Annotated in this window: 53 protein-coding genes, 7 pseudogenes and 1 other annotated feature (1 of these 61 only partly in view); of the genes and pseudogenes, 42 read left to right on the plus strand and 18 right to left on the minus strand. The window is 59.0% G+C overall.

The features are described from left to right. Positions 1–1,434 (plus strand): annotated as a pseudogene (putA, locus tag NLM33_RS40310) (trifunctional transcriptional regulator/proline dehydrogenase/L-glutamate gamma-semialdehyde dehydrogenase) (it extends 2,258 nt beyond the left edge of the window). A 198-nt stretch (positions 1,435–1,632) separates the two neighbouring features. Here putA and NLM33_RS40315 read toward each other — a convergent pair. After that, complete coding sequence (locus NLM33_RS40315; protein WP_254103978.1) at positions 1,633–2,475, minus strand: IclR family transcriptional regulator; 843 nt, start codon at positions 2,473–2,475, stop codon at positions 1,633–1,635. 596 nt (positions 2,476–3,071) lie between these two features. Between NLM33_RS40315 and NLM33_RS40320 the strand changes: the two genes are divergently transcribed. From NLM33_RS40320 to NLM33_RS40350, 7 genes are all read left to right on the plus strand, one after another. Then, on the plus strand, positions 3,072–3,896 hold the full coding sequence (locus NLM33_RS40320; protein WP_254103979.1) for an ABC transporter permease: 825 nt from the start codon (positions 3,072–3,074) through the stop codon (positions 3,894–3,896). Positions 3,897–3,905: 9 nt separating this feature from the next. After that, positions 3,906–4,721, plus strand: a complete 816-nt coding sequence (locus NLM33_RS40325) for an ABC transporter permease (RefSeq protein ID WP_254103980.1) — start codon at positions 3,906–3,908, stop codon at positions 4,719–4,721. An 86-nt stretch (positions 4,722–4,807) separates the two neighbouring features. Then, the gene (locus NLM33_RS40330) at positions 4,808–5,899 is read left to right on the plus strand and encodes an ABC transporter ATP-binding protein (RefSeq protein WP_254103981.1); all 1,092 of its coding nucleotides are present in this window, start codon (positions 4,808–4,810) and stop codon (positions 5,897–5,899) included. 80 nt (positions 5,900–5,979) lie between these two features. Next, the gene (locus tag NLM33_RS40335; RefSeq protein WP_254103982.1) at positions 5,980–7,032 is read left to right on the plus strand and encodes an ABC transporter substrate-binding protein; all 1,053 of its coding nucleotides are present in this window, start codon (positions 5,980–5,982) and stop codon (positions 7,030–7,032) included. Between the two features lie 105 nt (positions 7,033–7,137). Further along, positions 7,138–8,460 (plus strand): MmgE/PrpD family protein, encoded by a 1,323-nt coding sequence (locus NLM33_RS40340; RefSeq protein WP_254103983.1) that lies wholly within the window; start codon positions 7,138–7,140, stop codon positions 8,458–8,460. Between the two features lie 39 nt (positions 8,461–8,499). Continuing rightward, complete coding sequence (locus tag NLM33_RS40345) at positions 8,500–9,342, plus strand: SDR family NAD(P)-dependent oxidoreductase (RefSeq protein ID WP_254103984.1); 843 nt, start codon at positions 8,500–8,502, stop codon at positions 9,340–9,342. A gap of 27 nt (positions 9,343–9,369) precedes the next feature. Beyond that, positions 9,370–10,167 carry an SDR family NAD(P)-dependent oxidoreductase gene (locus tag NLM33_RS40350; protein ID WP_254103985.1) on the plus strand — a complete coding sequence of 266 codons (798 nt, stop codon included), beginning with the start codon at positions 9,370–9,372 and terminating at the stop codon, positions 10,165–10,167. 456 nt (positions 10,168–10,623) lie between these two features. On the opposite strand, the gene NLM33_RS40355 is transcribed toward NLM33_RS40350, so the two are convergent. Both NLM33_RS40355 and NLM33_RS49955 read right to left on the minus strand, forming a co-directional pair. Further along, positions 10,624–11,211, minus strand: coding sequence for a phosphoribosylglycinamide formyltransferase (locus NLM33_RS40355; protein ID WP_254103986.1), 588 nt, complete (start codon positions 11,209–11,211; stop codon positions 10,624–10,626). A 21-nt stretch (positions 11,212–11,232) separates the two neighbouring features. Next, complete coding sequence (locus tag NLM33_RS49955) at positions 11,233–11,658, minus strand: GNAT family N-acetyltransferase (protein WP_371930168.1); 426 nt, start codon at positions 11,656–11,658, stop codon at positions 11,233–11,235. A gap of 185 nt (positions 11,659–11,843) precedes the next feature. On the opposite strand from NLM33_RS49955, the gene NLM33_RS40360 reads away from it, so the two are divergent. Further along, on the plus strand, positions 11,844–12,542 hold the full coding sequence (locus NLM33_RS40360; protein WP_254103987.1) for a class I SAM-dependent methyltransferase: 699 nt from the start codon (positions 11,844–11,846) through the stop codon (positions 12,540–12,542). 247 nt (positions 12,543–12,789) lie between these two features. On the opposite strand, the gene NLM33_RS40365 is transcribed toward NLM33_RS40360, so the two are convergent. Then, the gene (locus NLM33_RS40365) at positions 12,790–13,440 is read right to left on the minus strand and encodes a chloramphenicol phosphotransferase CPT family protein (protein ID WP_254103988.1); all 651 of its coding nucleotides are present in this window, start codon (positions 13,438–13,440) and stop codon (positions 12,790–12,792) included. 1,085 nt (positions 13,441–14,525) lie between these two features. On the opposite strand from NLM33_RS40365, the gene NLM33_RS40370 reads away from it, so the two are divergent. From NLM33_RS40370 to NLM33_RS40445, 16 genes and pseudogenes are all read left to right on the plus strand, one after another. Further along, positions 14,526–15,757 (plus strand): IS3 family transposase gene (locus NLM33_RS40370; protein ID WP_254094988.1). Its coding sequence is split into 2 segments (ribosomal slippage): positions 14,526–14,817 and positions 14,817–15,757, totalling 1,233 coding nucleotides; the frame shifts between segments, so codons are not numbered across the junction. Beyond that, positions 14,810–14,926: a sequence feature (AL1L pseudoknot), on the plus strand. It overlaps the preceding gene by 117 nt. Positions 15,758–15,830: 73 nt before the next feature. Next, a complete protein-coding gene (locus NLM33_RS40375) occupies positions 15,831–16,016 on the plus strand; it encodes a hypothetical protein (protein ID WP_254103989.1) in 186 nt (61 codons plus the stop codon). Positions 16,017–16,348: 332 nt separating this feature from the next. Beyond that, positions 16,349–17,347, plus strand: coding sequence for a P-type conjugative transfer ATPase TrbB (gene trbB / locus NLM33_RS40380; protein WP_254103990.1), 999 nt, complete (start codon positions 16,349–16,351; stop codon positions 17,345–17,347). Next, complete coding sequence (locus NLM33_RS40385) at positions 17,344–17,685, plus strand: TrbC/VirB2 family protein (protein WP_254103991.1); 342 nt, start codon at positions 17,344–17,346, stop codon at positions 17,683–17,685. The genes trbB and NLM33_RS40385 overlap by 4 nt, the downstream gene beginning before the upstream one ends. After that, a complete protein-coding gene (locus tag NLM33_RS40390) occupies positions 17,685–17,960 on the plus strand; it encodes a VirB3 family type IV secretion system protein (RefSeq protein ID WP_254103992.1) in 276 nt (91 codons plus the stop codon). Before NLM33_RS40385 ends, NLM33_RS40390 begins: the two co-directional genes overlap by 1 nt. Positions 17,961–17,967: 7 nt before the next feature. Continuing rightward, positions 17,968–20,401: pseudogene (trbE, locus tag NLM33_RS40395) on the plus strand (conjugal transfer protein TrbE). Between the two features lie 2 nt (positions 20,402–20,403). Beyond that, the gene (trbJ, locus tag NLM33_RS40400) at positions 20,404–21,162 is read left to right on the plus strand and encodes a P-type conjugative transfer protein TrbJ (RefSeq protein ID WP_254103993.1); all 759 of its coding nucleotides are present in this window, start codon (positions 20,404–20,406) and stop codon (positions 21,160–21,162) included. A 13-nt stretch (positions 21,163–21,175) separates the two neighbouring features. Next, positions 21,176–21,496, plus strand: a complete 321-nt coding sequence (gene trbK-alt / locus NLM33_RS40405) for a putative entry exclusion protein TrbK-alt (RefSeq protein WP_254103994.1) — start codon at positions 21,176–21,178, stop codon at positions 21,494–21,496. After that, positions 21,493–22,854: a P-type conjugative transfer protein TrbL gene (gene trbL, locus NLM33_RS40410; RefSeq protein ID WP_254103995.1), complete on the plus strand. Its 1,362-nt coding sequence runs from the start codon at positions 21,493–21,495 to the stop codon at positions 22,852–22,854. The genes trbK-alt and trbL overlap by 4 nt, the downstream gene beginning before the upstream one ends. Before the next feature lie 2 nt (positions 22,855–22,856). Beyond that, positions 22,857–23,546 carry a conjugal transfer protein TrbF gene (gene trbF / locus NLM33_RS40415; protein ID WP_254103996.1) on the plus strand — a complete coding sequence of 230 codons (690 nt, stop codon included), beginning with the start codon at positions 22,857–22,859 and terminating at the stop codon, positions 23,544–23,546. After that, positions 23,543–24,622, plus strand: coding sequence for a P-type conjugative transfer protein TrbG (gene trbG / locus NLM33_RS40420; protein ID WP_254103997.1), 1,080 nt, complete (start codon positions 23,543–23,545; stop codon positions 24,620–24,622). The genes trbF and trbG overlap by 4 nt, the downstream gene beginning before the upstream one ends. Beyond that, positions 24,613–25,821 carry a TrbI/VirB10 family protein gene (locus NLM33_RS40425; RefSeq protein WP_254103998.1) on the plus strand — a complete coding sequence of 403 codons (1,209 nt, stop codon included), beginning with the start codon at positions 24,613–24,615 and terminating at the stop codon, positions 25,819–25,821. The genes trbG and NLM33_RS40425 overlap by 10 nt, the downstream gene beginning before the upstream one ends. Continuing rightward, positions 25,818–26,045: a DUF2274 domain-containing protein gene (locus NLM33_RS40430; protein WP_254103999.1), complete on the plus strand. Its 228-nt coding sequence runs from the start codon at positions 25,818–25,820 to the stop codon at positions 26,043–26,045. The genes NLM33_RS40425 and NLM33_RS40430 overlap by 4 nt, the downstream gene beginning before the upstream one ends. 118 nt (positions 26,046–26,163) lie before the next feature. Next, positions 26,164–27,078 (plus strand): alpha/beta fold hydrolase, encoded by a 915-nt coding sequence (locus NLM33_RS40435; protein ID WP_254104000.1) that lies wholly within the window; start codon positions 26,164–26,166, stop codon positions 27,076–27,078. A 33-nt stretch (positions 27,079–27,111) separates the two neighbouring features. Beyond that, positions 27,112–27,717 carry a ribbon-helix-helix protein, CopG family gene (locus tag NLM33_RS40440; RefSeq protein WP_254104001.1) on the plus strand — a complete coding sequence of 202 codons (606 nt, stop codon included), beginning with the start codon at positions 27,112–27,114 and terminating at the stop codon, positions 27,715–27,717. A gap of 25 nt (positions 27,718–27,742) precedes the next feature. Beyond that, a complete protein-coding gene (locus NLM33_RS40445; RefSeq protein ID WP_256570587.1) occupies positions 27,743–29,020 on the plus strand; it encodes a nitrate/nitrite transporter in 1,278 nt (425 codons plus the stop codon). 92 nt (positions 29,021–29,112) lie between these two features. Here the strand turns inward: NLM33_RS40445 and NLM33_RS40450 are convergent, their stop codons facing one another. Continuing rightward, positions 29,113–29,412 carry a hypothetical protein gene (locus NLM33_RS40450; protein ID WP_254104003.1) on the minus strand — a complete coding sequence of 100 codons (300 nt, stop codon included), beginning with the start codon at positions 29,410–29,412 and terminating at the stop codon, positions 29,113–29,115. Between the two features lie 43 nt (positions 29,413–29,455). Continuing rightward, positions 29,456–30,373, minus strand: a complete 918-nt coding sequence (locus tag NLM33_RS40455; protein ID WP_254104004.1) for a LysR family transcriptional regulator — start codon at positions 30,371–30,373, stop codon at positions 29,456–29,458. A gap of 711 nt (positions 30,374–31,084) precedes the next feature. On the opposite strand from NLM33_RS40455, the pseudogene NLM33_RS49960 reads away from it, so the two are divergent. The 3 genes and pseudogenes from NLM33_RS49960 to NLM33_RS40465 all read left to right on the plus strand — a co-directional run. After that, positions 31,085–31,339: pseudogene (locus NLM33_RS49960) on the plus strand (MOSC domain-containing protein); the annotation flags it as partial. Between the two features lie 62 nt (positions 31,340–31,401). Continuing rightward, entirely contained in the window at positions 31,402–31,830 is a 429-nt protein-coding gene (locus NLM33_RS40460) for a DUF3102 domain-containing protein (protein WP_254104005.1), read from the plus strand. Positions 31,831–31,916: 86 nt separating this feature from the next. Then, a pseudogene (locus NLM33_RS40465) lies at positions 31,917–32,334 on the plus strand (DUF1419 domain-containing protein); the annotation flags it as partial. A gap of 212 nt (positions 32,335–32,546) precedes the next feature. On the opposite strand, the pseudogene NLM33_RS40470 reads toward NLM33_RS40465, so the two are convergent. After that, positions 32,547–32,827 (minus strand): annotated as a pseudogene (locus NLM33_RS40470) (chorismate mutase). Positions 32,828–32,902: 75 nt separating this feature from the next. On the opposite strand from NLM33_RS40470, the gene NLM33_RS40475 reads away from it, so the two are divergent. Continuing rightward, positions 32,903–33,412, plus strand: a complete 510-nt coding sequence (locus tag NLM33_RS40475) for a hypothetical protein (RefSeq protein ID WP_254104006.1) — start codon at positions 32,903–32,905, stop codon at positions 33,410–33,412. A 135-nt stretch (positions 33,413–33,547) separates the two neighbouring features. On the opposite strand, the gene ftrA is transcribed toward NLM33_RS40475, so the two are convergent. Next, positions 33,548–34,576 (minus strand): transcriptional regulator FtrA, encoded by a 1,029-nt coding sequence (ftrA, locus tag NLM33_RS40480; protein WP_371930051.1) that lies wholly within the window; start codon positions 34,574–34,576, stop codon positions 33,548–33,550. A gap of 115 nt (positions 34,577–34,691) precedes the next feature. Between ftrA and NLM33_RS40485 the strand changes: the two genes are divergently transcribed. From NLM33_RS40485 to NLM33_RS40495, 3 genes and pseudogenes are all read left to right on the plus strand, one after another. Then, complete coding sequence (locus NLM33_RS40485) at positions 34,692–35,390, plus strand: carbon-nitrogen hydrolase family protein (protein ID WP_254104007.1); 699 nt, start codon at positions 34,692–34,694, stop codon at positions 35,388–35,390. Positions 35,391–35,398: 8 nt separating this feature from the next. Beyond that, positions 35,399–36,028: an MSMEG_1061 family FMN-dependent PPOX-type flavoprotein gene (locus NLM33_RS40490; RefSeq protein WP_254104008.1), complete on the plus strand. Its 630-nt coding sequence runs from the start codon at positions 35,399–35,401 to the stop codon at positions 36,026–36,028. 16 nt (positions 36,029–36,044) lie between these two features. Then, positions 36,045–36,599: pseudogene (locus NLM33_RS40495) on the plus strand (MBL fold metallo-hydrolase); the annotation flags it as partial. Between the two features lie 122 nt (positions 36,600–36,721). Here NLM33_RS40495 and ihfB read toward each other — a convergent pair. Next, positions 36,722–37,075, minus strand: a complete 354-nt coding sequence (gene ihfB / locus NLM33_RS40500; protein WP_254106122.1) for an integration host factor subunit beta — start codon at positions 37,073–37,075, stop codon at positions 36,722–36,724. A gap of 539 nt (positions 37,076–37,614) precedes the next feature. Between ihfB and NLM33_RS40505 the strand changes: the two genes are divergently transcribed. From NLM33_RS40505 to NLM33_RS40530, 6 genes and pseudogenes are all read left to right on the plus strand, one after another. Beyond that, the gene (locus NLM33_RS40505; protein WP_371930169.1) at positions 37,615–38,547 is read left to right on the plus strand and encodes an ABC transporter permease subunit; all 933 of its coding nucleotides are present in this window, start codon (positions 37,615–37,617) and stop codon (positions 38,545–38,547) included. Further along, positions 38,544–39,272 (plus strand): ABC transporter ATP-binding protein, encoded by a 729-nt coding sequence (locus NLM33_RS40510; RefSeq protein ID WP_254104010.1) that lies wholly within the window; start codon positions 38,544–38,546, stop codon positions 39,270–39,272. The genes NLM33_RS40505 and NLM33_RS40510 overlap by 4 nt, the downstream gene beginning before the upstream one ends. Positions 39,273–39,292: 20 nt before the next feature. Next, on the plus strand, positions 39,293–39,970 hold the full coding sequence (locus NLM33_RS40515) for a PhnD/SsuA/transferrin family substrate-binding protein (RefSeq protein WP_254104011.1): 678 nt from the start codon (positions 39,293–39,295) through the stop codon (positions 39,968–39,970). A gap of 929 nt (positions 39,971–40,899) precedes the next feature. Continuing rightward, entirely contained in the window at positions 40,900–41,304 is a 405-nt protein-coding gene (locus NLM33_RS40520; RefSeq protein WP_254104012.1) for a hypothetical protein, read from the plus strand. A 558-nt stretch (positions 41,305–41,862) separates the two neighbouring features. After that, complete coding sequence (locus tag NLM33_RS40525) at positions 41,863–42,222, plus strand: DUF1521 domain-containing protein (RefSeq protein WP_254104013.1); 360 nt, start codon at positions 41,863–41,865, stop codon at positions 42,220–42,222. Between the two features lie 1,370 nt (positions 42,223–43,592). Beyond that, positions 43,593–43,708: pseudogene (locus tag NLM33_RS40530) on the plus strand (transposase); the annotation flags it as partial. Positions 43,709–44,279: 571 nt separating this feature from the next. On the opposite strand, the gene NLM33_RS40535 reads toward NLM33_RS40530, so the two are convergent. Both NLM33_RS40535 and NLM33_RS40540 read right to left on the minus strand, forming a co-directional pair. Continuing rightward, on the minus strand, positions 44,280–45,305 hold the full coding sequence (locus NLM33_RS40535; protein ID WP_254104014.1) for an IS110 family transposase: 1,026 nt from the start codon (positions 45,303–45,305) through the stop codon (positions 44,280–44,282). Positions 45,306–45,419: 114 nt separating this feature from the next. After that, complete coding sequence (locus NLM33_RS40540) at positions 45,420–46,754, minus strand: IS5 family transposase (RefSeq protein ID WP_254106123.1); 1,335 nt, start codon at positions 46,752–46,754, stop codon at positions 45,420–45,422. A gap of 295 nt (positions 46,755–47,049) precedes the next feature. Between NLM33_RS40540 and NLM33_RS40545 the strand changes: the two genes are divergently transcribed. Continuing rightward, positions 47,050–47,634, plus strand: coding sequence for a transcriptional regulator (locus NLM33_RS40545; protein WP_254104015.1), 585 nt, complete (start codon positions 47,050–47,052; stop codon positions 47,632–47,634). Further along, positions 47,627–48,496, plus strand: coding sequence for a nucleotidyl transferase AbiEii/AbiGii toxin family protein (locus NLM33_RS40550; RefSeq protein ID WP_254104016.1), 870 nt, complete (start codon positions 47,627–47,629; stop codon positions 48,494–48,496). Before NLM33_RS40545 ends, NLM33_RS40550 begins: the two co-directional genes overlap by 8 nt. Positions 48,497–48,535: 39 nt before the next feature. Here the strand turns inward: NLM33_RS40550 and NLM33_RS40555 are convergent, their stop codons facing one another. The 3 genes from NLM33_RS40555 to NLM33_RS40565 all read right to left on the minus strand — a co-directional run bounded on the left by NLM33_RS40555 (position 48,536) and on the right by NLM33_RS40565 (position 50,539). After that, complete coding sequence (locus NLM33_RS40555; protein WP_254104017.1) at positions 48,536–49,459, minus strand: hypothetical protein; 924 nt, start codon at positions 49,457–49,459, stop codon at positions 48,536–48,538. A gap of 45 nt (positions 49,460–49,504) precedes the next feature. Further along, complete coding sequence (locus tag NLM33_RS40560) at positions 49,505–50,005, minus strand: hypothetical protein (protein WP_254104018.1); 501 nt, start codon at positions 50,003–50,005, stop codon at positions 49,505–49,507. A gap of 249 nt (positions 50,006–50,254) precedes the next feature. After that, complete coding sequence (locus NLM33_RS40565; RefSeq protein ID WP_254102515.1) at positions 50,255–50,539, minus strand: hypothetical protein; 285 nt, start codon at positions 50,537–50,539, stop codon at positions 50,255–50,257. A 169-nt stretch (positions 50,540–50,708) separates the two neighbouring features. Between NLM33_RS40565 and NLM33_RS40570 the strand changes: the two genes are divergently transcribed. Continuing rightward, entirely contained in the window at positions 50,709–52,034 is a 1,326-nt protein-coding gene (locus NLM33_RS40570) for a transposase (protein ID WP_254102513.1), read from the plus strand. Here the strand turns inward: NLM33_RS40570 and NLM33_RS40575 are convergent. The 3 genes from NLM33_RS40575 to NLM33_RS40585 all read right to left on the minus strand — a co-directional run bounded on the left by NLM33_RS40575 (position 52,022) and on the right by NLM33_RS40585 (position 54,405). Further along, complete coding sequence (locus NLM33_RS40575) at positions 52,022–52,594, minus strand: HNH endonuclease (RefSeq protein ID WP_254104019.1); 573 nt, start codon at positions 52,592–52,594, stop codon at positions 52,022–52,024. The two genes, NLM33_RS40570 and NLM33_RS40575, sit on opposite strands and share 13 nt — an antisense overlap. Next, positions 52,578–53,882 carry an AAA family ATPase gene (locus tag NLM33_RS40580; protein WP_254104020.1) on the minus strand — a complete coding sequence of 435 codons (1,305 nt, stop codon included), beginning with the start codon at positions 53,880–53,882 and terminating at the stop codon, positions 52,578–52,580. Before NLM33_RS40580 ends, NLM33_RS40575 begins: the two co-directional genes overlap by 17 nt. Positions 53,883–54,144: 262 nt before the next feature. Continuing rightward, a complete protein-coding gene (locus NLM33_RS40585) occupies positions 54,145–54,405 on the minus strand; it encodes a DNA-binding protein (protein ID WP_254104021.1) in 261 nt (86 codons plus the stop codon). A 557-nt stretch (positions 54,406–54,962) separates the two neighbouring features. Here NLM33_RS40585 and NLM33_RS40590 point away from each other — a divergent pair. Continuing rightward, on the plus strand, positions 54,963–55,316 hold the full coding sequence (locus NLM33_RS40590; RefSeq protein ID WP_254104022.1) for a hypothetical protein: 354 nt from the start codon (positions 54,963–54,965) through the stop codon (positions 55,314–55,316). 72 nt (positions 55,317–55,388) lie between these two features. Here the strand turns inward: NLM33_RS40590 and NLM33_RS40595 are convergent, their stop codons facing one another. After that, positions 55,389–55,568, minus strand: coding sequence for a hypothetical protein (locus NLM33_RS40595; protein ID WP_254104023.1), 180 nt, complete (start codon positions 55,566–55,568; stop codon positions 55,389–55,391). Positions 55,569–55,752: the final 184 nt, after the last annotated feature.

Here is a 55,752-nt window from a genome sequence, read left to right on the forward strand (position 1 = left end):
CAATATACCCCTGGCGGTGGGGACCTTGGTGCTGCGCTGGTTGCGGCCCCCGACACAGCAGGCGTGATGTTCACTGGGTCCACTGAAGTGGCGCGGCTGATCCAGGCCCGGCTAAGCGAGGGACTTTCGGCGGCTGGCAAGCCAATCCCGCTGATCGCCGAGACAGGCGGGCAGAACGCGATGATTGTCGATTCCTCCGCTCTTGCGGAGCAGGTCGTGAGCGACGTCATCGCCTCGGCCTTCGACAGCGCCGGCCAACGCTGTTCGGCCCTGCGCGTGCTTTGTCTCCAAGATGGCATAGCCGACCGCACGCTCACCATGCTCAAAGGCGCGCTCCAGGAACTCTCGATCGGCCGTACCGATCAACTCAACGTCGATATCGGGCCGGTGATCACGGCTGAAGCCAAGGAGACAATCGAGAATCATATTGAGCGCATGCGCCTACTCGGATGCAAGGTCGAGCAGTTGAAGCTGCCGCAAGCGACCGCGCGCGGCACCTTCGTTCCCCCGACAATCGTTGAGCTGAAGCAGCTGTCGGACCTGCAACGTGAAGTCTTCGGTCCCGTGCTGCATGTCATCCGCTACCAACGCGAGGATCTCGATCGCCTGATCGATGACATAAACGATTCGGGCTATGGCTTGACGTTCGGACTGCATACGCGCCTCGACGAAACGATCGCGCATGTGACAAGCCGCATCAGGGCCGGCAATCTCTACATTAACCGCAACATCATCGGTGCCGTCGTTGGCGTGCAGCCCTTCGGTGGCCGCGGCCTTTCGGGTACAGGTCCGAAGGCGGGCGGGCCCCTCTATATCGGCCGGTTGGTGCAGCGTGCGCCCGTGCCGCCGCAGCACAGCTCGATTCATACCGATCCTGCGTTGCGAGACTTCGCTGGCTGGCTTGGAAGAAAGGGCCACAATGACGAGGCCGGAGCTGCACGCGAATTCGCCGTCACGTCTGCTTTGGGTCTCGAGAAGGATCTCGCTGGACCGGTCGGCGAGCGAAATCTTTACGCGCTCCATCCACGCGGCCGTATTCTGCTTGTGCCGAAGACCGCCAAGGGGCTTTTCCGACAGCTGTCCGCCGCACTTGCGACCGGGAATGAAGTCGTGATCGACCGGGCATCGGAGCTCGGGGACGCACTTGCCTCGTTGCCTGCATCGGTCGCCGCGCGAATGTCCTGGAGTTCCGATTGGAACGCCGATGGTCCTTTCGCAGGAGCGCTGATCGAGGGCGATATGGAGACTGTGCGCGAGACCAACAAGAAGGTCGCCTGCCTTAAGGGGCCGCTTGTCCTGGTGCAGTCGGCAACTACTGACGAGTTGGCCAACGAGCGTGACGCCTATTGCCTGAACTGGCTTCTGGAAGAAGTCTCGACGTCGACCAACACGGCCGCGGCGGGCGGCAACGCTAGTCTGATGACGATTGGGTAAGCGAGGCTGACCGCCGCATTCGATGGGCGTGGACGATTCTGAGCAAGTGTGTCGATCCAAGGATTGCGTGCTGTGAAATAGCAGGAGACCGCATTCCGTTAGGATGGGACCAAGCACCTTCTAGCTGACATCGACCCGCCTGCCAAAGTTGCAGCTGCTCTCCACAAAAATGGAGCATCGGAAGAGCGGCAATCCAGCCTATGTTCGCCTGTGCTGAGAAACGACTTTGGACATCTGCCGAGCGATCTCAACTGTGATCGGGCTAAGTTCTGCTTCCACTCTCTCGGGAGTCCAATTGGCGGTCGAAGCTGCGATGTTCACAGCAGCTACAACTTTGTTGTCGTAACCAAACACCGGCGCAGCCGTCGAGATGTCCCCAAGCATTGCTTCCTGATTGGCGATGGCAAAGCCTTTTTGGCGCACCTTTTCTAATTCCTTGAGAAGCTTTGGCCGACTAGTCATGGTGTGGGGTGTAATCGCGGGAAGGCCCGCGCCCTTCAAAATGGCATTGGTCGAGTCGGCGTCGAGGTTCGCCAGGATCGCGCGTCCTGGCGCCGTAGCGAAAGCGGGAAGGCGAGCCCCGATTGTCACGTACGAGCTCATCACGTTCCTGCTGGGAACACGAGAGATAAATATGATGTCGGAGCCGTCGAGCTCGGTCAGGTTGACGGTCTCCTGAGATCGCTTGTTCGCCTCGAGCAAGTACGGAAAAGTTGCTTCGACGATCGGATTGCTGCGCAAATATGCGCTTCCGATATCCATAGCCCGCGCCGAGAGCGAATATTGCCGGGTTGTCTCGCTGTGCGTCAGGTATCTCAGCGCCCGCAACGTGTAGAGCACTCGTTGAGTTGCGCTTTTGTTTAACCCGGATGCCTCTGAAACTTCCGCAAGAGTCATCGGTCGTGGGTTCGCACAAAAGGTGTCAAGGATAAGCATCCCCTTCTCGATCGTTCCGAGATAGAGCCGCTCGTCAATGTCCGACTTCGCGAACGGAGCAGGCGAATTGAGACCTGTCCGGTTCTTGCCTCTCTTCTCGATCATTGTCGTATTCCTTCTCCCACAATACGGTTCTGCATATTGCTATTCAATACGCCTGTAAAGGCCAACGCCGATACACCTAAAGTCGTGCTCTAACGAGGGCGCTGGAGCGCGGGGCAGCAAATTTTCGCTTGACCATCGCAAAACAATATGCAGTATTGGATAACAATACAGCGCAGATGAACCATTCAGGAGGGAGGGCTAGGAGAGGGCGTGACCTTCACTGAACGAGAAATGTTCTCGCTCATGAAAGCGAAGGCGTCCGAGCTCGCTGCAGCTCATTGCAACATCTCATTAGCGTTTAGAGTACGGGAGCCTCAGCTTCACCTGCGGGTCATCCCTGAGTTCATCGTTGCACGAGAAGGCGCGAGTGACGTCAATCTGCATAGCTGCTTCCATCGGGGGCGCCTCCGAACTCCCAAGGTCAGAAACATGAAAACGCCGGTTGATCGAATGTATCGTTCAAGTATTCCGCGTCACTCGACCGTGCTCGGGAATGAGGTGCGGGAGGCGATGCTCCGTGCAACAGGTCTCTTTTGCGCAGTCCGCAAGCCAATAGCGAGAAACCGCGTCCCTCAAGAACTTTAGCCTGTGCTCAAATGAACCGTTCGACCAACTTCAATGTGCAGTCACTGTTCATGTCGCCAGCGGTCCTGGTCGCAGTGGGAATAGTGCTGCCGCCACTCTGCTATGTCCTTCTGACAAGTCTTCGGGACGATGCCGGCGCATTCTCTGCGTACAAAGCAATCGTCGAAAGCAGCCTGTTCAGGCAAACACTAACAACGACCCTCGTGGTCGCGTCTCTTTCATCAGTCCTGAGTCTCGTACTCGGATACATCGTCGCCCTGCACTTGGCGAGGCAGAGTCCGGATCGTCGGACCGTGCTGATGTTTCTCATTCTCTTACCGTTCTGGACGAGCATTTTGGTTAAGTGCTTCGCCTTCACTATTATCCTCGGTCGGCACGGCATCATTAACAACCTTCTGAGCTGGGTCTCAGGCTTCGACGTGCATCTGCCGCTTGTCCTGAACCGTATCGGGTTGTTCGTCGGCATGACCAATCTTCTGGTTCCTCTCATCGTCCTGCCGGTGCTCGCAAGTCTACTAGCAATCGACAATGCGCTCTACAGAGCGGCGTCGATTATGGGTGCGAAGCCAGCGAGAATGTTTTGGACGGTAACCGTCCCTCTAAGCTTTCCGGGGGTCGTTGCGGGTCTGCTGAGTGTTTTTGTTATGTCGTTGGGCGCATTTATCATTCCCGCTCTCCTCGGCGGTCCTCAAGATCAAATGCTCTCCAACCTGGTCGACTTTTACAATCGCCAGGTGCTCGACTGGCCGAAGGCATCGGCAATAAGCGTGATCCTGCTCGCATTGGCTTCGGTCTTCATCGTTCCGATGGCGCTTTGGCGTCGGCGTAAGATCTAGGAGTTTGTCATGGCGAACTCAGTGATCGATCCCCTGTCGCAGCGGTATCGCTTCGTTGGCTCAAGCCTCGCGGTAGTGGTCTACATCTTCTTGCTCGCGCCGGTCGTTGTTACAATTCCGATGGCATTTGGGCCAACGAACGCGCTCGAATTTCCGCCCTCAACATACTCGCTTGATCTGTTCAGAATCTTCTTCAGCTCTGATAGCTGGTTGTTGCCGCTGTATACGAGTCTCAAGGTTGCTGTTTTCTCGACCGTTGCTGCCCTCTTTGTTGGCGTGCCTTCGGCATATTGGATCGCGCGCTATGAATTTCTAGGAAAGCTTTTGATTTCCGGAGTGTTGATTAGCCCTTTGGTCATTCCCACGATCGTCTCGGGGTTAGGCATTTACTTGTACTTCTCGTACGTCGGCGTTGGCGGGACCACACTGTCTCTGGTTCTGGGTCACGTGATGGTAACGTTGCCGTATGTGATCGTAATGATCATCGCGGGTGTGCAGAAGTTGGATCGAAACTTGGAGTTCGGCGCTGAGCTGATGGGGGCGTCTCCTATCCGCATGTTTTTCACAGTTGTGATCCCTCAGCTCGTCCCATCGCTAATAAGCGCCGCCTTCTTTGCGTTTCTGCTCTCGTTTGACGAGGTGATCATCTCTTGGTTCCTCACTGGCAGCAACACGGTGACGCTGCCAGTTAAGATGTATAGCGCGCTCGAATGGGAAGTCTCCCCGGTCATCGCAGCCGTATCGGCCTTGCTGACTGCATTGTCCGTGTTGGTATGCATCGTGACTATCAGCCTCAGGAAGCCCACTGGCGAGGAGGTCTCTTGAGCAACGAACACGCGATCGTAGTTCGCTCTGCGACTGATTTAAGCTCAGACGTTCACCTGGGCAGCATGGATTCCAGGAGTAAACAAATGAACGCAGGCAATGCCTCCACCGGTGAAGCCATAGCTTTGAGAGGGATTTCGAAGACCTTTGGGTCAGTGACGGTCCTTAAGGCAACAGAATTGGCCGTCAACAAATCCGAGTTCCTTACCCTGCTCGGGCCCTCCGGCTCTGGAAAGACGACCCTCTTGAACCTGATTTCGGGTGCGCTCACGCCTAGTTCCGGTGAAATACTCCTCGGCGGTAGGAATATCACCCGCATGCCCCCGCGCGATCGAGGCATCGGTATGGTGTTTCAGAACTATGCCCTCATGCCTCATATGACGGTCTTCGAAAACGTTGCCTATCCACTTCGTGTAAGGCGCGAGTCCTCCGGCTCCATCCGGAGAAAAGTCTTGGACGCGCTGGATCGAGTTGGTCTCAAAGGGTTTGATGACCGAAAGCCACGTCAACTTTCAGGTGGCCAACAGCAGCGCGTCGGTATTGCTCGCTGCATCGTGTATTCGCCCGCCATTATCATGATGGACGAGCCACTCGGGGCGCTCGACAAGAATCTTCGGGAGCAGATGCAAACTGAAATCAAACGTCTTCATCGTGAGCTGGGCACGACGATCATTTACGTAACGCACGATCAGGAAGAGGCGCTCAATATGTCTGACCGCATCTGCCTCATGAAGACCGGTGAGATCGCTCAACTGGGCGCGCCAGATGATTTGTACTTCAGGCCCAATAGCCGCTTTGTGGCAGAGTTCATCGGAGAGTCTAATTTGCTCAAGGGCAAGAGCGCTGCTGCAAATAGCGTGGCAATCGACGGGGTTGGAGTTGTTCATGTGCCAAGCTCAGAGCGGAGCCTTGGCTCGGACGTAATGGTAATGGTTCGGCCAGAAAAAATGCAGATATCCGGTGCTGATGTCGACGCGCCCGCTGGTCACAACGTGCTGCACGGGGTGGTTGAGGCGATATCTTTCGTCGGAGGTATGACCCGGATTTCCGTGAAAACAGTGCAGGGCGCGTCGGTCACGGCAAAGATCATCTCCGGTCCAGCTTCCACTCGGCCCGAGCTTGGATCTGCAGCCAAGCTCTCCTGGTCACCTGCTGAGTCCGTCGTGTTGAGCGCCTAAGTTTGTAGTCCCGGGTTTGAAACTTGAGCTGACTCGGTCCCGGCACCGTCATCATCAACGCAAGAGTAAAGGAGTGGACTATGTCGATTTCGAAGGAGCTGTCACGGCGTACATTTCTTGCAGGGGCCTCCGCCGCGGTGCTAGCGCCGGCAGTGATCACCCGCGTGCACGCGCAGGCCAAGGCGATCACGATCACCAGTTACGGCGGCACGTATCAGGACGTCCTTGTTAAAACCGTAACCACGCCTTTCACCGAGGAAACAGGGATCAAGGTCAACATCATCCCGATTCCGGACATTGCAAAGCTGAAAGCTCAAGCTATGACCGGACGCGTGGATATCGATGTTGTGATGACCGTCGACGAGAATGCGGCGTTCGGATCCAAGCAAGGACTTTGGGATAAGATTGACTTGGGGATGCTGGATACGGCCGACATGGCCGTCGCGCCCAAAGCTGAGTATGTAACGGCAAATTCTTTCGCGGGCGGCATTGCGTGGGACCCCCAAAAGTACGGGCCAGAGGCACATCCCAAGAACTTCGCTGAATATTTTGACATCAAGAAGTTTCCCGGACGCCGTACCTTCCGTAATCGACCGAACGAAACGCTTGAAGCCGCTCTGCTCGCAGATGGGGTTTTACCGAAAGATATGTATCCGTTAGACGTGGATCGCGCTTTCAAAGTGTTGGATCGCGTGAAGTCGAGCGTTGCATCTTGGGTGACGGCGACTCCTCAAACGATCTCGCTTTTGCAGACTCAGGAGGTCGACTTTAGTTACAGCTACGCCAATCGGGTTAAAGCCACAAACGAGCCAGGAGGCGGCAAGCCACTCGCATTCTCGTTCGAGCAGAATCTTCTCGGCACGGACAGGTTGGCCATTCCCAAGGGAGCGCCGAACAAAGAAGGTGCAATGAAGTACATGGCTTACTTCTTGCGACCGGACGTCACCGCACGCCTGTGCAATGCGGCCTTTATCATTCCGAACTCGAAGAAGGCAATTCCCTTGCTAGATCCAGAAGTTCGCAAATGGACCCCCGACATCACCAATCCAAACAATGTGGTCATCGACGGCGCCTATTGGACTGAAAACCTTGAGCCGGTATCGCGCCGGTTCAAGGAATGGGTCATCACCTGATCCGGATACAACGCTTGGGCGTCGTAATCGACGCCCAAGCTCACGAGCCTTCCACGACTTTCTTGCCTCCGACAGGCTCAAGCTAAATCTATCGCAGGAATCACCATGGGTACGACGGCCGACATCGCACAGTTTGTTCAAAAGACCACTTTTGATGAGTTTGACCCGGAGCTCGTTCACCACGTGAAGAACGTGTTTCTTAGCGGCGTCGGAATGACCCTGGCTGGTGTCGACAGCGAAACCAGTAAGGCCATTCTGAGCTACGTGAAGGAATGCGCGGCTCCACAAGAAGTTGGTGTGATTGGCGCAAACTTTCGCACTTCCGTTGAATACGCGGCGCTGGCAAACGGGACGACCTCCCATACCACGGAGCTCGAAGACGATACTCGAGCTGAAAACATGTACAGCGTTGGCGTCTTCCCCGCCATGTTCGCATTGGGTGAGAAGCTGAACGTATCGGGCAGAGAACTGATAGAGGCGTTCGTTATAGCCTGGGACGTTGCGTCGAAACTGGCGATCGCTTCGCAGGATATGATGGCCCGCGGCCTGGCGCCTTGGTCTGCTGGCTCTACAATCGGCGTAGCCGCTGGCGCAGCGAAGTTGCTTAAACTTAATGATGAGCAGATCGGCATGGCCGTTAGCATAGCGGCCTCTCACGCGGCGGGCCTATTCAAGCAAGTTGGCTCAGGGGCTCACCTGTACGAGTCTGGCATGGCTGGGCGGAACGGCTTAGCTTCGGCTCTCCTAGCCAAACACGGCCTGACCGGCCAACCCGCGGTGCTGGAGTGCCCGATGGGATATCTTCACGCGGTCGCCGGAATCGCAAACCCTGATCTAAGGCTCGGGGCGCCGTTTAGGGCGCAGGATATTGAAATCAAAAAGTATCCATGCTGCCTATCCCAAATGCATCCTATCGATGCTTTTGTTAGGCTAATCGAAGAGCGTGGCCTTTCCGCGCACCAAGTGAAAGCTGTTCGCCTGGAAGCGCCGCCTTCGTTTCAACTCGCGGCCGCGCTTTATCATCACCCAAAGAATGGGGACGAGGCGAAGTTCAGCTTGGCTCACAGTATTGCATCTAGCTTCTTGGACAAAAAGCCGTGGCTGGATAGGTATACCACCGAAGGTGCGAATGGACTGGATGTGGCTGCCTTCCGCGATAAGATCGAGATCGTCTATCGAGCGGAGCTAGCTGGCCAAGCACTGCCAATTACTGTCACTTTGAACGATGGTTCGCAGGTCAACTCGATGACTCGGAAGATTACTGAGCACATCGACGTCAGCGATGACGAGATCCTCGACAAGTATCGCAAATGTGTCTCAGGCATTTTCTCCGCAAGTCGCGGAGATCAAATCTCCGAAAGCCTTCTTTCCTTGGAGCAAATTCCTGACATCTCCGAATTGATGAAGAATCTCACCTTCATCAATTGAACGCTGCAGTGCACCCCGATGGGCACGAAGGAGTCGGCAATGGGACGTTTGGACGGAAAAACCGCTGTGATCACTGGTGGAAGCCAAGGAATTGGGCTGGCCACTGTAGAACTGTTCGTCGCGGAAGGCGCGAACGTCGTTGTTGCCGACCTTCTTGCCCCGGAGGGTGAGGCCTTATGCGAGCGCCTTGGCGCTGTCTGCCTATTCCGCAAGACCGATGTTACGGACGAAGATCAGTTCAAGAGCCTAATTGAATTCGCTGTAGAGCGATTGGGTCGTATCGATTGCCTTTTCAACAATGCTGGAATGCTTGGTCAAATCGGCGGCATTGAATCGATGCAAGTGGATCGATTTGATCGCGTAATGGTCTCACACGTGCGGAGCGTCATGCTCGGGATGAAGCACGTTGCTCCTCACATGAAAAAGCAGGGCTTTGGCAGCATTATCAACACGGGGAGCATCTCAGGCATCCAGGCTGTGTCGGCGTACATGGATTACAGCGCCGCGAAGGCAGCTGTCATACATCTCACCAAGTGCGCGGCAATGGAGCTCGGCGAATTCAGCATCCGCGTGAATTCGGTCTCACCTGGCCAGATTGCGACTGGAATGGGAAAGACGGGTCCCGAGGCCCTTCAGAAAGCAGCTCTCCTTCGTGAACTCAACAAGACTCGTCAGCCAATACCGCGCTCCGGCCTTCCGGAAGATATTGCTTTCGCAGCCTTGTATCTTGCGAGCGACGAATCCAGCTTTGTGAATGGCCACGACCTTGTTGTGGACGGCGGTATGATTGGCGGAACGGGCTGGACCGAACGTCAGCGAATGAATGCTGAGTTTCAGAACGCACTCAACTCAGCTGGTCCCCAGTCAAAGTCTTCCAATTGACCTCCGGTCGCGCTCGCAGGGTGAAGCATGCAGAATCGTTTGAAGGGTAAAGTCGCAATCGTTGCGGGAGCCGGATCAACCGGAGGCGACGGTCTCGGGAACGGGAAGGCATCGGCGGTTGTTTATGCCCGCGAGGGCGCCTCAGTTATGCTTGTTGACCTTAATCTGGAGGCCGCGGAGAAAACCCGCAAGATGATCGAGCAGGAAGGGGGCACCTGCTTTGCTTTTCAGGCAAACGTAAGCCAGCGTTCGAATTGCGAGGCCATGGTAAGAGAGTGCCTGAAAAGATATGGTCAAATAGACATTCTTCATAACAACGTTGGTGTTGAGCCGAAAACGTTTGGGGGCGTGCTGGATACCGACGATGCTGAATGGGATCGCGTAATCAACGTTAATCTGAAGAGTATGTTCATCGCTTCCAGCGTGGTCCTGCCATCAATGTTGGAGCGAGGCAGTGGATCGATTCTGAATATTTCGTCGGTCTCGGCCGAGAGGCTCTCTCTAGGATTATTTCTATATTGTATTTCCAAGGCTGGGGTGAACACCCTTACCAAGGCGATGGCGCTCGACTACGCGGATAAAGGTATTCGCGTTAATGCGATTATGCCTGGGCTAATGGATACACCCATGGTCGAGAGGCACAAAGAGTTTTACGGCGGTGACCGCGAAAAAATGCGCCAGCTTCGAAATGAACGCGCCCCAATGAAGCGCATGGGAGAAGCTTGGGATGTCGCAAATGCCGCCCTGTTCTTGGTTTCGGACGACGCCAAGTATATCACCGGCCAGGTCCTTGCCGTCGATGGCGGATATCTGTGCAAACCCTAAACCCGTACCCCGGGGAGGCAGAGGAGTCCTGTTTCCCCTCATACCTTGCTGGGTCTTAGCGGAGGGGTGCAAGAAGGCGCCGGCGTAGCGTAGCCCGATAGAGACCGGACAACACGGAATTCCTGACAGATTCGGATAGGGTCGGCTCTCTGGTTGTTGAGCCTCGCCGAACCAAATGTTCCTCTTCACCCTGATCGGCGATGAAATATTCGCCGCGTCAGGTGCAATACGACTGCTTGGTGCAATTCATTTAGGCCGTGTACCGATGAACTCGGCCGCGATGCGACGAAGGCTAACTCCGCTTTTCCCCCCCTATAGCGACCAAGTTCGTGCGGCAGCAAAATATGTCACGATGGGAAGAAGCGATATGCGCCGCGCTTTGCACCTAATTTTTACACCGCCACTCCGCAAGATTGTTGGATCGCAAATCCGGTACATAATTCTTGACTTCAGCACCTAGAAATTCAGCTGGCCAGTCTGAATTCGATTTAGCGTTTCGACGAAAAGCGATGCCTCGGCGCCCATGACCAGCTCTTCGAGTGCTGCAACGTCAGCGCCGGTAGGAATAGGGATTGCTCGCTGCGCGATGATGCTGCCGGTGTCATATTCGCCGTCTATCAGATGAATGGTAGCTCCCGTCTCAAGTTCACCAGCGGCGAGAACCGCCTCGTGGACACGCCGTCCGAACATGCCCTTGCCTCCAAATTTTGGAAGTAGCGCGGGGTGCGTATTCAGAATTCTTCCGGCAAAAGCTTCCAACGTCCGAGGTCCCAATTTCCGGAGATAACCTGACAAAATGACCAGATTGACACCGGCAGCCTTCAAGACTTCGCACAACGCTATATCCGCCTCTCCAGCGTCTGGTAGCGTCGGAATGACGCGTGTAGGAATCCCTCGTCCCTGCGCCCACGGCAGAGCAGCCGACTCGGCCTTGTTGCTCACCACTACGCAGGCGTGCGCACACAAGCGATGCGCAGCAATCGCATCGACGATTGCTCTCATGGCACTGCCATTATTGGAGGCAAGAAAGCCCAATTTCAACATGACGTTTCAAGGGCACCAAGGCTAAAGCCGAAGGGCCAAAGGTACTCGTTTCGGGCTTATTGTCCATGAGATTCCGAGCGGTGCAAAATTCTTTGATTCTTTGAAAACAAAAACGGCGCGAGGCCTTCTTCGGTACGTCGCGCGGTCACATGATGGCAAGAATCCGCGATCAACAAGATATTGGCCTTTCATATGCGGAGTGCGTAGTACCGTGAGTAGGTTTCGCCGTCTGGATTCCAGGGGGCCGTAGGTTGGAAGCCCATCCTTTCGTACAGACTGCGAGGCCGTCGGCGCATTGTTGCTGGACAAGCGTATGCGATCGTATCCCGCGCTGCGGGCAAAGCTGATGAGTCCATCTGCGATAACCCTTGCGATTCCGCGGCCTCGGTAGATTGGGGCCACAAACATGCGAACCATTTCGCACTCTCGATCGTCGAGGCGCTTGATCGCACCGGTCGGTCCTTACACCACTTGCTACTTCCGCTTGTTCGCTGGCGGCGGGCTAGTGTCTGGGGATTCCGGCCGATTAAGATCAGGTAGGGCAAAGGCCCCGAAGCCTCAGAGAAATTTCTCTAAGGCGAGGAGCACGTCCAAGTGAGATAGTTGAAGACAACGTTAGAAGGGGCTCTGCAGTGAATCCAAATGACTATGACGCGATGGCGCTGGCCTACAGCGTCGACAATGAGCAGAACGCGTGGAATGCGCTTTATGAGAGGCCCGCCATTCTCGGTCTGGCCAGCGACGTCAATGGGTTGCGCGTACTCGACGCGGGTTGTGGCGCTGGGGCGCACGCCGTGGCTCTCGTGGAGAGAGGAGCAAACGTTTCGGGTTTTGATCTGAGCGAGCAGCTCTTGGCTATCGCTCGGCAGCGCCTCGGCGGGCAAGTCCCGCTCGTACAGGCAGATTTGAACGCGGCGCTTCCGTATCCCGATGGTCAGTTTGACTTGGTGCTATCGGCCCTAGTCATGCACTACGTCGAGGATTGGGCCATACCTCTCGGGGAATTCGCGAGGATCTTAAGGAAGGGCGGTCGACTGGTTTTCTCAACCCACCATCCCTTTATGGATCATGTGCTGGCGAAGGGCGAAAATTACTTTGCGACCTATGCTTTCAAAGAGAGCTGGGAGCGAGGCGGTCAGCAGGTCACAATGCAGTTCTGGCATCGTCCTCTTTCGGCAATGTTGCAATCCCTGACAAGAGCGGGCTTTTCGGTCGAGCGTATCGATGAACCTATGCCGCTGGAGAGTGCGCGAGAGGAGTTTCCCGACGCGTACCGAACACTTACGACTTCGCCACGCTTCATATTTTTCTCCGCACGAACGATCGAATAGTGCTTTTGTGGCTACCGCGGGAGTGTTGGCAGCACCGGGCCGTTTGCGAGCCATTCAGCCATCTACTTCGCAAGGCTCTCCGCAGCAGAGATGATGACACTCAATTCGTCCCATCATATTTTGGACGGCATCAACTGTGGCGCCTCGTCCGGATTTTCGTGGAGCGCTGGTTTGGCATCACCACAAATATCAACGACGGGGCTGTGAACTTCGGTTGTTCGTCTTTGGCCTCAAAAGAGAGGTCGTCTTATTTGCTGTTTGCGGACGCGGCCAACTTCTCAAACGCGGTCAGCCGTTCGTGGATACCTTCAAGTCGCTGCAGGATAATTGCCGCACAATCCTGAGGGCTGGTGGATGACGTGTCGATTTCCAGATCGTAGATGCCGGGAATGTGGACTTTATGCTGCCATGCAAGTACCGGGGCCGGTACGGGTTCTTGATCGGAACCTGCTAGATACAAATTCTCTGGTCCAACCTGACCTTGTCGTCTACGCTCCATAATGACGTCGATCGAGCAGCGAACGCCGACAAACAAGACCGGTAGCCCAGATAGTCGCTGCGCGCATTCGACGAGGATATTGGCAGGCTTTGCATAAGAATTGTGATGTCCGACGTCGACGACCACATTTAGTCCCAGGCGACTGTGAGCTGCAATCGATTCATAGAGGGCAGCATAAAACACAGGTATCAGAGGTTCGAGATCCGGTCGTTCGCCGCCTGGGCGAACGCCAATGCCGGGCTGGAAACGACTTGGCGTCATCTCCCTGACATAGACGTCGACGCCCAGATTGACCCAAGGACCATCGAACGTGTCCTGGATAACCTTTACGATGCTCGACTTTCCTGATCGAGGAGGCCCGTTCAGGATCACAACTTGCCCCGCGCTTCCTGTATTCATTTAGAGTTCCTCAACAGTGAGATTATTTACGAACGAGCGTCGCTTGAACCGATGACCCGCACATTGCCGATAAGTCCTTGTTGCAGAGGTTTGTCCTGAGAGGTTCGATCAGCATGCATTCGATGCAGCAAGTCTTTTTCTCCGCTCTGCGCCCGATCCCTGCGCCGGCTGAATACTTGTTGAACTAACCCATTTCCTGCCTCGTCTATTCATCCCCGTCGTCGATCGCATGCTGCGTTGGCGTTCGCCGGGGATGATCACGGGGGTCACTTCAATCCATTCGGAAGCGTTCTCGCGTGGCGCGCATGCTGCGCACCGATCGGCGATAGCGATTTTCCTCGAGAATCCCGAGATCGTCGAGGTGATGCTCAAATCGGACCCAAGGCCACGCCACGTCTGCAACAGGTAAACCGGGTCGGTTTGGCCTTACGGCCGATGATTTTCAGATGGCCCCGGTACGGACGCCTTCGGCACTCCCCGGGAGATCTCCGTCGGGCCGTTAACGGAACATTATTGCTCCGTCTCTTTTGACAGAGGCTTGTCAGTCCAAAACGATTATGCTGCGTCGGGGCAGAGCGAGGCGCTACAGAAGGCGGGCCTCGAACCGAAGCGCTACGGATTGAAAGATGCGATGGCCTCAGTGGTACCCGACGCGCGCCGACATCGTTGGCATCCTATTCGCGCTCGTAGTGGCGTGTGTTTTCGCATTTGTTGTCGTGCGATTTCCTTACTTCCATCAAGCGACTGGCTTCGGTCCGGATTGGGATTGTAAAGTCATGCCTAAGGGCGAACCCGTCTGCACTAAGAGATTGGGTCGGTGAGGGGAATGGAACGCAGATGTTAGTCAGATGAGGAGCGATGGCCAAGGCGACGATTGGTGACTTGGAGGGCGGGGCGGCATTATGCGCGTGGTTTGAGGGCGTTCCTTCGTTCCACGACGCGACGCTGCGTGAGCTTGAGCTTCGCCAAGGCGCGCCGAGTCGGCTGGTCGCTCGCACATTCCGGATTGAGTCGGAAGTCGACGCTCAGGGGTATTGAACCGCCACGGGTTTGCCGGAGGCTCCAACTCCTGAGAGGATGGAGCCATGACAAGCAAGACGACGAACAAGTTTTCACCCGAGGTCCGGGCTCGTGCGGTTCGGATGGTTCTGGATCATGCGAGCGAGCACCCGTCGCGGTGGGCGGCCGTGACCTCGATTGCGGCCAAGATCGGCTGCACACCGCAGACGCTGCACGACTGGGTCAAGAGGGACGAAGTCGATAGCGGACACCGGGCCGGCGTTCCGACCGACATGGCCGAGAAGCTGAAGGCGCTGGAGCGGGAGAACCGTGAGCTTCGGCAGGCGAATGAGATCCTGCGCAAGGCGAGCGCGTATTTTGCGATGGCGGAGCTCGACCGCCGGTCCAAGCCATGATCGCCTTCATCGACGATCATCGTGGGGCGCATGGGGTCGAGCCGATCTGCAAGGTCTTGCCGATCGCCCCTTCGACCTACCACGCCCATGTGGCCAGGCGGCGCGATCCTGCCAGGCTGTCGGCGCGCGCCAGGCAGGACGCTACCCTGAAGATCGAGGTTCGGCGGGTGTTCGATGAGAACTTCCGGGTCTATGGCGTGCGCAAGGTCTGGCGGCAGCTCGAGCGGGAAGGCTTCGATGTTGCCCGCTGCACGGTGGCGCGACTGATGCGGGACATGGGTTTGCAAGGAGTCATCCGCGGCAAACCCGTCAAGACCACGATCAGCGACAAGGCCGCGCCATGCCCGCTGGATCACGTCAACCGCCAGTTCAGGGCGCCAAGGCCGAACGTTCTTTGGCTCTCCGACTTCACCTATGTCGCGACCTGGACCGGCTTCGTCTACGTCGCCTTCGTCATCGATGCCTACGCCCGCAGGATCGTGGGGTGGCGGGTCTCGCGCACGGCGCATGCGGGCTTCGTGCTCGATGCGCTGGAACAGGCCCTGCACGATCGCCGGCCGGTCCATCGCGGCGGGCTCGTGCACCACAGCGACAGGGGCAGCCAATACGTCTCGATCAAATACACCGAGCGTCTGGCTGAAGCTGGTATCGAACCTTCTGTCGGCAGCGTCGGGGACTCCTATGACAACGCTCTCGCCGAAACCATCAACGGCCTCTACAAGGCCGAGGTGATCCATCGGCGCGGGCCATGGCGCAGCTTCGAGTCCGTCGAGTTCGCGACGCTGGAATGGGTGGACTGGTTCAACAACCGAAGGCTCCTCGAGCCCATCGGCAACATCCCGCCGGCCGAAGCCGAGCAACGCTACTACGCCATGCTGGAACAACCCGCCATGGCGGCATAACTTAAACCAAATTGCCTCCGGCAAACCCGGGGCGGTTCAGTATTTCCTACTGACGAAACATGTGGAAGTGACCTTGAATATCTTCGAGTTGATCGAAGTTGAGCTAATTGAACTTAAGGAAGCCGGAATCATGGACGGGCTCGACGTTGAGATCGATCATGATGGAGTCACACTCAGCTTTGATTCGAGCTACGGCGTACATGGGCGGATCAAGGCGAAGCGAGTTGTTGTCTCCTTCGAACAGGGAAAATTCGAATAATGGCGAGGTTCCTAGGACAAGACGTTCCGCGACACGAGATCTGTTCCGGGTCAAGAGGGTCGTTTTGAGCATCCTCTCCGGCGTTCACGGGTCAACTCTAGCCTGAACAGCAGACATTGGAGTGGAATGTCCGACTAGGGCGGGACTACGCAGTCACGCAAGCTATTGGTCAGGGTCCTTCAGCACGCGTTCGATCCAGCAAGTATTTTTTCTCTGCTCTACGCCCGCTCCCTACGACAGCTGAATACTTGTTGAACTGACCCATTTCCTGCCTTCTGTACTCATCCCGTCGCCGATCGCTTGCAGCGATTGGTGTTCGACGGGGGACGATCGTGGCGGGCACTTTAATCCATTCGGAGGCCTTCTCGCGTGGCGCGCGTATGTTGCGCACCGCGCTGGGCCCGGCGATAGCGACTTTCCTCGAAGACCCATCGATCGTCGAGGTGATGCTCAACCCCGATGGTCGGCTCTGGATCGACCGGCTGTCAGGCGGCCTGGAGGATAGCGGACGAACGATGTCCGCGGCCGACGGCGAGCGGATCGTGCGCCTGGTCGCGCACCATGTCGGCGCTGAGGTCCATGCCGGCAGGCCGCGCGTGTCGGCCGAGCTTCCCGAGACGGGGGAGCGGTTCGAGGGACTTCTCCCGCCTGTCGTGGCAGCGCCGGCCTTTGCGATCCGCAAGCCTGCGGTTGCGGTGTTCACGCTGGATGACTACGTTGCCGCCGGCACCATGACCGCCGGTCAAGCAGCGGCGCTACGGGCCGCTGTCGCGTCGCGGAAGAACATCCTGGTCGCTGGCGGCACCTCGACCGGCAAGACCACGCTCACCAACGCACTGCTCGCCGAAATCGCCGGCACCACCGATCGCGTGGTGCTGATCGAGGACACGCGCGAACTGCAATGCCGCGCTCCGAACCTAGTCGCGCTGCGTACCAAGGACGGCGTTGCGTCGCTGTCCGATCTGGTCCGGTCCTCGCTGCGCTTGCGCCCCGACCGCATTCCGATCGGCGAAGTGCGGGGCAGCGAAGCCCTGGAGCTCCTCAAGGCCTGGGGCACCGGCCACCCCGGTGGGATCGGCACGATTCACGCCGGCACAGCGCTGGGCGCGCTTCGCCGCCTTGAACAGCTGATCCAGGAAGCCGTCCTCACCGTTCCCAAGGCGCTGATCGCCGAGACCATCGACATCGTCGCGGTGCTGCGCGGCCGCGGCAGCGAACGCCGCCTCGCCGAACTTGCTCTCGTCGCCGGCCTTGATGCCGCCACCGGCGATTACCGCGTCCAGTCCGCAGGGGCGGGCGGTGACCCCTCGCTTCCCGGAGACCCCTCATGATCCAACTTCCTCCCGCGATCCGCCGCGTTCGTCGCCGCATCACCGACCTCGCGGCGCTCGCCTTCCTCTCGATCGCGTTCGCGCCTGCGGCACACGCGTCCGGCTCCTCGATGCCGTGGGAGACGCCGCTCAATCAGATCCTGGAATCGGTGCAAGGTCCGGTCGCCAAGATCATCTCCGTCATCATCATCACTGTGACCGGCCTGACGCTCGCGTTCGGCGACACCGCCGGCGGTTTCCGCCGGCTGATCCAGATCGTCTTCGGACTGTCGATCGCCTTCGCCGCATCGAGCTTCTTCCTCACCTTCTTCAGCTTCTCGGGTGGGGCACTCGTCTGATGGCTGCGATTGTCGATCCGGAGGTACCGGACTTCTTCGCGCCGGTCCATCGCGCGCTCACGGAGCCGATTCTGATGGGCGGCGCGCCGCGCAGCGTCGCGATCGCCAACGGCACGCTGGCGGCGGCCATCGCGCTCGGTCTTCGTCTCTGGATCCCCGGTGCGCTGATCTGGGCCGTCGGCCACGTCGCGGCCGTGTGGGCGGCCAAGCGCGACCCGCAGTTCGTGGAGGTTGTTCGCCGCCACCTCCGCTATCCGCCTTACCTTGCGACATGAGGCTTCCATGCTGAACCTCGCCGAATATCGCCATCGGCCCGCCAGCCTTCCCGACTTCCTGCCTTGGGCAGCCTTGGTCGAACGGGGCGTGGTCCTCAACAAGGACGGGTCGTTCCAGCGGACGGCGCGATTCCGTGGTCCTGACCTCGACAGCGCGACGTCTGCGGAGCTGGTCGGCGTAACGGCGCGCCTCAACAACGCGTTGCGCCGCCTTGGCTCAGGCTGGGCAATCTTCGTCGAGGCCCAGCGCATCACCGCTCAGACCTATCCATACAGTGCCTTTCCCGATGCCGCATCAGCGCTGGTAGATCTCGAGCGCCGCGATGCGTTCGAGGAGGCGGGTGCGCATTTCGAGAGCCGCTATTTCCTGACCTTCGTCTGGCTTCCCCCGGCCGAGGACGCCTCGCGCATCGAGGGCTGGCTCTATGAGGGCCGTACGCAGAGCGGCGTCGATCCGCATGAACTGCTGCGCGGGTTTGTCGATCGGGACCTACCGCGTCCTGCAACTGGTCGAAGGCTTCATGCCAGAGGTGGCATGGCTGGATGATGGTGACACGCTCACCTACCTGCACTCGACCATCTCGACCCGGCACCAGCGCGTCCGCGTTCCGGAGACGCCGATGCATCTCGACGCGCTGCTTGCGGACGAGCCGCTCGCCGGCGGCCTCGAGCCGCGCCTTGGCAGCCACCATCTTCGCACGCTCACCGTGGTCGGCTTTCCGACCGCGACCCATCCCGGAATCCTCGACGAGCTGAACAGGCTTGCCTTCCCCTACCGTTGGTCGACACGCGCGATCCTCCTCGACAAGACCGAGGCCGTAAAACTGCTGACGAGGATCCGCCGACAGTGGTTCGCCAAGCGGAAGTCGATTGCCGCCATCGTCAAGGAGGTGATGACCAACGAGGCCTCGACACTGGTCGATAGCGATGCGGCCAACAAGGCCACTGACGCCGATCTCGCCTTGCAGGAACTCGGCACCGACGACGTCGGGCAGGCCTACGTCACCGCGGTCGTCACCGTCTGGGACGAGGATCCCGGCCGTGCCGCCGAAAAACTTCGCCTTGTGGAGAAGGTAATCCAGGGACGCGACTTCACCTGCATGCCGGAAGGGGTGAATGCGTTAGAGGCCTGGCTTGGCTCGCTGCCGGGGCATGCCTACGCCAATGTCCGCCAGCCGCCGCTCTCGACATTGAACCTGGCCCACATGATTCCGCTTTCGGCGGTCTGGGCTGGACCTGCGCGCGACGAGCATTTCAAGGCGCCGCCACTCTTCTTCGGTAAGACCGAAGGTTCGACGCCGTTTCGCTTCTCCCTGCATGTCGGCGATGTCGGCCACACCCTGATCGTTGGCCCGACCGGCGCCGGCAAGTCCGTGCTGTTGGCGCTGATGGCGATCCAGTTCCGTCGCTACCGCAACAGCCAGATCTTTGCCTTTGATTTCGGCGGCTCGATCCGCACCGTGGCGTTGGCCATGGGCGGCGACTGGCACGACCTCGGTGGCAGCCTGTCGAACAGTGCCGATGACTCCGTCTCCCTTCAGCCGCTCGCACGCATTGGCGATGCGGCGGAGCGCGCCTGGGCTGCCGAATGGGTGACCGCGATCCTCGCCAAGGAAGGCGTCACCATCGACCCGACCGCGAAGGAGCATGTCTGGTCGGCCTTGACCTCGCTGGCGTCCTCGCCGGTCGAGGAGCGGACGATCACCGGCCTGACCGTCCTGTTGCAGTCGACCGCGCTCAAGCAGGCGCTGCAACCCTATTGCGTCGGCGGTCCCTCCGGTCGGCTGCTCGACGCCGAGGATGAGCACCTCGGTTTCGCGTCAGTCCAGGCGTTCGAGACCGAGGGCCTGATCGGTGCCGGTGCAGCCCCCGCCGTCCTCACCTATCTCTTCCATCGCATCGAGGGCCGGCTCGACGGCCGGCCGACGCTACTCATCATCGACGAGGGCTGGCTTGTCCTCGACGATCCCGCCTTCGCCCAGCAGCTTCGCGAATGGCTGAAGACATTACGGAAGAAGAATGCGTCCGTCGTCTTCGCCACGCAATCGCTCTCCGACATCGACGGCAGCAATATTGCGCCCGCGATCGTCGAGAGCTGCCCGACGCGGATCTTCCTGCCGAACGAGCGCGCCATCGAGCCGCAGCAAACGGCGATCTATCGGCGCTTCGGCCTCAATGATCGCCAGATCGAGATCATCGCGAGGGCGACGCCCAAGCGGGATTACTACTGCCAATCGCGACGCGGCAATCGGCTGTTTGAGCTGGGTCTCGGGCCGATCGCTCTCGCCTTCTGCGCGGCCTCCTCAAAGGCTGACCATGCTGCCATCGAACGGCTGCTCGCCGAGCACGGCCGCGAGAACTTTACGCCCGCGTGGCTCGCCGATCACGAGCTCCTGTGGGCCGCCGATCTCATCCCCGACCTGACAAACCTGGAGGTGTAACCATGACCACCGGCAAGACGCCGCGCGCAAGACTGATGGCCGCGACCACCCTCTCGCTCGCCCTATCGGTCCCGCCGCTTGTGATGACGCGGGCCTCTGCGCAGTGGATCGTCTACGACCCCACGAACTTCAGCCAGAACGTGCTGACGGCGGCGCGCGAGTTGCAGCAGATCAACAATCAGATCCAGATGCTGACCAACCAGTCGCAGAGCCTGGTGAACCAGGCGAAGAACCTCGCCAGCCTGCCGATGTCGACGCTGGCCCAACTTCAGTCGACCATCGCGCGGACCCAATCGCTGCTGAGCCAGGCGCAGAACATTTCGTTCAACGTCCAGCAAATTCAGACCGCGTATTCCAGCAGCTATGGCGCGGCGCCGGCCACCGGATCGAACGCGACGCTGTTCGCCGCCGCTCAAACCCGGTGGCAGAACTCGGTGGGCGCCTTCGAGGACTCGCTGAAGGTGCAAGCCGGCGTCGTCGGCAATATCCCGACCAACTCCGGCGCGATGACCTCGCTGGTCACGGCCAGCCAGTCCGCAAGTGGCGCGCTACAGGCAGCTCAAGCCGGCAATCAGCTCCTTGCCCTGCAATCGCAGCAGCTCTCAGACCTGGTCGCGGTTCTGGCCGCGAAGGGGCGCGCAGACGCGCTGGAGCAGGCGCGTGTGACGGCGACGGAGTCGCAAGGCGCCCAGCAATACAAGATCTTCTCGACGCGCAGCGGCTACCAGCCGGGCAACGTCACCATGTTCAGCAGCAACTGAAGGCGCGCAGAAGATGGATCGCTCGGATTTTTGGCGCGCAGTCGCGATGGTCGCCCTGTTGGCCATCTTCATGGCCACGCTGTCCTACATTCATCGGCGCCCGCCGTCAGGGCCGGTATCCGAGGCGCCCGCCATCTCTGCACCCGATGATCTCTCGGCCGAGCTGCGCCGCTGCCGCGCGCTTAGGTCCCAGGATGCCGAAGATCCGCACTGCCGGGCGGTCTGGGAGGAGAACCGCGCGCGCTTCTTCGGCAGGCCGGCGCGGCCGCTGCTGCCACAGGCCGCGCCGGCCACGTCGTCGATGACGAACGCTACGGAAGGAGACGCGCGATGAACAACGTCGGCGTCATCGATACCTTCCTCAATACCTACACCACCTACATTGATTCAGGCTTCGGCCTGATCAAAGGCGAGGTCACCTATATCGCCTCGACCCTGATCGTCATCGACATCACCTTGGCCGGCGTGTTCTGGGCCTGGGGCGCCGACGAAGACGTTCTCCAGCGGCTGGTGAAGAAGACGCTCTACATCGGCTTCTTCGCCTTCATCATCACCAACTTCAACAGTCTCTCAGGCGTCATCTTCCACAGTTTTGCTGGTCTTGGCCTGAAGGCCGGCGGCTCGTCGATCTCGACCGCAGACTTCCTGCGGCCCGGCCGGCTCGCACAGGTCGGCCTCGACGCCGCGCAGCCGCTGCTCGATGCCGCAAGCCAGATGATGGGCTTCACCAGTTTCTTCGCCAATTTCGTCCAGATCGCCGTGCTGATGGTGTCCTGGCTGCTGGTGCTGATCGCGTTCTTCATTCTGGCGGTGCAGCTGTTCGTCACGCTGATCGAGTTCAAGCTGACGACGCTCGCCGGCTTCATCCTCATTCCCTTCGCCCTGTTCAACAAGACCGCCTTCCTTGCGGAAAAGGTGCTGGGCAACGTGGTCGCTTCCGGCGTCAAGGTGATGGTGCTCGCCGTCATCGTCGGCATCGGCACGGGGCTGTTCTCCCAATTCACCACTGCCTATGCCGGCGGCCAGCCGACCATCGAGCAGGCGCTCTCTGTCGTGCTCGCCTCGCTCGCCATGCTCGGCCTCGGCATCTTCGGGCCCGGCATCGCAACCGGTCTTGTCTCGGGGGCGCCGCAGCTTGGCGCGGGCGCTATGGTCGGCACCGGCCTTGCCGTCGCCGGCACCGCGATGGCGGCGGGCGCAGGGCTTGGGCTCGCGGGGAGGGGAGCGATGGCGGCGACCTCCGGTGCTGCGGCCGCCGCACGCGGTGGTGCGGCGATGGCAGGCGGCATGTCCTCTGCTTACAGCCTTGCATCAGCAGGCCGATCCGGTGCTGGCGGCGTTGCCTCGGGTATCGGCGGCGCCGGCCGTGCTGCTGCCAGCGCCGCGGCAGCTCCCGTCAGACGCGCCGCCGCGCAAGCAGCGGGGGCAATGACGGAGAGCTTCACCTCTGGCGCCCGCGCCGGTGTCGCAAACACGGGTGGTTCCTCGACCATGGGGACCATTGAGCGTGGCGCGGCCGCAAGCGATGGAGCCGCGCCTCAAGCGGCGAGCGAGAGCGGTCCGCCCGCCTGGGCCCAGCGCGTCAAGCGCAATCAGACGATCGTTCACGGCGCGCAGACGGCCGCGCAAGCCCTCAAATCCGGCGACAGCCATGGTGGCGGCCATTCCGTCGAGCTATCAGGGGGAGAATAACAATGTCAGTCTTTCGGCGATCGTCGGTCCGCTACGGCCGCACGCCCGAACCTGCAACCCCGTATCAGCGCGCCGCGCAAGCCTGGGACGATCGCATCGGCTCCGCGCGTGTGCAGGCGAAGAACTGGCGGCTGATGGCTTTCGGTTCGCTGATCCTTTCGTGCGGTCTTGCCGGCGGTCTGGTCTGGCAATCCACGCACGGCACCGTCGTTCCCTGGGTGGTGCAGGTCGACAAGATCGGTGAGGCACAAGCCGTGGCGCCGGCCGTCGCCGACTACCGGCCGAGCGATCCGCAGATCGCCTGGTATCTCGCCCATTTCATCGCGATGGTGCGCTCGCTTCCCGCGGATCCGATCATCGTGCGGGAGAACTGGCTGAAGGCCTACGACTTCACGACCACGGCGGGCGCGATGGCGCTGAACGATTACGCCCGCGCTAACGACCCCTTCGCCAGTCTCGGCAAGCAGCAGGTCGCAATCGACGTCTCCAGCGTCATCCGCGCCTCGCCCGACAGTTTTCGCGTGGCCTGGGTGGAGCACCGTTATCAGGACGGAGCGCTCGCCGGCACCACACGTTGGACCGCGATCCTCACCATCGCGATTCAGCCACCGACCGACGCCGACCGGCTGCGCAAAAATCCACTCGGCATCTACGTCAACGCCATCAACTGGTCAAAGGAGCTGGGACAATGACCCCGCCGTTTTTCTCACATGCCGGCGGTCCGGCTTCGCGTCTCTCTATCGTTCAGCAAAGCCAGAAGGGAGAGAACACGTGCTTCCGTAAATCCGCTTTGGCGGCTTTGCTGATGTCCATCTCTTCCCTCGGCGGCTGCGCGCACAATTTCATCCCGCCTGACATCAACTACGATAGCGCGGAGCCCGCGACGCTCACGGCCGATCCGCCGCCACCCGTCAAGATCGTCGAATTGCCAAAGCTGCTGCCGCTGCCCGGCCAGTTGAAACCCCTCGCGGCCGGCAAGCACGTCCCCGAAGCCGCCGACCCAAAAGTTCGCGTCAAACAGGCCAATGCCGCGGCCCGGGTGCAGCCCGTCCGCAACGGCTTCATCAATGCGGTCCAGGTCTATCCGTTCTCCGGCGGAGCCCTCTACCAGGTCTATACGGCGCCCGGCCAGATCACCGATGTCGCCCTCCAGGAGGGCGAGCAGCTCGTCGGCTCCGGTCCGGTGGCCGCCGGCGACACCGTGCGCTGGATCATCGGCGATACCGAGAGCGGCGCGGGCGCGAGCAAGAAGATCCACATCCTGGTCAAGCCGACGCGGCCGGAGTTGATCACCAATCTCGTCATCAACACCGACCGGCGAACCTATCTCCTCGAGCTGCGCTCGACGGAAAAGACCTATATGGCCTCGGTCTCCTGGCAATATCCCGAGGACCAGCTCATTGCGCTTCGGCAGCAGAACGCGACGGCTGAGGCCGCGGCGCCGATTGCGGCCGGCGTCGATCTCGCCTCGATCAACTTCCGCTACGCGATCGAGGGCGATGACCCGGCTTGGCGCCCGCTGCGCGCCTTCGACGACGGGAATAAGGTCTATATCGAGTTTCCCAGCGGTATCGTCCAGGGCGAAATGCCGCCGCTGTTTGTCATCGGTCCGGCCGGTGGCTCAGAGCTTGTCAACTACCGGGCGAACCGCAATTACTACATCGTCGATCGCCTGTTCGCGGCCGCCGAATTACGTCTTGGCGACAAGGATAGCGAGCGGCGCGTGCGCATTGTCCGCACCGACGGAAGGCCGCGCGCATGGCGATAGGCAGCGAAGACGAACGTCAAAACGACGTCCCACCCGTCGCACCGCCGGATCTTCGGCTTCGAGGCGAGCGGCCGCCTGTCACACGCCTCTCGCGCAAGATGCTGGTCGGCCTTGGCGCGGTGTCTGCGCTGGCGGTCGCCGGTGCGCTCGGCTACGCCCTGCAGACCCGCAACAAGCAGCAAGTCGGCCAGGAGCTCCTCAGCACCCAGAACCGCCCTTCACCTGAGGGCCTTGCCGCCTTGCCGAAGGATTATACCGGCCTACCGCGTCAAGCGCCGCCGCTCGGACCACCGCTGCCCGGCGATCTCGGCAAGCCGATGCTCAACGCGGGCGCTGCACCGAATACCGTGGTCCCGGGAACGACGTCCGATCCGGAGGCGCAGCGGAGAAGCCAGGAGATCGAGGCGGCGCGCGTCAGCCGCCTCTTCGCCCAGACGGTTCAGCAACCGCAGAGCATAGGCCAACCCATCCCGAATACCTCGCCTGCCACTGCGACGGCCCCAGCCGCGACCCCACCCGTCGATGCCGGATCTGCTCAAAACATGCAGGACCGCAAGACGGCCTTCCTCAACGCCTCGACGGACAAGCGCACGGTCAGTCCGGATCGGCTCGAAGTCAAGGTCTCACCTTACGTCGTGCAGGCTGGCACCGTAATCCCGGCTGCACTCATCACGGGCATCAGGTCCGATCTGCCAGGCCAGATCACCGCTCAGGTGACGGAGGCGGTCTATGACAGTCCGTCCGGTAAATATCTTCTGATCCCCCAGGGCGCCAAGCTGATCGGTCAGTACGACAGCTCCGTCGCGTTCGGCCAGAGCCGCATCCTCCTGGTTTGGACCCGCATCATCATGCCGGACGGCAATTCGATCGTGCTGGAGCGCCAGCCCGGCGCGGACACCGGTGGTTATGCCGGGCTCGAGGACGAGGTCGACAACCACTGGGGCATGCTGTTCAAGGCCGCCGTTCTCTCGACCATGCTCAGCGTCGGAGCCGAGGCGGGCACGAGCCAGAACGAGAACAATCTCGTTCAAGCGATCCGCAGCGGAGCGTCCAACAGCATCAGCCAGACCGGCCAGCAGATCGTGCAGCGTCAGCTCAATATCCAGCCGACGCTGACGATCCGGCCAGGCTTTCCGGTCCGCGTGGTTGTGACGCGGGACTTAGTACTCGCCCCCTACCGGAAGGGAGGAATGCCGTGACGAAGCTCAAGCTCGGGCCACTCGAAGACGACAAGCCAGTCAAACTCACCATTGAGCTTCCGGCAGCGGTCTTCAGGAATCTTAAAAATTACGCCGAGGCGATCGCGCGCGAGAGCGGACAGCCGGCGCCCGATCCCGCCAAGCTCATCGTTCCGATGATCCAAAGATTCATGGCGACAGACAAAGGGTTCTCAAAGGTGAAACGCGCGGCAACAAATCGATGAAGGAACGATCGTTCAGCGTTGCCTTGTGAGAGGTGGCAGGGACCAAAGCCCGTCAAGTCAAATCCGGTCAGACCAGAATTTTGCTCACGTAAACGCGTTCAGGTGAAGAGGAAGTCAGATGCCATATATCGATGCCACGGGTGTGAAGCTTTATTTTGAGGAAGCCGGCGATGGTCATCCGATCATTTTCCTGCACGAGCTCGGCTCAGATAGCCGCCAATGGGAAACCCAGGTTCGGTATTTTTCCCGTAGCTATCGCTGCATCACCTTCAACGCCCGTGGATATGCCCCCAGCGACGCTCCTCGCGATCCGGCCCTCTATGGCTGGGAGCTCGCTGTGAACGACATTGCCGCCGTCATGCGTGGCCTTGTCATCGAACAGGCACACCTGGTCGGATCGAGCATGGGCGGATATGCCGCCTTGCAGTTTGGATTGCGCTTTCCGCAGAGAGCCAGCGCGATTGTCGCGGCCGGTGTGGGAGCCGGATCGGCTCCTTCGGAGCGCGACGCCTGGTCGAGAGAAACCTCCATTCTCGCGCGGGCTTTCATCGAGCGCGGCATGGATGCGATGGCCCGGAAAATGGCACATGGTCAGACTCGTATCCAACTCAAATACAAGGATACACGGGGTTGGCAAGAGTTTTGGGAACGCCTGCGTCACCACTCACCGCTGGGTCTATCGAATACGATGGCGCGCTGTCAGGCGTTACGGCCGTCATTGCATGATCTGGCCGATCAGTTCGGAGCGATGCGAATACCGGCATTGCTGGCCGTTGGCGACGAGGACGTACCCTGCCTCGAGACCAACCTGATGCTGAAAACAGTGCTTCCCAACGCCGGTCTTTGGATCTGCCCCAATACCGGCCACACCATCAATCTGGAAGAACAGGCAGCATTCAATGCTCAGCTCGACAGCTTTCTAGCCGCCGTCGAGCGTGGGAGCTGGCGCCGCGGGCGTCCGGAGATTGAGGCCAAATCCAATCTGAAACTTGAGATGACGTCCGATACACGCACGAAGGCCGTGGCCCGTTGACTGAACTCTAGGCGCTTCACAGTGAGCAGTCTTATGAAATCCCGGACTGGCGTTCACCTCAGCGAACCCATGACAACGCGGTTGACCGCCGCGGCTACTCGCGCGGGAGTGACAAAATCAGAACTTATCGAAGCCGCGCTCGATCGCTTTCTCGAATCCGATAGCGCTGCTGAACATTTCGCGATCGTGGCAGGTCGCCTCACTGAGTTAAACGATCAGATCGGGCGTCTCGGTGCCGATCTCAAGATGGTGAACGAGGTCGTCGCCCTTCACGCGCGCTTTCACTTGGCCGTTACGCCCTCGTTATCGGCGGCAGAGCAGCATATGGCGACTGTCGTGGGCTCCGAACGCTTCGAGGAGTTCGCCGCGCAAGCAGGACGTCGTGTCGAGCGGGGGACGTCTCTCATGCGGGAGACTATGAACCGCCGTATCAGGAGAAATGAGAGCCGCTCCGGGGGTGACTTCGCGGCCAGCGAGGCGCTCGGCACTACTTCCAAGTCTTCTGAATCAATTCTTACCGCATCCGCCACGGTTGATGGTGCATCAGAGCCGAACGCTGCCGTGCGGGAGGACGGCAGCATTCGGAACTTTCCAAAACAGGCTCACGGCCCGCTTCAGCAAGGGGTCCAGCGGCGATGAGACGACGTTTCGGGCACGGCGGCCCATGTCAACGGCGTCTTCTGCGCCGCGACGCGAGTTAGCAGACGTAAATGGCCCCGCTCTTATCATACGGGTGTTTCTGCCTTTTGCTGTCGGTTATTATCTCTCGTACCTCTTCAGGACAATTAACGCCTTGATCGCCGCTCCCCTGACATTGGAGTTGGGGCTCGGCGCCGGTGATCTTGGCTTGCTCACTTCGGTCTATTTTCTCACGTTCGCGGCAGCGCAGATACCGGTCGGCATCCTTCTGGACCGCTATGGTCCGCGGCTAGTCCAGAGCGTGCTGCTGGTTGCTGCTGCGGTCGGTGCCGCATTGTTTTCTACATCGGACAATTTGCTCATGCTGCTTCTAGGCCGGGCCCTAGTCGGTCTCGGTGTCGCCGCGAGCCTAACCGCCGGACTGAAAGCCCTCGTTCTCTGGTTTCCGAAGGACCGTCTTCCGTTTCTCAACGGCCTGATGGTCATGCTCGGTGCATTGGGAGCGGTCACCGCGACCTCGCCAGCGCAGTTGTTGCTGGCTTGGGTTGGGTGGAGGACGCTCTTCGCATTGTTCGCTCTCGTCACGGCCGGTTGTTCGGCGATCATCTATCTCTTGGTGCCCGAGAGTGCATCGGCAACGCCGGTCATGCGTGGAACAGCTATGGCCAGCTTGAAGACGATTTATACCGATCCGCATTTCTGGCGTCTGGCGCCGCTATCAGCGACTTGCGTCGGCACCGCCTGGGCGCTGCAGGGACTTTGGGCCGCGCAGTGGTTCACTGACGTCGAGGGACTTGATCGCGCTGCGTTGGTGCAACATTTGTTTGTCATGGCCGCAGCCCTCAGCCTGGGTGCGCTCCTGCTAGGCATTCTGGCTGATCGGCTGCGTCGCTATGGCATCGGAACAGAGGCGCTCCTCGCTGTCGTCGGCCTTGTGTTCATTGCCGTGCAACTCGGGATTATCCTCCGGTGGCCGTTGTCATCGTACGTCCTGTGGGCCGCTGTGGCCGCCGTTGGCGCCGCTACGGTGCTTAGCTATGCGATCCTGGCTAGTTATTTCCCGAAAGAACTTGCCGGACGGGCCAATGCTGCGCTGAACGTATTCCATATCGGTGGGGCGTTTGTCCTGCAATATGCCACTGGCATTGTCCTTGAACATTGGACGCCTCTGGCGGGGCATTATCCGCAGATCGCGTACCAGGTAGCCTTTATCCTCAATCTTGTCCCTCAGATCATCGCATGGGCCTGGTTCGCTTTCCCGTGGGTGCTTCGGCCGTCGACCAGCGTCAGGTTCAGCGATTAGGAGCGCCAGCGTCGGCGGCAGGCGAGGTTCAGCCTGCCGGGACTGTGAGGCGATCATAGCAAGCACCGGCGCCATTCTATGCGACACCGCGGCTATATCGGTCCGTCAGCCGACAATGGTGGAAGCAACGTCTTCGTTCGCCGTTCCAGCCTAATCGCGAATTGTTTCACGGGCGGCGGCATATGACTTGGTTCTAGCTCTTTACCGGAGGGAGAAACACCGTGACGCAGCTCAAGTTTGACCACTTGAACACGACAAGCCGGTAGCTCACGATCGAGCTGCCGGCGACGATCAAGGACCTCAAAAGCTATGCGGAGTTTGACGCGTAGCGGCGACGCGACGATACTGATCGAATCTGCCAAACCGATCGCGCCGATGATCGAGCGCTTCATGGCGATGGATCGAGCCTTCGTGGAAGGTACGGCGAAATGCTGTTCAGTCCGTTCCTGGGCCGGCCGAGAGGTCTGGATAGCGTTCGCGAAGCAGGTCGAGGAACGGACGCAGGGATGGATTGCAGTTGGTCTGCCGCCAGTAAGCGCGGAAGCTCAGCCTGGTAGGACCGTCAGCGTCATGCACCTCGCGGAAGGTGACCCCCGGATAGGCCGCGCCGGTCGCACCCTCCAGTGCCAGCAGGACACCCCAGCCCGCTCCGACCAAGGTGAGGAGCCGGTCGAGCGCCACATCATGGTGATGCAGCCAACACGGTTCGGAACCTCCCAATTTGCTGACGAAAAGTTTGAGTAATTCCGGCGCCGGACCGCGCTGTGACAACAGAAGCGCTTCCTCCCTCAGTTCGCCCCAATGAACAACATTACGCGCTGTCAGCGGATGGTTCTTGGGGAGAGCGACGACGACTCGTTCGCTCCAGAGCAACAAGGTCCTGTCGCTCCAGCTTGGAGTGGGGTCGGCCACGAAGGCGATGTCAATCGCGGAATTGGCGAGGTCCGAGATCAGATGGTCTCTCGATCCGTCCACCAGATGCAGATCAACTTCTGGGAAGCGCTGCCGATGGTCGAGGAACGTGGCCCGGAGATTGCCGGCTGAGAATGAGGCGTGGACACCGATGGTCAATCGACCGCTCTCACCGCGCGAGCGGTTCTTGACACGAACCGTCATTGCTTCGGTCTGATCCACGATGCGCTGGGCGGCATCGAGGAATTCCTGTCCCTCGATGGTCGGCCGCGTGCCGCCGTTGGTGCGCTTGAAGAGAGTGACGCCCAACTTGCATTCGAGATCTCGCAGGCAACGACTAAGGGTCGGTTGCTTGATTCTGAGCGTCTCCGCCGCTTGGCGCAAGCTTCGGTGCTGGGACGCTATGATCGCCCAGCGCAACTCCCGAAATTCCACAGGCACCGTCGAAGCTGTATGGCGAGTTGCCGGTGACCGGTCTTTTTCTTGAATGGGTCACTCCAATCGTTTGCGCCGCTTCAGAACTCTCTTTGGTTCAGCCCGGAAGCAATGATTGAATGCTTCGCTGAAGAAGATGTCGGTCGGATACGCACCAGAACTGATTGGCGCCGAGTCCGATGAACGGGACACGCCATCAGGAATGTCTTGGCGAATGTTGAGGACCTGCCCAGCATAGTCGACAGCTTTTCAGAAAAGCACGATACATCATGGACAAACACGAGGTGCCCCTAGTAATCGGTCCCGTCCTCGTTGGATTTCTCGCGCGAGAACGCGCCCCTCTCTGTGAGAGAGCTTGCCACGCAACAGGTGCGTTGCCTAACCGACTTTTCGATATACGGCTGCTGGAATACGTATTTCAAGATCAATAGGTCTCAAGTTGTCCGTGCATGATTAGCCGAATCCAACTGATGTATCATTTCTTCCTTGATGAGCCCTTGAAACCCACGTGCTGCTCGCTCGCGCCGCCGGCTGTTGCGCGAGCTGAAACTTAACCCATCATAAGTTGCGCTAATTGTCCGCCTCTAGTGAGCGCCATCGAGCCGTTAGCGGCCTGCCGACCGGTTTTCATTTGCCGATGATTTTCCTTTGCTGCTGATTAACGCGACGTCGCTCGACGATTTGAGTGAGCGTTTGAAATGACCGGTAAGCCACACGAGATTTAGGGCCAATGTGGTCGTGAAGGGTGCGCCTCCATGGGCGGAGGACGATTGGCGACAGCTTCGGCTCGGCGACACGACATTCCGCATCGCCAAGGCTAGCGCCAGATGCGCTGTCATCACCGTCGAGCGGGAGCGTTGGACACAATCAGCAATCAACGAACCCTTGCGTACCTGTGCGACGTTTAAGCGTAACACGCAAGCGTGCGGAAGCCAGATCAAATTTGTCGCACCTGCTGTTTACCGTCATTAAAATTTGTGGTTGCATGAGACTAGATCGACGTGTGGCGCGATGTTGAAGTTGCGAGCTGGTTGATGAGCACTGACTTGAGGAGTGGTCGATCAAACGGAAGCACTAACGATATTTCTATCAGAGCCAGATTCGATTACAGCGACGTGCAACCTACTGTCGCGCGGTTCCTGCGTGGCCAAGCCGATCGCATTCGACAACAATGTGTGACATCCATCATACAAATTGGGAAAGCGCTACGCGAAGCGAAACGTCACCTTTCGCATGGGGCATTTCTACAATGGGTAGAATGGGAAGTCTGTATTCCGGTGCGAGCCGCGCAAGCCTACATGCGAGTAGCAGCGTGGGCGGCAGACAAAGGCGCAGCGGTTGTGCATTTGACTCCTACGACGCTCTACCTCTTGTCAGCCTCTAGCACGCCCGACGATTTTGTAGTTCGTGTTTTGAAGCGCGCAGAAGCTGGTGAAGATATTGCGAGCATCAATTTTTACTGATAGCTGCTTCATAAGAATTGGCGTCGAGCAACAGGTGCCACCAATTTGCGTGAAAGAGAACAAGCATTCCGCACCACGACGGACTTGACTGTATGTTCGAGATCCTGCCACCGCTCTGGATGCGTAGCGATATGTTCGCGCGAATTCCTCACCGGCAGCATCACCAGCGTCTTGTTAGCGCTGACGATCGACGGTCGTGCGCGCACTTTCCACCGCTATTGCGATCTCTCCGCCAAGGGCTCGCCCGACCGGATGCTCGCTGCGATCGTCGAGCGGGAATCGCAACCAGTGAGAGCGATGACGCGCGAAGAGCAACTCGAACACGTCTGGTCGAGCACGCATGAGATTATCGCGGCTATGCCGGCGACCGGCCCGCGCACCGTGCTGTTCTATGGTGGGCGTCAGGGCAGCGTGCTGAAGCTGCTCGACCGGCTAGCGGGTGCGGAGGTCGCCGTGAAACTGCCGGTGCATCTGCGCTACCTGCCTGACGCGATCGCTGCGTGAGGGAGATGGTGATGTTCACATTGCCCATCCCCGCGGTCCGCACGGTTATCGAACGCGGAAAACAATGTAGATCGGCTATTTGTCGTCCTTCTTTCTCTGAAGATGTATGTCCCGATGGCTTTTGGTCGCGCTAAGCCATCGATCCGTTTATAGCCACCGTTGAAGGTGGCGCCTGTTGGCGGACTACGCGTCCCATGCGGAACGAGACAGTTTCACGCGTCTCCGATCGCTTCCCGAGCAATGTCGTGATGCCGGATCACTTCTTTGATGACGAATGCCAGGAACTTCTGGGCAAAATCCGGGTCAAGGTTGGCGGCCTGTGCGAGCCTGCCCTTTCCTCGCGAACTGGATCTGCGGCGGGCAGCTGAAGCCGCGCCTTAAGTTCTCCGACCTGCCGAGTGCACCTGAAGCGTTCCGCGAGGATGTGGACCAGGGCTGCGTCCAGATTGTCGATGCTGCTCCGAAGCCCGTTCAATTCCGATGGAGTTTCCAACCTTGTCTCCTTTCAATACGAAGAGTATTTTCTCAGTTTAACAGAGAGATTTTGCACGAAGACGCGTTTTAAGCGATGAAGTTCTCAATTTTCCTCAGTGGTCCGGTCGGGGTGGGCAGAACGACGCTCGGACGCGCCCTTGCCGAACGACTCCCGGGTGGGTTTATCGACGGGGACGATTTCTCAGATCCCAGCCGCCCCTGGTACTGCTCAATCCTGCAAACAAGCCGGGCTATAGTTCAGACGGGTACGGCGATATTGGAAAGCAGAGACGTAGTGATCGTTGCTTACCCACTCAGTTGCATCAGTTGGATCTATTTCCGAAGAAAATTTGGCGAATGCGGCGCAAGCTCGTTTTTCATCAGCTTGCGAGCCACCTACACGGCGATTGTCGACCAGCGGCGGGGGAGGGGCTTTAGCTCTGGGGAACACGATCGCATCCGGGTCATGATTGCCGAAGGCTACGGCGCACGATCGTTCAGTGATCTTGTGATCGATACCGATAAGGTTGATTTCGCAGAAACCCTGGCTCGATTGGAAAATGAAGTCGCGCACATGATCGCAATCAGAAGAGCTCTACCCTGAGCGACATAACTTATCGCGTAAGCTGTAAAACCTGTACCCTGGCGCCGCCAAGGCTCCAGAACCGATTGAACCGAACGATTGGATCGACATGGGCATGATGGCCGGAGGGAAAGGAGTGACCGTGCTCCTTTCTATCTATGCCGCCTGCGATCCGGCGGATCTCAGAAAGGCGGCGCGATAGCGAGCTGGGCTCGTGTCCAGACGAAATCTGAAATGATGCCTCAGCGCTTCGACCGAGCCGAACCCGGTGGCAGTCGCGATCCCTTCGATTGGAATCTGCGTCGCTTCCAGAAGTTCCCGAGCCCGCGACACGCGCGCCTGCACGACCCATTCACCCGGCGACATGCCGGTTGCCTCCTCGAATCGCCTTATGAAAGTGCGGCGGCTCATCCTTGCCCGGGCAGCGAGACGGTTGATCGCCAGGTCTTGATCGAGGTGGCGTTGCGCCCACGCAAACACAGATCCCAGCGCATCGCCCTCAGCTTTGCGAACGGGTTGTGGAATATACTGCGCTTGCCCGCCTTCGCGATGAGGTGGCACAACAAGCCGCTGTGCGACCTGGTTGGCGATCTGCGCGCCATAGTCTCGTCTGACGATGTGGAGGCACAGATCGAGACCTGCGGCCCGCCCGGCTGAACTCATGATGTCGCCATCGTCGACGTAGAGTACGTTTGGATCGACATTTATCGTTGGATATTTGCTTGAGAGCAGCACGGCTTGTGCCCAATGCCCTGTGGCACGGCGGCCATCGAGCAACCCGGCGGCAGCGAGGATGAACACGCCGGCGCAGATAGACGCGATCCTCGCACCCCGACGATGCGCACGGCGGAGCGTGTCGAGCAGGGTTGCTGATGGAGCGTCTTCGATATTTTCCCGGCCCGGCACGATAATTGTGGTGGCTCGCGCCAGTATCTTTAGGCTCACGTCGGCGACAATTCTGATGCCGTTGTTCGCAACAAGCTGCCGTCCTGGATGCTCGGTGCAAACGACGAGGCGATACCAGTCAGCCCCCATATCGGTCAGGCCGAACACTTCGACGGCCATCCCAAGCTCAAAAGCGTTGACGCCATCATAGGCGAGCACGGCGACAAGTTGCTCCCGTCGTGGCGGTGATTTCTGACGAGCTGCGCGTACGGCTGGCATAATCTTAACGATATCCGGCATGTGTGCCACTGGTCAACCCGCCTCGCTCGCCGCAAGATTTGCCAAGATGGAGAACCCTATGACGTTTCGCGTAGCGACCTGCGAATTCCCCGGTCGGACCGATGAGGCAGGGGCGATGTGGCGCAGGCTCGAAAGCGAGCTCGCCAAAGTGCCCGTCGATCTTCTGGTTCTTCCCGAGTTGGCAGGCGTTGACAGCTTTTGGGAAAGTCCGGTCTTCAACGACGTGGTGTGGCGTCAAGCCGTCGCCACGCATGCCAGGATTTCGGACGAGCTGAAGCACGTGATGGCAAAGCGTATCGTCGGGACGCGGGCGGTCGAGGTAGACACACGGCGATGGAATGAGACCTTTCTCTGGAAACCGGAGTGCGGTCTGGTGCGAGGCAGACCCAAGGCGTGGCTTCCCCAGCAGGAAGGCGGTTGGGAAGCAACCTGGTTCGACCGCGGCCCAGGGAATGTGCTTCCCGTGCGTGACGGGGAGCTCTGTTTCGCTGAATTGGTCTGCACAGAGCTGATGGTGAGCACTGCGGCACGTCGACTCGGGCAGGCGGGTGTCCAGTTGATTGCTGCGCCACGAGCAACCAGCGGACATGCGCGCTGGGAGGTGGCGACGCGAATGGTGGCGATTGCAGCCGGCGCGTTCGTGGTGACGGCAAACCGTCGTGGCGGCAACCTTGCCGGCGGTAGCTGGATCATAGCGCCTGATGGAGACATCCTCGCGCGCACCAGCGACGACAATCTGATCATCAGCGTTGAGGTCGACCTTGCCTTGGCCGATGCGGCCAAACAGACATACCCCCGCAACGTCAGGGATTGAGGAGGGGCATGCTGGAGGAGCTGACCTATCTCACGTCCGCCGATGAGTTGCGGCCACCGTATCTTGTGCCGTCGGCCCTGATGCGCGCCAAGCAGCTCGACCGGCTGGATCGGCATTGCTGTAACTTCATCGCGCATGCACCGCTTGTCATCATCGGCTCGTCGCATCCGCAGCGTGGCCAAGACGTCAGCCCCAGGGGCGATGCCCCGGGCTTCGTGCACATTTTCGATCCCGATCATCTGGCGATTCCGGATCGGCCTGGCAACAACCGCCTCGACACGATGGAGAATCTGCTCACCAATCCGGCGATCGGGCTTCTGTTTGTTATTCCCGGCATCGAGGAATTGCTCCGGGTCAATGGCACGGCGCGTCTCACGCGCTCGCAGAAGCTTCTCGAATTCATGTCGGTTGCCGGCAAGGCGCCGAAGCTTGCGATCGTCGTCACCGTCACCGAAGCATTCCTTCACTGCACTAAGGCGCTCAAGCGCAGCCGTCTCTGGCAGGATGATTATCGGCTGGATCGGGCCAAGCTGCCGTCCCTCGGACAGATGATTTCCGATCAGACCGTGCCTGCTGATCTCACTGTCAAAGACATTGAGGCGCGGATTGAGATCGACGCCCATAAAAATCTCTACTAGCAAAGGGGAATGACGGATGAAGCTGCAGCTCCTGCGAAACGCAACGTTGAAGCTGAGTCTTGGCGAGCGGACGATCCTCATCGATCCGTTCTTCGCTCCGAGGCACAGCCGCCCCTCCATTGCGGGACGTTCACCAAATCCGCTGGTCGACCTCCCCGTGAGCACCGACCAGGCGCTGGACGGCGTCGAGCCTGTTATCGTGTCTCATCTCCATTCTGATCATTTCGATCCCGTGGCGCAAAGTCTGGTCCCCAAGGATCTGCCGATGGTCTGCCAACCCGGAGATGACACCAAAATCCGTTCCTTTGGCTTCGAAAAGGTCACGCCACTTCACGAGAAGCTGGATTGGCGCGGCGTTAAGCTCACCCGGCGCGAAGGCCGCCATGGCGTTGGCCGGGTCGTCGAGAAGATGGGACCAGTCATAGGGTTCAGCATTGAACTGGAAGGCGAGCCGAGCCTCTATTGGGCGGGCGACACTGTCCTTTACCCGCCGGTTGAGGAGACGATTCGAAGCACCGACCCGGAGATCATCGTGATTCATCCGTCCGGCGCGCTCTGGGAAGGGCAATCGATCGCCATGGATGCAGAACCTCAGCGTGACTTGTTCATTGAGGCTTGTGGAGTCTCCATTGCGCTTCCGTTTGCGAAAACAATATTAAGGTTGCTTCTTCAATACAGGGGGACAGGGGGCGCTCACCCCGGCCACTTGGACTGCCCGGACGCTCTTAGACTGTCTCGGGTGCCAAAGTTGCCGTCTTTCGGTCTCGCGTTGCCGTTTAACCGTTCGTGCATTTCCCTGCTGGCTTTGAAGAGCGGAAGGCGCTTCTCGTTTACTTGCACGAGCGTGCCCGTTCGCGGATTTCGGCTCACGCGGGCCCGTCGCTGCTTGGTAGAAAAGACTCCGAAGCCACGAAGCTCAACTCGATCTCCGCGTGCGAGTGCAGCAACGATCTCGCCGAGAATTGCATTCACAATGTTCTCGACGTCGCGCTGACAAAGGCGCGGATTTCGACCGGCGATACGCTCAACGAGTTCGGACCGGATCATAGACGCTCGCGTCCACAGAATTTGCGGGCGAGCATTTCCTCGAAGCCACTAGCTCCTGTCAAGCCGCAGCAGGCGCCATGGACAACCAAACTCACAAACGCTGGTCGGTTAAGGAGGACCAAGCAGTTGAAAATGACCATCGTCCGGTAACGCTACCATTCGAATCTCCCAGTCGCCTGCGACTGCTTTGCAGGCCTATTTCATTGAAGTATCGAATCGAACTGCAGGATAGTCGTTAGCAAAGGCCGCGGCTTACGCTTGTTCTCATCTGAGTGCGCCATTGACAGTCTCGATGACGGTCACTTCGGCTCTGCCCGCGCGGCGGAGCGAGCGCAAGTGCGCTTGTCCAGCGGCGACGCCGCGCTGGCGACCACGCAGCCTATACCTAGATAGGCTGAAAATAGATTCTGCCCACGACCCAGCTAAGTAGAATAGCTTCAGCGTTGTACGCTGAAAAATGAATTTCACTACTATCGAATTGAACGTCGGAGTTTGCAAAGCTGATGTCGCCTCATGTGAGACGGAGTAAGTTGGATTCGATGACGGATGCGTCACTACTGTCTACGCCTGCCGACGCGGCAGCGACGCCAATGGTTGCGCGCAACGAAGCCGCCTTACGTGCCGGCGAACCTGTTGTGACCATCGTAGCCGACGTCGCGCAAGAGGCTGGCGCGGCGACACCGTCGCGAGCCCGTAGTGCGCTGTGGAGGTCGTTGTTCCTGCCATGGCTGCTGCCGTTCGGGTTGCTGGCCTCTTGGCAGGTCCTGTCGGTTACCGGCGTTGTGTCGACTGCGATTGTGCCTGCCCCGTCGGACATCTGGAGCGCCGCAAGTCAGTTCGCCGAGCGGGGCGAATTGCAGCATGATATTCTGGTCAGCCTTCGCCGTGTTGCAATCGGCTTCAGCATTGGTGCCAGTGCTGGTCTGCTATTCGACTTGCTCGTCGGGTTGTTCGAGTCTGTGCGCGACCTTCTCGACCGCTCGCTGCAGATGATCCGGACCATCCCTCATCTGGCACTGGTGCCGCTGATGATCCTTTGGTTCGGCATTGGCGAGGAGCCGCGACTGATTCTGGTCGCGCTGGGATCGCTGTTTCCCGTGTACATCAATACCGTCGGCGGCATTCGCAATGTCGATCCCAGGCTGATCGAACTCGGCAGGTCCTACGGTCTCGGGCGCGCCGCCCTGGTATGGTCAATCATTCTGCCGGCGGCACTTCAACCGATCCTGGTCGGCATACGCTATGCCCTCGGCGTGGCATGGCTCACGCTCGTTGTCGGCGAGACTATCGCATCTCGGGACGGGGTCGGGTATCTCGTGCAGAATGCCCGCGAACTGCTGCGCATCGATATCATCGTGCTGGCCATCATGCTTTATGCCATCGCAGGCTGGCTGTCTGACTTCATCACGCGGCTGATCGAACGGCGCCTGTTGCGCTGGCATCCGAACTATGCCGATCGGGTGAAGGCATGAGCGGCGCCGACGTCTGTCTGCGCTCGGTCAGCAAGTCGTTTGCTGGCCGCACGGTCCTGCACAAGGTCGATCTCGACATCACGGCAGGTCAGTTCGTTTCGGTCATCGGTCCTAGTGGCGCCGGCAAGTCGACGCTTCTGCGCCTCCTCGCAGGGCTGGAGACACCTTCGGGCGGCCGCATCGAGTTGCGCGCGATCGGCCACAAGGCGGACGTGCGCCTGATGTTCCAGGAGGACCGTCTGCTGCCGTGGCGGACGGTGCTTGGCAATGTGCTGCTGGGGCTCAAGGGCCGGGACCGGGAGGCCGAGCGCATCCTTGGCGCGGTCGGGCTGCGGGGACGCGAAGGCGAGTTTCCGGTCGGGCTGTCCGGCGGGCAGCGCCAGCGGGTGGCGCTGGCGAGGGCGCTCATTCATGAGCCGGACCTCCTGTTGCTGGACGAGCCGTTCGGCGCGCTCGACGCCATCACGCGCGTGGCGATGCAATTGCTGCTGGAGCAACTGCTCGCCGCGCGGCCGCGTACCGTCGTGCTGGTGACGCACGATGTCGAGGAGGCGCTGCTGCTCTCCGATCGTGTGCTCCTGGTCAAGGATGGCGGCATCGCACGCGATCTCGGCTTTGATCGGCCGCGTCCACGGCATCGCGGCGATCCGACGCTGGCAACCCTGAAGGAAGAGCTGCTCGACGGTTTGTTGACGGCGGAGGGCAACCTGTCGGCGGTCGCATGAGACAATGAAAGGATAGTTGGATGACTTCGAACGGCTCAATTGACAGTGCTGGTCGCGCCATTTCGCGGCGAACGCTGTTGTCGGTGGGGGCGGGCCTTGCTGCGGCGTCAGCCGGTGTACGCGCAGTGACGCCCGGGAACGCCGCTGACGCAGCCCCGCCGCAACTGACTGTGGCGGTCATCGGAGATGGCCGCACCGGGGTATGGGCATCGCTGCGGGCTGGCGCCGGTGGCCGCAATCTCGAGCAGGAGCTCGGCACCAAGATCGTCTGGCAACCGGGATTCACCGCGTCGCTTCCGGTCATGGAGGCGATCAAGGCTGGCTCCATCGATTTCACCTTCGCCACGGCGACCGCGGTCGCGAACGCCGTGCCGGCGCGCGTGCCGATCGTGCCGCTCGCGGCTTATCCCTTGCCAGTCGACGAGGTCGATTTCCTGGTGCAGGCCAACTCGCCGATCAAGGCCGCGGCCGACTTGAAGGGCAAGAAGATCGCCCATCAGAACCGAACGACCGGCACTTACAGTCTGATCAAATATCTGGAGACTGCGGGCCTCAGATTGTCGGACGTGCAATCGCCGAACATCCGGTCGCCCGCGAGAGCACAGGTTGTCGTGACTGCCTCGACTAATTCGTTGCGCGACGCCGACCGCACCAGAGCGCGAGCCAATCAGGCGACGGTTCAAGCGCAAGGGAAGTGAGCGAATGATCAAGCTCGGAGAAAGATCGCAGACGCGCCTCACGCTCCGAACTTTCGTGCAGAGATTGGCCTGCAACGAATTAGCGCAGGCGAAGCGGCAGCAGGGCAAAAACTTCAACTCACCGACTAGATCGGCCCCATGGCCAATTGCCGCTTGTACGAGACGCTCCTGAAACTTGAAACTGAACCTTGGCTCGGCCGCTATCGCTGCCCCGATCCTGAACCGACCCTTGGTTAGAGATTGGCGCATCGCCAAACATCATAGAGGGACTCCCTGCTCTCTTCGACGTGCGAGGCTGAGCCGTGCACCACCCATCGGTGGTCAGTATCCTAAAAAGAGGAGGCTGACGACAAGCTGACCAGCTCGCCACGAAAACCGTCGACTAAAGATCACGTTTGGTTTCCAAATTGGGGTGACGTTCAGCGCGTCGACGCCGCGAAAATACGGGTCCATTCATCGCGCGACAGCGAGCGGGCCTATCGACTGCCCAATGACATTCACCCAGCACCAGAAGCGCAGAGAGTTGGAGAAGCAGGCGACTGCGCTCCTACGTGGAGAGCGGCTTGCACCAGCGAAGCCACTGGATCTGATCGGAAGAGCTTACGGCCCGCGAGGCAGATAGCAATCTGGCCAATCGCAAGCGACGCGAGATCGTGGTGGGGTTTCGCCTGCGGTATCAACAGCTATCAAGAGCCATGCGACGTGAGCTAGCTGTCCGCTTCAAGCGAGAGCGCATCGTCGATCCCTTCCTCAACTGGAACGACTGGCTCGCTAGAAATTTGGTTGACGGCCGAGTCCCAGCCTGCGCTTGATGCAGCACAGCTCGATGCCAGAGCCAAGCGCTCCGTGGTTCATCTAACACAAGAGACTTGGACCCAACCGGCTCCGGTTAACGGACGCCGGTTGTTCTTTGGCAGCGAGCGCGGCCGATGATCATTCTCACATTCCAGCTGCTGCAGCTGCACGGACCCCAAGACCAGCTGATCGACATCAATCCGGACCAGGTCGTAAGCCTTCGCAAGCCGCGCGCCGAAGGGCATTTCCCGAAGGGCATCCGATGCCTGGTCAGCACGGTCGATGGGAAAGTTTCGACGGTGACGGAGGATTGCGAAACGGTGCGCGCTCGACTCGAAGCAGCGCGAGATAGGAGGACCAAATGTGTTCTGGCGGCTTCCGATCATTCGGCATATTCGCGTTTAGCGAACGGCAACTGCCAGATTTCGCCGGCCAATGCACCCAGAGATCACGTCGAAATTCTGCTCGACCATTGCCTGGCTGGATTGCGTATGGCCAGGCGATCTCTTTGCTGGTCCGATGGAGGCGACTGGCTGTAATCCGGCGATCGGCGTCACCTATACTGAAGGGAGAAAGGGACGTGCCCTCTCGGCCGCGATGACGGTTGCCTCAACAGCAAGGTGGCTTGAAATCGCGACTTAGAGAAGGCCTGTCTGAGAAGCTGACATCGATATTCCCGAAGTGACTTGTCGCTTGTGATCGGCGAGCGTCACGGTCGATCGCCGAAACCCGTCGAGAAGGGCGGTCGGCATGACCAAACATGTCAGCATTGGTTCGGGTGGTAACGAAAACTGAGCTGCTAGTCGATCGTTGCTCATCGTCAGTTTTTCGACAGGTGCTGCGGGTAGAGTCCCTGCGAGTTGGATGCGCGCGATATGAACGTGCCGGGGAGCTCGGATGAGAGAGGCGGGGTCGCCGCATCTCATCAAGGCTCGTGTCGTTGGCAACGAGAAACATGCTGCGCCCGCCACGTGCGGGCGAACGGTGCTTTCGGAAGATTTCGTGAGTAATGTGCCCGGTTGATTATGCGCGTGGCGCTCGCACTCTGCCGCTTACTTCAATGCAACAGGACTTCAATGCAACAGGAATGAATTACAATGGTGTATCTTCCCGTGACCGGTCTTCCCGTGGTCGGCGCTTTCGATTCGGCGACGAGTAATCTCGTGCCGGAAGGCGCGGCCGCCAATACCAAGTTCGATACATCGTTGGAGCCGCATGCCGGCGGTGTTCCGGCGGGCACCTACCAGTACCAGAGCCAACCGCCTTTGCCGGATCCGGTGTGGACGCATGAGGTCAAGGACGGCAAGGCCACGATCAACCTTGGCGACAAGTACACGATCACAGCCAAGGAGAATGACGGCACCTGGATGGTTCGTAACAACGAGACCGGCCATGTCACGAAGATCCACGGCGATCCTCATGTCGGTCATTTTGAATCTCTCTCGGGCAGACTCTGAATGGGCGATTGGCTCGTCGATAAATTTCCCCTTCTGGGAGATTCCGTCCAAAACTGGATGTTGGTTGCTCTTGCGATTATACTCTTCGCCGCTCTGGCTTCGCTTCCGCGCCAATGACGGGCGTCAAACCATTGTCGAGGCCGGCTGCGGGTCGCCATCGATCACGAGTACATGAGCATGACGCTCGCTGAAGCGCCTTGCAGGTGTGGGTCGCCTGCATCAAGCCCCAGATAATCGTGTTCGATCATTTCGGGGGCATTACCGGCCACAGTGCGAATGCCGTTGCAACGCCGCCGACACAGAAGCGGCCGCCCCGAACTTTCGGTTCGGGCGCCCACTTGAAGCGAAGTTGGCAAATGCGCGGAGCGTCCGTCCGTTGGATGCTCTCGCGAGCGAAGATCGAGGTCCTCCTTCTCGTATCGGCACCAACCACACGGCAAACGGGCAACGCAATCGTTGCTTGAACTGACCGCGTGAACTCGACGGATTCCACCAGCGGCTTGTCGGAGAACACATCTGAAGTTCTTTGCAGAATGAGGCGCTTGCGATATAATTCCTGCTGGTCGCGTTGTCAGGGGCAGAGATCCACGACAGGAGTCGCGACATGAAGACCCTGGCCGTAACCGCACTGTTCGCGCTGGCGATCAACTCCTCGGCGTCCGCACTTGGCTCAATGGGCGGTCGAAGCGGCTGGTCGACGCTCTCAGCTGAACGGCCTCACCAACTTCCCCCGCAAATCAGCGCCGCTATCCGCGCAGCACAGAAAGCTTGTGGAGAGGACGAGCCTCGCGTTCGCACGGGATTTCTGCGATACCTCAAGGTGCGGGACGGGAGCGAGTTTGTTTCGCTCCACTTCGACCAGTTTCACTGCGCGAGGTCGGCGCTATGCAGTTCAGCGGGTTGCCTGCATCGTGTCTTCGTGTCTAAGGGACGACAGCTGGCTCGCGAGGTCTGGTGCGGCCAAGTCTACGAGGTCGATATGGACGACTATGCCGGACGAGCGATCGTGACCATACACTGCGGAGATTCCTGCGCTTCTAGACTACAGTGGAACGGCAGGGCACTTTCCGCACAATGATCGTGGTTGCGAGCAGTCGTTTGGGTTCTGCCGTATTTGGCCATTAGGGACCAGATCCGAAGCACAAAGATCAGCCTGAGCGAGCGCCTACCAGAGGCGTTTTATCGGGCGCGCCAGTGCTCCGGTGCTCCAGGAGGTCAAATTCCGCGCCCGGCCTGACAGGCAGCCGAACCGTAAAACGTGATCCCTTTCCTTCCTTGCTTTCGACAGAGCTGGTCCCGCAAATCTGAACAGCGCTATAAGTGGAATTTCTGCCTGACAACGGAGATAATCGCCGCGAACAGGAGAGACCATGAGCAGACGACCCCGCCGGAACCACTCGCCGGCCTTCAAGGCGAAGGTGGCTCTGGCCGCCATCAGGGCGACCGAACGATTGCCCAGCTAGCAGAGCATTTCGACGTGCACCCCAAAACGTAATGACCGTCATCGGGCGGGGCGTCACGGGTCCGCTACATGGCTAAACCCACGGCAAGCCGTCCTTCACGAGCCCGGATGCGCGTTTAGGATGGCGTCCGAGACGACCTCATCTGGAACGATGCTCGGTGACAACCAACGGTGCCATTCCGATCCGCGATTCAAAGTGCTTCCCCCAAATTCGATGAATTTCAGCCGTAAGTTGTAGCTTGGCAAGAGGGACCGAGAGGCCCAGTTGAAAGCCTCATTCGTCTGTTAAAAATGGTAAAAGTATCAATGTGTTATCTAAGATAGAGATACAGTTCAGCGATAGTCGTCCGTTCTTTAATCGCGGGCACGGTGTCAACCCCGATAGACAAAAGTGATCCGCTGCCGGGTTCATGGTTCTTTCCGCGGTCATCTCTCTATTGCAGGAGCGCCGCATGATGGCGTTCAGAGGCGTGGCATCCCGATGTGAAGAGCGCGGTGCGTAAGGCCCGCAGGGGCGACTTCGAGATTGCCGACACCTTCGTCCCGGCAGGGACGCTTGTTCCGCCGAAGCGGATCCGGGTGGTTTAAGACTGGTTTATGCGGTGCGCATCTCCGCTTGGAATTCGGTGCCATCGGTCCAGATAGCATGGAGGAGGACAGCCAATTTGCGAGCAACGGCAACCTTGGCCTTTTTGGTGCCGATACGTTTGGCCAGCTTGCTGCCCCAGCGCTTGAGCGCAGAACCTCGCCTGACAACGGTCAGCAGGACGTTCGCGGCCTCGAACAAATAAGTTCGCACCTGGTGGTTGCCGCGCTTGGAGATGCGGCCAGTGCGATCCATCTCACCGGATTGATGGCGTCTAGGTGTCAGGCCTAGATAGGCGCCCACGTCGGCGGAATGCCTGAAGCGAGTGGGGTCGTCGATGGTAACGACGAAGGACAGGGCAGTCAGGGGCCCGATACCAGGAACGGTCAGCATTCGCCGAACAGTTTGGTCGCCTTTTGCCACGGCCAGGAGTTGTCGATCGAGCTTCTCAATTTGCTCAGTCAAACAGGACTGGACAAGGAGCAGCGGCGCGAAAATATCTTGTAAATCCGGCGCATCAGCAAGCACGGCATCGACTTTGCGAGCCAGGCTGGTCGAGCCGGCCTTGCCAAGCAATATTCCCAACCCCTTGCACAGACCGCGCATTTGGTTGTCTATATCTCGCCGCAAATTCACCAGCTTGGTTCGAGCCGCCAGCATCGAACGGGTTTTCCAGCTCTCCGCCCCCTTCACGGCAACTTCCCTGTACCACCCCATGCGCGCCATTTCGGCTAGCCCCTTGGCATCGTTCTGGTCCGACTTGTTGATGCGCATCGATAACGCTGCGTTGGCATGACGTGCATCAAGGCAAATCACCGGAAAGCCCAGCGCTCTGAGTTGGTGCCATAGCCAATTCGATAGCGCGCCCGTTTCAAACACGATCCGCTCAGCATTGCCGGCATGACGTCGCAAGAGTTGAGCGATCGCCTCCGGCTTGGTGGACACGAAACCTTCGAATGTCACATCGCCGCTCTGGTCCAAAACGCAAATGCTGGTTTCTTCCATAGAGATGTCCAGACCAACGTACTGCTTCATAGTGCTGCTCCCTTTTCGATAGTCTGCTGAGGCCATCCATCCTACCGACTCTCGTGTCCTCAAAAAGTCGTCAGCCGCGATTACGCCATGTGAAGAACCAGCGCGGCGCCCGGCTCAAGTGATGTTTTCAACCGGGAGGGTATCGAGGAACGCGCGGATAGTGACGCGCAAGAACTCTGCCAGCCATCGCAGGAGCAGGCCGAAGTTGTAGCCGGCAGCGGCGAGGACAGCGTTGATGCGGTCGCCGATGCGCCCCTTGAGATAATTGCGGTCCATGCGATGCTCGGCCTTGATATGGCCGATGACGGGCTCGACAGCCGCGCGACGCTTCATCTCGCGGCGGATGGAAGCCGTGACGCGGCGGACCTGACCCGAGATCCAGACCCTGAACCGATGCGGGTGGTTGTGGCCGCGATACCCTTTGTCGACGTGGATGCGGCGAGCTTCCACACCGGTGAGCTTCTCCATGTCGGCGATCACAGGGCCGAGCGTGTGCCCGTCGAAGGGATTGCCATGCAGGGCCTTGGCATGGAGCACGAACTGTCCGCCCTTCGGAGACGTCACGGGGGTGGCAATACTGACCTTGCAGCCGAACTCGTAAGGCGCGCGGGCTTTCCCCTTGCCGATGCACTCGACCTCAGGGGCATGTAACGCATAGACCTTCGGACCGCGCTGATGCTGATCCTGGCTGCGCACCTGCTGCGCTAAACCGAGCAGCGGGCCGAAGCGGGCTTCCAGCACCGCATCGCCATCAATCTTGCGGCGGATGTCGCGGATGATCCGGCCAAGCCGTGTCCGCAGGAACTTGAGCTGGCGCCGGGCGCGTTTGAACTGGTGGGCGTGGGTATAGCGGCCGACCATGATGGCGGCGCGTTTGGCTAGGCGCAGATAGCTCTGGCGCAGCGGCACACGATTGCGCTTGGCGAGCCCGACGAGCTTGATGATGGCCCGATGCATCAGCCGCGCATCGGTCGGATGTGCAACTGCCTTGGGCTGCACTGTGGTATCAACGACCACCCGCTCCAGGTCCTTGGGGCCGATCGCGCCAGTCTTGTGCGCCACCGACAGACTTTCCTGGATCAGCGCGACGAGCTGGTCCTCGCCGAGCCGCTGGCGCCAGCGTGTCATCGACGATCGATCGAACGGCAGACGGTGGCAGAAGCTCAATTCGCCGCAGAAGTATTGGTAATAGGGGTTCTCGATCCAGCGGGCGCACAGCACCTCATCTGACAGGTTGTGCATGTGCTTCAAAATGAACAGGCCGGCGACAAGCCGCGTCGGCAGGCCAGGCTGCCCCGACCCTGCTTGGCACACCGAACTAAAGCGGTCATCCAGGATGTTCCAGTCGATCAACGTCGCCAACCGCACCAGCGGGTGACCCATGTCGATGATTTCATCGAGGGCCGGAAGCAGCAGGTCTTTCTGGCGATCATCCCGCGGTTTGCTCATCGCCTTCCCCAATGCCGATGACCCGCGGTCAGGGAATCACGAATCGCTCAAAAGCAAAATCCCAAAACGCAGGAAAGCGTGGTCCAACACACCGCTTTCCTGCAAAATCCAACACTATATCAACACCGCTTCTGCTTATTTCTCAGGCCATTCCGCATTCTTCACGAACGACGCGATACAGTTCCTTGCGTAGCACCTTGACATTTGCAAGGTTTTGTATCATACAAGTTCCATGAGGAAGGAACCGCAACGCCAAGAGGATAGGGCGATCTCGCTTCTCCAAAAGCGAGGGATGATGCGGCTTTCCGAATTCCTCGAGGAAGGGATCACGGCAGCAACCATCTCCAGGATGGAGCAGAAGGATGTGGTCAATCAACTCAGTCGCGGTCTTTACCAGCTACCCGACGCGCCGCTGGACGGTAACCATTCGCTCGCTGTTGCTGCCAAGCTCGTCCCAAACGGCGTCATCTGTTACGATTCCGCGCTCGCCTTTCATGAGCTGACAGACCGTATCGCTCCCTATGTATGGATGGCGATTGGTCCGCGCGACTGGCGGCCCAGGATTACGCGACCTCGCATTCAGATCATGCGTTTTGGCCCGAAGGAATTCGACAAGGGCATTCAACACCACAGCATCGAAGGCGTCGACGTCAAAATCTATTCGCCAGCAAAAACGATCGTCGATCTTTTCAAGAGCGGTAAACACCAAAAGGCATTTTACGATTCGAATACCGGCTTTGCTCATGCGACGCAGGCAATGAAAGACGCGCTCAAGCTACGCAAGGCGACACCATCAGAAATCGCAAGGTACGCCGCTGAGGCCGGCATTTGGGAAAAAATCGTTCAGCCGCGCCTTGAGACGCTGACCATCAATGCGTAAGCCGCTGAAGAATGTCGGCGCTTCCGTCCGGGCGCGCCTGCTCAATCTCTCGAAAGAGCGCAACGAGCCGTTCGACCTCCTGCTCACGCAATATGCGCTTGAACGGCTGCTCTACCGGCTGAGCATCAGCAAATATAAGGACAAGTTTGTACTCAAGGGTGCGGTGCTCCTGCGTCATTGGCTCGATGATCCACATCGGCCGACACGCGATCTTGACCTGCTCGGCTTTGGCGACAGTGATCCGCAGCTCACGCTTGGCTATTTCAAGGAAATTGGTTCGGTTCAAGCCGACGACGGCGTTACGTTTGACACGGACACACTCGAAGTCGACACGGTTCGTGACGACTCCGGCTATAGCGGACTACGCCTCAAATGCTATGCGACGATTGACGGCGCACGGATGCGGATTGTCATCGATATCGGCTATGGCGATGCGACCGAACCTGGACTCAACGAGATCGAACTTTTGCCGTTGCTCGATCAACCGGCCCCCAAGCTTCGCGCCTATCCGCCGGAGACGGTCATCGCGGAGAAATTCCAGGCGATGGTCCATCTTGGCCTCGCCAATACGCGTTTGAAGGATTTCTACGATATCTGGGTGCTCTCCCGCACCTACGAATTCAAGGATGACCGTCTCGCGCGAGCAATACGCGCGACTTTCGATCGCAGGAAGACGCAGATCCCGACTGAGCGGCCAGATGCTCTCAGCGAGGCATTCGCGAACGATCCGACCAAGATCCAGCAATGGACTGCCTTCATCCAGGACGTCGCGATCGATCCCGGTCCTCTAAATGGCGTCGTCGAGACGCTTGCGGCTTTTCTGAGGCCTCACGCGGAAAAGGCGCGAAACTTGAAAGGCTAGGAGCTGCAATGGTCGGCCGGACCAAGGCAGTTGACTTCTTCAAGTTGGATAGACGCGCTGCGCGGGTGGGGTCAAAGCGGATCGAATTGAGAATTCTCCGATCTGCCGCGCTACTTCCCCCGCGATGTACTGCGCACCCATGACGATGTGTCCCACCGCCATCCGATCAGGCTGCTCTGGAGAATAGCGGTTCTCAACGTATTGGGGGAGCCGCTGGACGGTCCGCAGCACCCGGTCAAGGTCAAACGCCTGGCTCGCCGTGCTGAAGGCTTTGGCGGCCGAAGCCAGATCGTGCCAATGCTTGCGGCGCTCCTTTTCGATAACTCCCTGAGCTGCGAGGCCAGCCTTGAGCGCGAGCTCGGCCCCAATGAGGCTTGATTGAATTGCCCCTCGAAAATCAAACGCCACGCTCAGAGCCGCCGCGGCCGCTTGCAGCTGAAATGAAGCAAGCTGAAACAACTCTTGAGCTTCCTTGGGCGGCATCTTGTAGTCTCCCAGCCTGCCCATGGTGCCTGCGAAGTCGAAGATATCGATAAACTGGTCATGGAATGCAGCCAAATCCCCTGGGAGTGAAGCTAGCCAGCGAAGTTGCGTCTCTGAAAGGTCGGTAAGTTGAAACGGATTGACCGACATCTGCCCGTATCCAAAGGGAATGTATATTCGCGCGAACACATCGCGGAACATGTAGATGCCGCCGTGAATGCCTCCGATGGCTAAATCCGATCCTCTGTAGAGTGAGCGATGCATCGCCAGGACCCGTTCACCGAGCGGGGACATTCCGCTTCCGGTCATCACAAATGCATGGCCAAGTTTCTTCAAGACCTTGCGTACGGTCGCCAAGCCACGTTGCTTGGGCGACAGTCCTTCCGAAAGGGCTTCTTCGTCAGCGGCGACGACGAGGTCGAACAGCTCGCTGTCAGCAATCTCCCGCTCCCCGGATGTCTTGCCTTCAAAGGACGGCATGAAATCGCCTCAATATTTGCGCTCGACACGTGGCGTGGTCGGCTTTTACGCCAATCCTGATCGCCGCAACCACCTCAACGCAATGTCAGCTGGATCACCTTCAAGCTCGTGCGCTGCGCGAAACGACGTGAATGCCGCCGCGTGATAGCGAGCTTGACCGTGGGGCAGTTGGTGTGCAACGGCAGTTCGGAGAGCAAAGTATAGCTTCCAATTCGGTGTATCTTTGTCATCGTCGGTTAGAAGATAGGACATCAACGCAATCTGCTCGCTCGCAAGAAATGCCGAACGATGCATGTGACCCTCTTGAGCGTCTATGTTCCTCTTCCATTCGTTCTTACGTCTCTTCTGATCGGCTTTGGTCTCCGGCATTCCAACGTATGAGCGGGGTGGCGCAAGGCGCGTCGCGTTCGCCGCCATTTTCCAGTGGTCGTAGGCATGACACAGCATCACGACATTGCGAAAGTGATTCCACATCGCGTCGGAGACCGGACCTTGATCGAAATTCGCCCAATCGATTTTCGGGCGCCAGAATTCGAGAACGTCCATGGAGTTGCCGTCCACAGTTGACAGAGTGCGCCACGATAGGCTCAGTCCGGCTGATTCGCACTGGGGATGCGCCCCTCAGAGATCAACGTTCGATCGATCGAGGAGTCCGTGGGTTAGCCCTACTGACCAGCATCGGCGTCGTGAACAGCTGCATAATAGGCCGAAATACAAGCGCTGAATTCGGTTGCTGGGTCGCACGTGTATTTCTGCAGGGCCTCTAAGCTTGACTTTGGCCAATTTTACACTTGTTCATCTTGTACGCGGAACCCTGAACATCGGATCGTTCTCGACGATTTCATGAGCGCTCGTGAGCATGAGTTTCATGCGCCCCATATTGCCAAAGGTCGTCCAGCGCCCCTTCACGTTCGACCAGTAGAAGAGCTCGAAGCGATCGGTATCTGGAATGGGGCGCAGCCGTGCGACCGGAGTTGAAGTCCGACGGTTGATAACTAAATAACCGCCACTGCTCTTTTCTATGTCGTGATGCGTGAACTGAGCAGCAATCTGGGCAAGCGTTGGGTCGGATTTTGCCATAGCGCTCAATGTGCTCGATGGGTGCCGCGCGGGCCAGGATGAATCGGTTTGCCGACTCAATTTGTCGCAGCTGGACGAGGTTGCTGCGATTCATCGTGCCGATTCTACCGATGGGATGCAACACGCCCGCCTTCTCCCCCGCTCTTGCGATCCGCTGCCGCCGCGTTTTGTGGCCCGGCTTGCCGTCTTCACCGATCTGTTCACACGCCCCACTTGGCTGAATGTTCTGACGCTGCTCGCCGGCGTTATCCTGGCGCCCGGCCGGCGCACTGTCACGGCGGCGCTGCGCATCTTAGGGCGGGAGCGCGATCGCGATTTCTGTACTTTCCATCGCGTCCTCAACCGAGTGGCGTGGTCGTCGCGGGCCGCGGCAGGCCACCTGCTGCTCCTGCTGATCAAGGTCTTCGTGCCGGCCGGCGAGGCGGTGGTGATCGGGCTCGATGACACCATTGAGCGGCGCTGGGGGCCCAAGATCAGCGCCCGCGGCATCTATCGCGATCCGGTGCGCTCCTCCAAGGGGCACTTCGTCAAAGCCAGCGGCCTGCGCTGGCTTTCTGCCATGTTGCTGGTGCGCGTGCCGTGGGCCGATCGCGTCATGGCGCTGCCTTTCCTCACGCTGCTCGCCCCCTCCAAACGCTTCTATGACGGCAAATCGCGCTCGCCCAAGACGCTGCTCGATTGGGCCCGCCAGGCCGCCCGGCAAATCCGCCGCTGGTTGCCCGATCGATATATCGTACTGGTCGCCGACAGCGCCTTTGCGGCCATCGAATTCCTTGCCGCAGTCCGCAAGCACGTCTGCGTCGTCACCCGCCTGCGCCTCGATGCCAACCTGTTCGAATTTCCCCGACCAAAGCGCAAAGCTCGTGGCCGCCCTCCAATTCGAGGCAAGCCCCACAAAAAACTCTCTGCCATCCTCAAGGATCGCAACGTGTCCTGGACGCGTTATCGGGTCAGTCTCTGGTACGGCCGAACCAATCGCACCGTCGAGATCGCAACCGGCACTGCGCTGTGGTATCGCGGCGGTGTTCCGCCGGTGCCGATCCGCTGGCTGCTCGTCCGCGACCCAACCGGCGAACTCGACCCACAGGCTTTCCTGGCGACCGATCTCAACGCTCATCCCCGCGACATCCTCGCTTGGTTCGTCAGTCGCTGGCAGGTCGAAGTCACCTTCGAGGAAGTTCGCGCTCACCTCGGTGTCGAGACCCAGCGCCAGTGGTCGGACAAAGCCATTCTGCGCTCCACCCCGATTTTGCTCGGCCTCTACTCCATCATCACTCTATGGACCCACGACCTCGCCAAGGCACGAAAGCTGAAGCCCAGAACCGCAGCTTGGTATCCAAAAGCCACCCTGACCTTTAGCGATGCGATCGCCGCCGTTCGACGCCAAATATGGGCTCATCAGATTTCTTTCATGTCCCGGCCGCGCCGTGACAGCATAGAAATTCCGCGCCATATCTGGCACCGGATGGAGAACGCGCTCGCCTACGCCGCATAAATCGGCCAAAGTCGAGCTAAGAGCGTCTCTTTTAACGCGTGGTTCTGAGCTGCCTTGATCTCAATGAGCCGTCGCTCAAGGTCTTGTAGCTTTTCGTGACGTCGCTCAATTAGCGCGATCCTATTCAGGTCCAACCCAACAGATGTGTTTCTCCCGTGTTCATCCTTCGCACGCAACATCGGCCCCAAGAATTGTAGGTGATCGCCGGGATCTTCAGTGTAGGGATCTATAAAGCCCTCGTTGTCCCGCTTCTTGGTGTTACAGATGTCGCACGCCAGCGTGAGATTGGACCAGTCATAGGTCAGCTCTGGTTTGACTGATTTCGGCAGAATATGCTCGATGTCTCCGAACGTGACGTGATTTGGGTTGCTTTCACAATAGGCGCATTTATTGTGGGTTTCGCCCTTGATCGCGTCCTTTATGTCTTTGTGATTGTATTTGGACTTTCGGAGCTCTTCGGCTTTCTCACCGGCAGCGATGGCCGCAAGCAGCTCTTGCGTCCACTGGGCAGCATGCCGTTGAAGCCGCGCGGGCATAAGACCTTTAGTTAGCCGAATCATTTTTATTCGCTAGCTTCGAAAGAGCTTCAGGAAAAAGTTCATTGAGCCCAGCATCTTTCAGCTCGACCCGAAGACCATCCAAGGTCGCTGCATTGATGTCGCGATCCTGGTATCGTGCAACGACTGCCGCCAAGTCTTGCTCAACCCATTCCGGCAGCGTGGTTGGTAGGCCTAACACCTGTCGCAGAATCTCGGACGCTGTTCCTGCTCGCTTTGCGTAGTCGAGACGTTCGCTCACAATTCTTCTTCGCTCAGTCGGAATGTCGCTGTCTTCGCTTTCATATCGAAGCACGTAGACGGCCGAGTCTTTGAGCGAAGAGACAATGAACGGGCTATGGGTCGCTACGATAAACTGTATCTTTGGAAATGCCGTCACGAGGCTCGGAAAGAGGCTTCGTTGAAGCGACGGGTGAAGGTGATTTTCCGGCTCATCGATAGTGACAACGAAATCACCGTCTTGCATATCAGACCGAAGTGTACAGGCGTAGAGAAGCGCCGTGAGTTCGACAATGCTTGTAAGTCCGCCTGACGCCGCGTCCAGGATGAATTCTCCAGACTCCGTGACGAGGACAATGTCGGGAGGACGGATAGAGAGATCTCGAAATCCCAGAGACTTCGGAAGAACGGCGCGCAGCGTCCTTACGAACCCATCAAAAGCATCCCGCTGAGCTGTGTCCGGCTGGAAGACCGAGTTACCTTCCCCGATCGCAGCCCACGCGGCCAAAGTTTGCTTGATCATTCCTATCAGGGACCGATTGGAGTGACCGCCCATGTATCGGTTGCGGGCTTCTCCGACAAACCAGTCATAGGCATCCTGCGGTGGAACGCCCCGGAATGGGATATTGTCGACGGATTGATATCCCGAAAGGAGGCGGTGAGAGCTAACAGGTACGCCTCTCACAGCCTGCTGGCTGGGAATGTTCAATGCATACGTATTCCCGACATGCTCTGGAACTGAAATTGCGGACTGCATGCCCGACGAGTAGGTTATCTCACCGACCTGCACCTCTTGGTGGGGTACCGGCAAACTAAACGTAAATCGCTGTCGAAAGCGGAATAGCCGGCCAATGAGATAACTTATTCCACCGCTGCTGTTCTTCGTCGGTACAGAGAAGTAGGGTCTTTCAACGCCGAGATGACGCGACAGCAAATTAAGAATAGTGCTTTTGCCGGCGCCGTTCGCGCCGGTCAGCACTGTCAACCGATTGTGAAACTGAAGATCGACTTGCGCAAACTGTCGCCAGTTGTGAAGCTTCAATTGCTTGAATTTAATCGCCGGTTCGACCATACAATCATCTATAGTGCAATAATATGAAGTTGAACCTTGGGTAGCATGCTGCCCTGGCAATAGCAATTAAGCCAAAGTCGAGATCCGGCTCCACTGGCGCCGACTAGCTCAAGCTCGAAAACCGTTGCCTCATATCAGCCTCGAGCTTCTCAGAATATCCCCCAGGACCCAATCCCGTCACCGACAAGCTGCCGAATGACCGGCCGCTGATCATCACGGGCGAAAGAATGGCAAGATGGCCCGAAGCTATTGACCGGTACTACTACTGGTTAGGTCCGAGAACCCGGTTCTCCTGTGCCGCAATGAAATCCAGCAAGACGGATTTGCGCGCGCAAAGCAAGGAGCCGAGCCGGAAGACCGGCAACCTCGAGGACTCTGCCAGATAGTAGATTTTGCGCCGGTTACGACCGCGTTGCTCATCACTAGTGCCGAGAAAGAGAAACTCGGCGATCGCGTCCGCTCCTTCCAGGATGTCGTGAGCGAGATGAGCGTACTTGTTCTGCGCGGCGGCGTCTGGCGGCATTTGTCCTCCCGTATGTTGTTGACTCGTCCTTCGTGGACACGAAAGACATTCACGTTGCGACGGATGAGTGCTTGCTCATGAGGCCGCTTTTGCCAGCATTTTTGATAGCTGCCAAAAATGGGTACTCGGTCGCGTCCATGGCGCCCATTGCTTGAGAACGAGCGCTTGCGGAATGAGCTGATTGCCTTTTTTTGGTAGGCTGAAAGTCAATTTCAAAATGCCGCAACGCAAAACATTCACAATAGCTCCGCGCGCGGGCCGTTCAGCGCATACGATGATGTTCTAACGTTTTGTCCGCAAAACGAGTGAGCGCGTTCCAGATTGGTCGTTGTCAAATTTTGCCAACCATTCCGTCTAGATTCCCAACCCTTCCTATCAGCAATGGCGAACGAATTCGGTACACCGGAATCTCCTCAACCAGAAAAGGAGATCTCCATGAAAGTCCTCACAATCGGAAAAAGACTCGTGCCCCTCGAACAGGTCGCTTGCGTCGAGCCATTCGATCCGGCAGCCAATCCCGAGTTCAAGCCTGAGAAAGAGTCAAGGCGCGGCTGATCATGCTCAATCGCGATATCGTTCTCACCGAGCAATCGCCGATGGAGTTCGCAACCGAGCACGGACTCCACCTCTTTACGGAAGACACCGTGGCCGTGAACCAGGCCATCGTCTTCCGGGTCGAAACCTTCGAGCCCACAGAAGGGTTCAACCCGACAAAGCCCTACAAGACCCGGCTCAAATGGCGCGACCTCGCGGGTAACGAGCAAAGCAAGCTTCTGCTGACAGACCCCGAGACAGTCATCGCCGAGATACTGAAGAGCAAGGTCGAGACCGCTCCGACCGCGAAGCGTTTGGCCAAGCAGCCTGCACGGGGGCGCAGCGGCTCCCGCAGGATGGAAGGATTCCGCACCTAGCAGCCGAACGGTTTGGGAGTAGAGATGGCCCCTGCTGGCGCAACCAGCGGGGGCTTTTTCTTTGACGTTGGGTCAATGGTGAAGCCCGCGCCGGGTCATGGTGCGGCGGATGCTGTCGAGACTGGCCAGTATCGTGTGCCGCGCCGCGGTGCCGGCTTCGAATGCGGGAAGCGTCCATTCAAGGTCGGCGGCAAGCCAGCAAAGCTCATCCCGCGTCAGATGCATCAGTTCGTCGATCGTCCATGGCTGCATTGTCTCCTCCATCGCTGGGCCGCGCCAATCGCGGCCTTCGCGGGAGGCCGTTGCGACGGAGGAGGCGGATGCATCGTTAGACCGAAACGAAGTGGAGGAGTGCGGCTCGCCCACCGAAGCCTTGTGAAGGCGGGAGCACTTGCATCCATGAGCCGACGAGAGGTGCGAAGAGGCCGGAGCAAGG

This window comes from Bradyrhizobium sp. CCGUVB1N3 (assembly GCF_024199925.1).
Taxonomy (GTDB): Bacteria; Pseudomonadota; Alphaproteobacteria; order Rhizobiales; family Xanthobacteraceae; genus Bradyrhizobium.

Bases quoted from the DNA above. Each gene is read 5' to 3' on its own strand.
- NLM33_RS40425 (WP_254103998.1), top strand. From the start codon at position 24,613: ATGGCGATAGGCAGCGAAGACGAACGTCAAAACGACGTCCCACCCGTC.
- NLM33_RS40520 (WP_254104012.1), top strand. From the start codon at position 40,900: ATGATCATTCTCACATTCCAGCTGCTGCAGCTGCACGGACCCCAAGAC.
- NLM33_RS40485 (WP_254104007.1), top strand. From the start codon at position 34,692: ATGTGGCGCAGGCTCGAAAGCGAGCTCGCCAAAGTGCCCGTCGATCTT.
- NLM33_RS40540 (WP_254106123.1), bottom strand. From the start codon at position 46,754: ATGAGCAAACCGCGGGATGATCGCCAGAAAGACCTGCTGCTTCCGGCC.
- NLM33_RS40460 (WP_254104005.1), top strand. From the start codon at position 31,402: ATGAGCACTGACTTGAGGAGTGGTCGATCAAACGGAAGCACTAACGAT.
- NLM33_RS40440 (WP_254104001.1), top strand. From the start codon at position 27,112: ATGAAATCCCGGACTGGCGTTCACCTCAGCGAACCCATGACAACGCGG.
- NLM33_RS40490 (WP_254104008.1), top strand. From the start codon at position 35,399: ATGCTGGAGGAGCTGACCTATCTCACGTCCGCCGATGAGTTGCGGCCA.
- NLM33_RS40585 (WP_254104021.1), bottom strand. From the start codon at position 54,405: ATGCCGCCAGACGCCGCCGCGCAGAACAAGTACGCTCATCTCGCTCAC.
- NLM33_RS40450 (WP_254104003.1), bottom strand. From the start codon at position 29,412: ATGAAGCGCTCGATCATCGGCGCGATCGGTTTGGCAGATTCGATCAGT.
- ihfB (WP_254106122.1), bottom strand. From the start codon at position 37,075: ATGATCCGGTCCGAACTCGTTGAGCGTATCGCCGGTCGAAATCCGCGC.
- NLM33_RS40315 (WP_254103978.1), bottom strand. From the start codon at position 2,475: ATGATCGAGAAGAGAGGCAAGAACCGGACAGGTCTCAATTCGCCTGCT.
- NLM33_RS40325 (WP_254103980.1), top strand. From the start codon at position 3,906: ATGGCGAACTCAGTGATCGATCCCCTGTCGCAGCGGTATCGCTTCGTT.
- NLM33_RS40550 (WP_254104016.1), top strand. From the start codon at position 47,627: ATGCGTAAGCCGCTGAAGAATGTCGGCGCTTCCGTCCGGGCGCGCCTG.
- trbF (WP_254103996.1), top strand. From the start codon at position 22,857: ATGTCAGTCTTTCGGCGATCGTCGGTCCGCTACGGCCGCACGCCCGAA.
- NLM33_RS40515 (WP_254104011.1), top strand. From the start codon at position 39,293: ATGACTTCGAACGGCTCAATTGACAGTGCTGGTCGCGCCATTTCGCGG.
- NLM33_RS40330 (WP_254103981.1), top strand. From the start codon at position 4,808: ATGAACGCAGGCAATGCCTCCACCGGTGAAGCCATAGCTTTGAGAGGG.
- NLM33_RS40505 (WP_371930169.1), top strand. From the start codon at position 37,615: ATGACGGATGCGTCACTACTGTCTACGCCTGCCGACGCGGCAGCGACG.
- NLM33_RS40510 (WP_254104010.1), top strand. From the start codon at position 38,544: ATGAGCGGCGCCGACGTCTGTCTGCGCTCGGTCAGCAAGTCGTTTGCT.
- NLM33_RS40575 (WP_254104019.1), bottom strand. From the start codon at position 52,594: ATGATTCGGCTAACTAAAGGTCTTATGCCCGCGCGGCTTCAACGGCAT.
- trbG (WP_254103997.1), top strand. From the start codon at position 23,543: ATGACCCCGCCGTTTTTCTCACATGCCGGCGGTCCGGCTTCGCGTCTC.
- NLM33_RS40475 (WP_254104006.1), top strand. From the start codon at position 32,903: ATGAAGTTCTCAATTTTCCTCAGTGGTCCGGTCGGGGTGGGCAGAACG.
- NLM33_RS40580 (WP_254104020.1), bottom strand. From the start codon at position 53,882: ATGGTCGAACCGGCGATTAAATTCAAGCAATTGAAGCTTCACAACTGG.
- NLM33_RS40590 (WP_254104022.1), top strand. From the start codon at position 54,963: ATGCTCAATCGCGATATCGTTCTCACCGAGCAATCGCCGATGGAGTTC.
- ftrA (WP_371930051.1), bottom strand. From the start codon at position 34,576: ATGCCGGATATCGTTAAGATTATGCCAGCCGTACGCGCAGCTCGTCAG.
- NLM33_RS40445 (WP_256570587.1), top strand. From the start codon at position 27,743: ATGTCAACGGCGTCTTCTGCGCCGCGACGCGAGTTAGCAGACGTAAAT.
- NLM33_RS40555 (WP_254104017.1), bottom strand. From the start codon at position 49,459: ATGCCGTCCTTTGAAGGCAAGACATCCGGGGAGCGGGAGATTGCTGAC.
- NLM33_RS40365 (WP_254103988.1), bottom strand. From the start codon at position 13,440: ATGAATACAGGAAGCGCGGGGCAAGTTGTGATCCTGAACGGGCCTCCT.
- NLM33_RS40340 (WP_254103983.1), top strand. From the start codon at position 7,138: ATGGGTACGACGGCCGACATCGCACAGTTTGTTCAAAAGACCACTTTT.
- NLM33_RS40390 (WP_254103992.1), top strand. From the start codon at position 17,685: ATGGCTGCGATTGTCGATCCGGAGGTACCGGACTTCTTCGCGCCGGTC.
- NLM33_RS40385 (WP_254103991.1), top strand. From the start codon at position 17,344: ATGATCCAACTTCCTCCCGCGATCCGCCGCGTTCGTCGCCGCATCACC.
- NLM33_RS40335 (WP_254103982.1), top strand. From the start codon at position 5,980: ATGTCGATTTCGAAGGAGCTGTCACGGCGTACATTTCTTGCAGGGGCC.
- NLM33_RS40560 (WP_254104018.1), bottom strand. From the start codon at position 50,005: ATGGACGTTCTCGAATTCTGGCGCCCGAAAATCGATTGGGCGAATTTC.
- NLM33_RS40545 (WP_254104015.1), top strand. From the start codon at position 47,050: ATGCGGCTTTCCGAATTCCTCGAGGAAGGGATCACGGCAGCAACCATC.
- NLM33_RS40565 (WP_254102515.1), bottom strand. From the start codon at position 50,539: ATGGCAAAATCCGACCCAACGCTTGCCCAGATTGCTGCTCAGTTCACG.
- trbL (WP_254103995.1), top strand. From the start codon at position 21,493: ATGAACAACGTCGGCGTCATCGATACCTTCCTCAATACCTACACCACC.
- NLM33_RS40350 (WP_254103985.1), top strand. From the start codon at position 9,370: ATGCAGAATCGTTTGAAGGGTAAAGTCGCAATCGTTGCGGGAGCCGGA.
- NLM33_RS40595 (WP_254104023.1), bottom strand. From the start codon at position 55,568: ATGCAGCCATGGACGATCGACGAACTGATGCATCTGACGCGGGATGAG.
- trbJ (WP_254103993.1), top strand. From the start codon at position 20,404: ATGACCACCGGCAAGACGCCGCGCGCAAGACTGATGGCCGCGACCACC.
- NLM33_RS40355 (WP_254103986.1), bottom strand. From the start codon at position 11,211: ATGTTGAAATTGGGCTTTCTTGCCTCCAATAATGGCAGTGCCATGAGA.
- NLM33_RS40320 (WP_254103979.1), top strand. From the start codon at position 3,072: ATGAACCGTTCGACCAACTTCAATGTGCAGTCACTGTTCATGTCGCCA.
- NLM33_RS40525 (WP_254104013.1), top strand. From the start codon at position 41,863: ATGGTGTATCTTCCCGTGACCGGTCTTCCCGTGGTCGGCGCTTTCGAT.
- trbK-alt (WP_254103994.1), top strand. From the start codon at position 21,176: ATGGATCGCTCGGATTTTTGGCGCGCAGTCGCGATGGTCGCCCTGTTG.
- NLM33_RS40345 (WP_254103984.1), top strand. From the start codon at position 8,500: ATGGGACGTTTGGACGGAAAAACCGCTGTGATCACTGGTGGAAGCCAA.
- NLM33_RS40435 (WP_254104000.1), top strand. From the start codon at position 26,164: ATGCCATATATCGATGCCACGGGTGTGAAGCTTTATTTTGAGGAAGCC.
- NLM33_RS40535 (WP_254104014.1), bottom strand. From the start codon at position 45,305: ATGAAGCAGTACGTTGGTCTGGACATCTCTATGGAAGAAACCAGCATT.